The organism is Paraburkholderia sp. EG286A, from assembly GCF_040965375.1.
Taxonomy (GTDB): domain Bacteria; phylum Pseudomonadota; class Gammaproteobacteria; order Burkholderiales; family Burkholderiaceae; genus Paraburkholderia.
In genome coordinates, this window is record NZ_JBFRCB010000019.1 from 1 (window position 1) to 55,006 (window position 55,006).

Sequence of the window (55,006 nt, forward strand, 5' to 3'; positions counted from 1 at the left end):
AATCACCCGCAGACCCAGTCGCCACAAGGCTTTCGCCCGGGCTTCCCGTCTCCCCGCGCCTTCATCGAAAGCGCGAAAGACCGGAATTCTAGTCACGCAGATGACATCTTGCAAGCGGTTTTTTGACTCGCGTGAAAATCGGAAAAACGCGTGAGCGCAATCGCCTCAAACGTGGCGTTGCATGACGCGTTCGACGAGCTGTAGATAGTGGTCGAGATCCGGCGTCGGTTTGCCCGCCACCTTCGCGAGATCGTCCCAGCGGCGCAGGCGCACCGCGTCTTCGGCGTGGGGGCGCGCAGCGAAATCGCGCGCTTCATCTTCATTGAAGATGCCACCCTGCAATTCGAGGCTGCGCACCGAGTCTGCGGAGAGGCAGCCGAAATACGCTTCATCGACGGCGCAGAGGTAGCGCTTCGCATCCACATGCAGGCGGATCGGTTCCAGCACGCTATCGGGCAACACGGGCCGCAGGAACGGCAGCGCATAGTACTGGTGCAGATCGTCGATGCCGCGTTCGGTCGGCGTTTCGCCCTGACGATTGAGCAGGTGACCCAGATCGTGCAGGAACGCCGCGGCGGTCAGCTCTTCGGTCGCGCCATCTTCTTCTGCCAGTGCGCCGCTTTGCAGCGCGTGTTCGAGTTGCGTGACCGGTTCGCCGCTATAAGCCAACGCGCCATACGTCTCGAACAGCCCACGAATATCCGCGAGGCTCAGTGCCATCTTCTTCAACTCCTCTATGACGTGAATTCGGCGACGGCCCACACCTGAGCGCCGCCCATCGTTCCTTCCGCTCTCAGTCGCCGCAGGACTCGCGCATGCGCCTGGCCGATTCGTCCGCGTCGCGCGATGCGAGCGCGCTCAACAGCGCCCGATGCCCTGCATACGATGCATCCATTGCGCTGTGCGTCGGAGCTGCACGCTGCGAAGAGAGCCGCAATTCGCTCACGGTCCCCTCATAGGTCTCGCGCAGCCTGACGTTGCCCGCCGCTGCGAAGAGCGACGCGCGAAACGCGTCGCGCGCTTGCAGAAAAGCCTCGCCCTTCTCGGCGACCACCGCGTCGCGCATCGCGTTGAGGTGCTCGCGCAACTCCGCGACCTGCGCCGCGTCGATGCGCGGCGCCAGCATCCGGCACGCCGCTTCGCGCAACGCCGCACACACTACGCCCAGTTCCTGGGCCTCAGCCGCGCCGACACTGCGCACGAACACACCGCGATGTTTCTCGTTGCGCACGAGGCCTGCCTGCTCCAGCGCGCGAAACGCTTCGCGTACCGGTCCGCGTGAAACGGCGAGGCGTGCTGCCCAGTCGGCTTCGTTGAGTTTGTCGCCGGGTGCGAGCACGCCCGCCGCGATGCGTCGCTCGATCTCGTCGCGCACCAAGGCAGTCAGCGAATGCTGGCGCACCATGGCAAGCGGCGTCGTGTCGGACAACGACTCAGGATCGCCCGCGTTGCCGCTACTCGCACGCTCATCGCTCATCGGATCTTGCACGTCCTGCCTTGGCCGTCTGTTGCGCGCCTGCGGCGCATCGAACCGCATGGCATCCATCCGCTCAGTCCGCCCGCCGGCGCGGCACACGCGCCGCGATCAGCAGCAGCGCCCCCAGCGAGACGAGCAACAGGACCAGCGAGAGCGCCGAAGCCGGCAGGTAGTAACCGCGCTCGACTGCGCCCACCACGACGATCGGCACCGTTGCAAAGCCCGGCGGATACACCGTGAGCGTCGCGCCCAGTTCGCCGAGCGACAGCGCGAAACCCAGCGCGAGACTCGCGCGGATGGCCGGCACGAGCTGCGGCAGCACCACGCGGCGCAGCACCATCGAAGGCGGCGCACCGAGACTCGCGGCCGCTTCGCGCAGCACGGTCAGCTCGGGACGCAGCGCAGCCGAAGCGCATCGATAGCAAAACGGCAGTACCAGAGCGAGCTGCACGAACACGACGATCGCAGCAGAACTCGACAGATCCACAGGCGCCTTGTGATAGGCGATCAACACCGCGAGGCCGAGCACCACGCTCGGCACGCCGTTGGGCACCATCGCGAGTGTGTCGACGACTGCGCCCAGGCCGCGCCGGTCGCGCCCTTCGAGCGCGAGTGCGAGCCACAGACCCAGCGCGGTGCCGAGCACCGCCACGCCGAAGCCGACTTCGAGACTCGTTGCGAGCGCATCGAAGTCAGTGGAGCCGAGGCGCTCGAACCAGCGCGTGCTGAAACCGTCGGGCAAGATCGTGCCCGACCAGTGCGACGCAACGCTCGACAGCGCGACGACGATCACCGGCAACACGAAGAGCCAGAAACACAGCAGCGCCGCGAAGCCAAGCAGGGTCGCGCTGGCAATGCGCGAGAAGAGGCTGCGCTCGACAGGCCGCGCGCGGAGATGCTTGGGCGGCAGCGCGATACGGTCGGAACCGGCGACGGGATTAGTTGACATTGCGCGCGCCTCCATGACTGCGGCGATTCACGCGCCGATACAGCGCATACAGGGAAAGCGACATCGCGAGCATGACCACGGCGCCTGCGGCGGCCGTCGGCAGATCGAGGTCGACCGTGGCCGAACTGTAGATCGCCACCGGCAGCGTGATGAGGTGCGCGCTGCCGAGCACGAGCAGAATGCCGAACTCGTTGAACGTCAGCAGAAAGCACAGGATCGTGCCCGCCGCGATACCCGGCCACGCGAGCGGCAGGATCACGCGCAGGGCGACCATGCGGCTGTTCGCACCGAGACTGCGTGCGGCTTCGATCAGGCGCATGTCGAGCAGCGCGAACGCGGCGAGCGTCGGGCGCACGACGAACGGCGCGTAGAACACCACTTCCGCGAGCACCACGCCGCCGATGCCGAACAGGAAGTCGAGCGGCGGCGCCTGCAAATGAAAGAGCCGTTGCAGCCCGATGCTCACGGAGCCCTGCGAGCCGTACAGAAAGATCAGCGTGAACGCGACGAGGAACGACGGGAACGCCACGAACAGTTCCAGAAAACGCGTGACGAGCTGCGCGCCCGGAAACGGTTTGAAGAACAGCAGCGCGGCGAGCGCGACGCCGAGCACGGAAGCCAGACCCGCGCTCAGGAACAGGATCCACAGCGTCGTGGCGATCACGCCGCGCGAATCGGGATTGCCGAAGAAGGTCTCGTACGCGTGGAAACTCAAGCCATGCGCGCCCGACAGGCTCAGCAGCACGAGCCGCACGAGCGGATAGACCACGAGCGGCCCGAGCACGAACACGAGCAGAAACGCGATATGCCATTGCGCGCGCCGTTCGCGGCGGCGCACGGCGGCCGCGTGCGCGTCGGCGCCGGGCAGCGCCACGGCGGAATCAGGGGTTGATAAGGACGACATCGTCAGCCTCGTAACGCAGGGACACACGCATGCCTTTCGCCGGCGTCATGCCGTGGCCGCGCTGCATGGTGACGAGCACCGGTTCGTTCGGCATCGCGTCGAGCAGCACCGGCACCGACAGCACCGAGCCATACCACTCGACCGATTCGATCGTGCCGTGCAGCGAGCCTTCGCCGAGCGGCACGATGCGCAGGCTTTCGGGGCGCAGGCACGCGAGCTTGTCGCGCACGTCGTGGCGCGCGTCGCCCACCGGGAACGCGACGTTCGGCGGCAGCAGGTTCGCCGCGCCGAGGTAACGCGCCACGTAGGCGTCGTTGGGCGCGTCGTAGAGTTCCTGCGGCGTGCCGAGCTGCGCGATGTGGCCATCGCGCATCAGCAGCGTGCGGTCGGAGAGCACGAGCGCGTCGTCCTGATCGTGCGTCACGCAGACGATCGTCAGGTCGGGCAAGCGCTCGTGCAGCGCCTTCAATTCGGAGCGCACCGAAGCGCGCAGATTGGCGTCGAGTGCCGAGAGCGGCTCGTCGAGCAGGAGCACGTCCGGCTCGATCACGAGCGCGCGCGCGAGCGCCACGCGCTGCTGCATGCCACCCGAGAGCTGCGCGGGCATGATGTGTCCCGCGTCGCCGAGCTGCACGAGCTTGAGCGCGTCGGCCACGCGCCGCGCGATGTCGCGCGACGGCACGCGGCGCGCCTTCAGCCCGAACGCGACGTTCTCGAACACCGAGAGATGCGGAAAGAGCGCATAGCTCTGGAACAGCAAACCCAGGTTGCGCTGATGCGGCGGCACATGGGTCAGATCGTGGCCCGCCACGGTGAGCGTGCCCGCGAGTCCATCGGCTTCGATGAAGCCGGCGATGAAACGCAGCAAGGTCGTCTTGCCGCAGCCGCTGCGGCCCAGCACAGTCAACAGTTCGCCGCGTCGGATCGTGAGCGACAGATCGTCGAGGACAGTACGCGCGCCGAAGCGCACGCTCAGGTGGTCGATCTGCACGCCCGCAACGCCGGAGGCGTCCGTGGCGTCAGTCAGTCCGGACACATCCGGCAGCGCGCGGGCCATGCCGGCCGGCGCGAGGCTTGCGGTATTCACCGGGTTCATCTCCTATCGACCAGAGTGGGCGCTTTAGCTGTCGACCAGAGTTGGCGCTTTAGCGCTTACTCTGGTCCCATGCAAAGCACCTTACTCTGGTCCTATGCAAAGCTGTCGATGGGACCTGGCGCTGAAGCACCAGATCCCATCCCATACATAATTACGAATTGCTGCTGCTTACTTCGGCTTCACGACTTCGAGCTGCTTGCCCGACGAGCCGATCACTTCGTTCTTCCAGCGCGTCGTCCAGTCGGCCTTCTTCGCCATCACCTGGTTCCAGTCCACCGGAATCAGCTTCACGCCCTGGATGGCCTGCTTGACGGCTTCGCCGTTCTTGCCCGTGAGCGCCACGTCCGTGCGGCCCGGAATACCGAAGATGTCCGGCACCTTCGACTGCACTTCCGTCGACATCAGGTAGTCGATCAGCTTCTTGCCTTCAGCCTGGTTCGGGCCGCTCTTGATCAGGCCGATTGCGTACGGCAGCTGGAACGTCGTGGGATGACCGCCGGCGTCGGCCGCGAGGAAGATCGGCTTGAGCGAGAGGCCGCCGTTGGCTGCGTCGTCGAGATCCATCTGCAGGTCGCCGTTGGCCACCGCGATTTCGTTGCGCGAGAGCAGCACGTCGAGGTAGCCCGTGCCCTTGGTGTGGAACTTCGCGCTCTGCTCGAGCTTCTTGAGGTAGTCGAACGCCTTGTCTTCGCCCATCAGCGAGGTCGTGAGGATGATCACGGCCATGCCGTCGCCAGCCGTGGCCGGGTTGGAGTACGCGACCTTGCCCGAGTAGTCCGGGTGCAGCAGGTCAGCAAACGTCTTCGGCTCGTTCTTCACGACATCGGGGTTGATCGCGAACGAGAAGTAGTTGTTCACGAACGTCGCCCACGAACCGTCGGTCGCCTTCGCGATGGCCGGCACGTTCTTGTAGTTCACGCTCTGGTACGGCTGGAGCAGGCCGCTTTGCTGCGCCTGCTGGATGAACGGCGGCAGCGTGACGATCACGTCGGCCTTCGGCGAGTCCTTCTCGACGTTCGCGCGGTTCACCACTTCGCCGCTGCCCGCCGTCACGATGTTGACCTTGACGCCTTCCTTCTTCTCGAAGGCCGGCAGCACGTCCTTGTAGAGATTTTCGAGGCCGTCGGCCGTGTACAGCACGACGGCGTCGGCGGCGTGCGCGCTCGCTGCTGCGCCCAGCAGCGCCGCGGCGGCCGCGATCGGCAGCAGCTTGCGTGCAAAACCCGCGCGATGGGAATTCGTGTGGTTCATGTCACTCTCCGAAGGCAAAACCAGGTGCTCGGGATACCCGATGCGTTTGTGATTGAATGGATCGAACTGAGCTGAACAATCCGAACTTCGGCGGACTGCGCCGCCTGTCATTGCCCGCCTCGCGGTGGTCTCGCACGCGGATTGCAGATTGTCTACAATCCGCCACTTTCCACCTGAACCGGCCGGCCCGGCGAAGCCGCGGAATTGCCGCTCGCCTCGCTGACCGGCCCATCTGGACGGGCCCCGCAAGAATCACAGGTTTTGATGACACGCGCATGACGATTGTGGCGTTTGTCAAAAAATTCCACAATTCGCCAATATTCGACAAGCCACATATGCGTGCTGATTCCGCCGGCAAGGTGTTGACGGCAGCCATGCAGACGTGTAGACGGGCAAGCGCAGCGCGTGCCACGCCGCAGGCAGACTCAGGCGATGACGAGTTCGGGCCCGCGCGCCGTAATCGCGCGCGCGATGCTTTTTTCGGGCGCAAGCTCGGTGATGACGTAGCGCGCCTGCTCGAAGCCGTTGATGCGCACGGGCGTGACGCGCCCGAACTTCGAATGGTCGGCGACGACGATCGCGCAGGCCGTGGCCGCGAGCATGCGGCTGCGCACCTCGGCGACCATGCGCGAGTAGTCGGTGAGCCAGCCGTCGGTGGTGATGCCGCCCGCGCCGACGAACGCGAAATCGGCATGGTACTGGGCGAGTTGCTGCACGGTGTCGAGGCCGAAGGTCGCTTCCTCGTGGTCGGACAGCTCGCCGCCCAGCAGCGTGACGCGGTTTTCGTTGCGGCGGCCGAGCAACAGCGCGATGCGCCAGTCGTTGGTATAGACCGTGAGCCGATGGCGGTCCGTGAGCGCGCGCGCGAGCGCATGCGTGGTGCTGCCCGAATCGATGATGACCGAGGCGCCGTCGGGCACGAACTCCGCCGCGCGTTCGCCGATCGCCCGCTTGGCGCTCGCGTTGGCGGCTTCGCGCACGTCGAGATCGGGCTCGCGACGGTCGCTCGAGAGCGCGCCGCCGTGGGTCGTGACGAGCAGCCCGCGCTCCGCGAGCGTATTGAGGTCGCGCCGGATCGTCTCGCGCGAGACGCGCAGTTCGCGCACGAGATCCGCCACGGAAAGCGCGCCCGTCCGGTTCACTTGCGAGAGGATGTATTGGTGACGTTGTTCTGCGAGCATCTCGATGGGTGCGGGTCGTGCGTGAAAAAAACGCGGGTAATGAAGTGAATCCGACGTGAATCCGGAAAAGCCGCCGTATTGTAGTACGCATGCGCAGAACGAGCCTGCCCTGCCATCGCGTGCGCATCCCTGCTAATCTCGTGGAGACCGCGCGCTCACGCGACGCTCGCTTCGCCGAACATTGGAATTCATGCGTTCACGACTTCGTCAATTGCGCCTGCTGTTTTGTGCACTGCGTTATGGCTTCAGGCTGATCTGGCTCGCCGCGCCCGAGCATCACAAGCTGCACTGGTTCCTCACGCTCGCCTCGAATCTGCACGGCGACCCTCGGCTCGCCTCGCGCCTGCACGGTTCGCTGCCGCGTCTCGCACCGCTCGCCGCGGCCTTCGCGCAAACGCTCGCTACACGCCCCGAACTCGCGGGCGCGACCTTGCACGACGCGATCGACGCCATCGAGCATTTCGAAGATCCCCTCGCGGGCGAGGCGCTCGACACCACGCTGCGGGCCGCGCTCGGCAAGCCGCCCGAAACGGTGTTCACGTGGATCGACCCCAAGCCGGCCCATAACGGCTGGTGCGAGCAGACGCACATCGCGCGGCTCGCGCTGCCGGTGAACGGCCACCAGACGATCACGCTGCGCGTGCTGCGCGCCAAACAGGTTCAGGAAGTCGACGACGACGCCGCGCTCCTGTGCGCCGTGGCCCGCTGGATAGAGCGCTTTTCGCGCGCCGCTCGCAAGCTGCAGTTGCACGCGCTCGCGCAGGCGCTGCGCGACGATCTGAACCGCCGCTTCGACCTGCGCGCCCAGTCCGCGAACCTGAGCCAGAGCGGCCATCAGCTCGGCGATGACCCGCGCATCGTCGTGCCCGACGTGATCTGGGACCTCTGCACCCCTCAGACGATCGCGGTGCAGCACATCGACACCGTGCGCGCGACCGATATCGCCGGGCTTGCCGAGCACCATATCAACGTCACGCAGGTGGCGGCCCATCTGATCGAGGTGGTCACGCGCCAGGCGTTCGAGCACGGGTTCTTCCATGCGGCCCTCGACGCCAGCCGGGTCGCGGTGAGCGTCGAGCCCGAGACGCGCGGCCGCCTCGTGCTCGCGGGCGCGGCGCTGATGACGAGCCTTTCTTCGCCTGAACGCGAATTCTTCGTGCACGGCGCGACCGCGTTGTTCGAACAGGACTACGGCCGGCTCGCCACGCTCCACCACGTGGCGGGTCATGTGCCCACGCATGCACGCACCGAGCAGATCGAGGCCGAGTTGCGCACGCGCAGCGAAGCGCATTTCGCGAGCGACACCGACGAGCGCAGCGCGGGGGCGCTATTCCATCATCTGCTGCACTCGGTCCAGCCGTTCGGGGGCGAAGTCTCGCCGCGCCTCGTGGCGGCGCAGCGCGCGTTCGGCCAGGCCGAGCAGCTGGCCCGCACGATTCATCCGGGCGTCGACGCATGGGGCATCGCCCGGCACACGCTCGCCGACATCGCGCGGCAGGATCTCGGCCACCACGGCTGGATCCGGCGGCTCTCGCAAGAGTTGCCTCATCTCGCGCAAATCGCCCCGCGCGTGCCGCAGATGGTGTTCCGCTTCCTCGAGCATCACGCGAAGGGCGGACACGGTCCCGCCGCGGGACAGGCCGCGCAGCAGGCCGCCTTGCTCGATGCCTGGCGCCGCGAGCATCGGCGCACGCGCGCGCTGCTGCTCGCCTGTGCGGTCTGTGGCGGCTTGATCGGCGTGACGGCGGTGTTGTTTGGAAGCTAGCGGACGCTAGCGTTTCCGGTCTGGCGATGCTTGCATTGGCTGGTGCGGCACGGATTGGGCGGTTAGTTGCGTTCTACTCAGCGCAGCGGCGCACGTCAGGGCCAGTGCAGTCCTGAACAAGACCGCCACCTGCACGTCGCGCGATACTCCGAGCCTTTCGTGTTTCTCCGCGCGCAGCGTCAGCGCGCGCCCACTTCGACACCGATGCTCGCCACCTTCGCCCCCACCCTTTTCGTCGTCCTGTGGTCGACGGGCTTCGTCGTTGCGCGCGCCATTGCGCCCTACGCCGATCCCAACCTGTTCCTGCTTGCGCGCTTCGCAGGCACGGCGGCGCTGTTCACGATCGTCGCGCTGGTGATGCGCGCACCCTGGCCGCGCGGACGTGAAATCGGCAAGCACCTCTTCGCCGGCGCGCTCCTGCAGGGCGTCTATCTGGGCGCGGGCTACTGGGCGGTCGCGCAAGGCTTGAGCGCGGGCGTGATGGCGCTCCTCGGCGCGCTCCAGCCGCTCCTGACGGCTGCCGTCGCGGCGCGCATGTTCGGCGAGCGCCTGCCGCCGCGACGCTGGTCGGGCATGTCGCTCGGCCTTGCCGGCGTCGTGCTCGTGCTGAGCCCGAAGTTGTACGCCGCCATGCACGCCGCCGGCGGCGCGATCGCCGACGCCGCTGCCGCTGCCGCTGCCACGCCCACGCCCACGCACGCTCACGCGAGCCCGCTGCTCGTGGTGGTGGTCGCAGTGGTGTCGGTCGGATCGATCACGGCGGGGACGCTCTACCAGAAGACTTCGCTCGCGCAAGCCGACATTCGCAGCGCGAGCGCCGTGCAAAACCTGGGCGCGGCCATCGTCGCCGCCGTACTCGCGCTCGTGCTCGGCGAGACGCGCTGGATCGCCACGCCGACCCTGTGGTTCTCGCTGGCGTGGGGCATCGCGATGCTCTCGGGCGTGGGCGTGACGCTGCTCGTCTGGATGGTGCGCCACGGCGACGCCGCCCGCGCCACGGCGCTGCTCTTTCTCGCGCCGCCGCTCGCGGCGCTCGAAAGCTGGCTGCTGTTCGGCGAAACGCTCACGCCCGTGCAGATGGCGGGCTTCGGCGTCGCGCTCGCGGGCGTGCTGCTCGCGCGGCGGGCGTAGCGCCAGCGCATCCGCTGGCGCGCCCTCGCCGGTTTGCGCGCTCAGTCCGCGGTGTCGGCGCCGGCCGGCACCTTGGCGCGCGCCTTGCCGCCGGGTGCGGGCGACCACGCCGGGCGCGTCTTGCGCTCCGAATCGACCACCACGACGAAACGGCCCGCCCACGGCGTGATCTCGCGGTCCGAGTGGAGCACCCAGAGCGATTTGCCCGCATCGACCAGCGCCTGGTATTCGGCGTCGATGATGCCGTAGTGGTCGATGAACGCGTTGAGCGTCGCCGGAATCCGCACGCAGCCCTTCGAGTGGCGGATGCCGAGCAGCGGCTCGAGGCGGTCGGGGTCGGTGGCGTGCATCTGGAAGCGCATCTGCGAATAGCCGCCCTTGCCCCAGCCGCGTTCGCCGTCAACCCAGCCGAAGTCGTAGATGCGCATGTCGCGCCGGCCATAGCCGCGGATGTTGTTCTGGTTCATGGTGCCTTCCGCGCGGAAGTCCATGTTCAGCGGCGTGTGCTCGAACACGCCGAGCGGCGTGAGGAAGTGATCGAACTCGCCTGGGCGCCCCGTCGCGACCGGCGACGCGCCGATCATGAGCCATGGCTCGTCGGGCATCGCGCGGAAGTAGATGAAGAGCGCCTGCACGTTCGCGCTGCGATCGACGAGGATGACGAACTCGCCCGCCAGCGCGCCGAGGTTCTTCTCATCGAGCGCAGCCTGCAGGCGCTGGCCGTAGGCGCGCTGCTCGGCCAGCGGCACATGCAGGCGCCGGTTGACGTCGCGCGCGAAGCGCTTGCGCATTTCGAGCGCGCCGCGGGTTTCTTCGGCGGCCTCCTCCGGCGTGAGCATCCGGTGAATCGGCAGCACGAGCGCGGGAGGCGCGGAGGCGGCTTCCGCGGCCGAGGCCGCGGAAGCCGGCTGAGCCGACGAAGCGGCAGACGCACTCGAAGCGCCGGAAGCCGCTGAAGCCGGTGCGGGCACGGAAGCAGCGGATGCCACTGAAGCCGCCGGGGCCGCCGAGGCCGCTTTGGCAACCGGCCGGGCGGCCGAGGCGCCCGCAGCAGCCGATGCAGCGGATGCGCCCGGAGCGGCCGGCTTCGACGCCGCCTGCGCCGGCGCGCTGCGCACGGCACCCGAGGCAACGTGCGCGCCGGAAGCCGTCACGGCGTCGGAAGCGTAAGCGACGCTAGCCGCCCACGAAGCGCAAAACCAGCTGCAGAGTGCGATCGCTATTGCGCGGCGCGCCGGCGCGCCCGGCCACCGCGTTCTATGATGGGGAAGTTTCGGGGCGTCGCCCCGGACGCCACCGCGTACGCGAGCGCCCATGCGCCGCGAAAAATTGTCATTCATCGTGAGTCCGGCCGATTGTGCGTCTTGTCTGAAGTCGGATACGTCGGGCGCCGTGCCGTGCGGCGTCGCTGACAGCGCCACGACCACCCGACATTAGACCAGACAACGCAGACTGCGCGCATATGTCGCGTGCGCAGCCAATTTGAGGAACCGCCCATGCCCACCCGATCGGACGCCAACCCCGAAACCGACCGCCTCGCCCGCCAGCACCGCATCATCGCGGAACTGAACGTCGCCGGGCACTTCGACGCACACGCCGAAATCGAGCGGCGCGTGCGCTTTCTCGGGCAGCGCCTCCAGGCGAGCGGGCTGCCTACGCTCGTGCTGGGCATCAGCGGCGGCATCGACTCCGCGACGGCAGGACGCCTCGCGCAACTGAGCGTGGAAAGCCTGCGCGCGCAGGGCCAGACGGCCGCACGTTTCATCGCGATGCGTCTGCCTTACGGCAGCCAGCGCGACGAAGCGGACGCCGCCGCCGCGCTCGCCTTCATCGCCGCGGACGAAATCCTGACCGTCGACATGCGCCCCGCCGCCGACGCGATGCTCGCCTCGCTCACGGCGAGCGGTCTCGCCTTCGCCGACGAGAGCGTGCAGGACAAGGTTCACGGCAACATCAAGGCGCGCGAGCGGATGATCGCGCAGTACGCGGTGGCCGGCGCGCGAGCGGGACTGGTGATCGGCACGGATCACGCGGCGGAATCGCTAATGGGCTTTTTCACGAAGTTCGGCGACGGCGGCGCGGACGCGCTGCCGCTCGCGGGCCTGAACAAGCGGCGCGTGCGCGCGCTTGCGCGGGCGCTGGGCGCTCCGGCCACGCTGGTGGAGAAGACGCCCACTGCGGATCTGGAAACGTTGCGCCCGCTGCACCCTGACGAGGACGCCTACGGGATCGGCTATGACGAGATCGACGACTTTCTGGAAGGCAAACCGGTGAGCGAACGCGCCTACGAGACGATCTTTCGCTTTTACGAGTCGACGCGCCACAAGCGGGCGCTGCCCTATACCCCGTACGACACCGCCGACGACGGCCGCTGAAGCGCGGCGCGAACGGCTCAGCCGCGTTGCGGCGGCTCTTCGTCTTCGAACGGAGGCGCGCTCACCCTCAGCGCAACGCCTGCGAGGCGACGGGATTGAAGTTCGCGCGCCACGGCGTCGGCCACATAGGGCACTTCGGAATCGAGTTCGAGGTCCGCGTGCGCGTTGGGCGTGCCCGCGTCATAAACGGTAATGCCCTTGGCGTACTTGCCGAGTTCGCGCTCGAAAAAACTGCGCACATCCTGCTCGCTGCAGGTTTCGGGAACATTCCAGACAGTCAGGTGCATGACGGCCTACCTCGCGGGATATTCGGACCCGGCGTGCTGCGTTTAGCGGAACCGGCGGGGTTGCGCCGCGCGTACGCGCACGGGCTGAAGGCTCGCACGAGCGCGAGCACGGGTCCACGCCACCTGGCCGAGCACGGCAGCGACGCCAAGCAATAAAAGGCTGGACGTAAGCATTGTTGTGACTCCCTGTTGTTGATGAATGTCAGCATAGTCGCATTTGCTGAGCAGTGCGCTGCGGCATATTGTCTGGCGGCAGATGGCTAACCGATGGCCGCCCGACTGCCCGCTGCGCATATGTGATCCGGTCCGCAATCAGCGTGCCCGAGGCAGCAAAGGTGCGCGCGAAACGGCGCGTCAGGTCCCGTCGTCGCGGCTTGCCGAGGTCGTCTCGTCGGCCGACCCGCCGCAGTCCATGCGGGTGAGGCGATCGTACTGGTGCACCCAGTTGCCGCTGATCGCAGCCTGCGCCTGGGCCAGCGTCATGCGCCCTGCGCACACGCAGCGCTTCAGGCGCACCGTGAGCAGCGACTTGCGGCGCTCGCCGGCGTGGCCGCCCCATGGGATGAGGTCGAAGTTGGCCCTGGCGTCCGGCGACCCGCCGAGGACGATCGGCACGTGCCGGTCGAGCGCATAGCCCACGCCGTCGTCGGCGTCGATGCCGCGCGCCGCGAGCATGCGGTCCTTCAGCGCCATGGTCTCGTCGAACGGCGGCGCCACGGTATCGGCGTAGCCCGGACGACAGATCGTGTCCGTCACCGACTCCTGCGTGACGCGTGTATCGAGAAGCCGTGGATCTTGCGCGTATGCGGCCTGCGCCGCGCTGCCTGCAGCGAGCGCCAGCAGAGAAACGCGCACCACTCGCGCGCGCCACCGCGGCGCGCCAGTGCGACAAACAATGCCTTCTGCCATGCGGCGCGCGATGCGGCGTATTGCTGCCTTTTCTGCGTTCATGGTTGAGCGCATCGTGCAGCACGATGCGGAATGGATGGTTGGTGCCGGGCTATTAAACCACAATCAAATATTGTCAGGGCAATTGCGCACATCGGGCTGCAGGCATGCAGTCGCGCTTATCGCGCGCCGCGCGGCACTCGCTCGCCGCGAGCGCTCGCAACCTCAAGGTTTCACAGGGAATTTTTGCTCTGTAATCCCAGGTAATTGATGCGCCCGGCGAGAGGCCTGATCGTCGCGCTCATGCTGGCCATTTGGCCGATGGCAGCGCGCGACGCGATAGCGCATAATGGGCCGCCCGGTCAGCTCCAAAGCGGAGTGCATCGCGCGCATTCGAAGAAACGAGGAAACCCCATGTCCATTTCCATGTATCAAACATCGGTGCCCGTGCTCGTGCGCGGCCTCACCAATCTGCAAAACATCATCGGCAAGGCGCAGGCGCATGCGGCGGAAAAGCAGATCGACCCCTCCGTGCTGACGGGCGCGCGGCTCTTCCCCGACATGCTGCCGCTCATGCGTCAGATCCATATCGCCACCGACACCGCAAAGGGCTGCGCGGCGCGCCTCGCGGGTGTGGAAGCCCCGAAATTCGACGACGTCGAAGTCACCTTCGACGAATTGCACGCCCGTATCCAGAAGACCATCGACTATCTGAACGGGTTCAAGCCGGAGCAGATCGACGGCACGGAAGCGCGCAGCATTACGCTCAAGATGCGCAGCGGCCCGATCGAGTTCACGGGCCAGAGCTATCTGCTGGGCTTCGTGCTGCCCAACTTTTTCTTCCATGTCACCACGGCCTACGACATCCTGCGTCACAACGGCGTGGAGCTGGGCAAGCTCGACTACCTTGGCGGGCGCTAACGCGAGCCGCTAAACGCGAGCAATAAAAAAGCGTGCGGCGCCTTGCGCGCCGCACGCCTTCTCGCAACCGTCAACCTCGGCGACGACGTCAGTCGAGCGAAAGCCGCAGCGCGAAGCCGATCAGCGCGGACGAAAACGCCCACTTCTGGACCGTCTGCGCGAGCGGATTGCCGCGCAGCCACACGGCGATGCGCGCCGCGCCCAGCACGTAGATCACGTCGAAGAGCGCGCATACGGCAACCAGCAGCACGCCCAGCACGGATACCTGCAGCCAGACCGAGCCCGCCTCGGGCCGGATGAACTGCGGCAGCAGCACCGAGCAGAACAGCAGCGCCTTCGGGTTCAGCAGGTTCGTGAGCAGGCCCTTGGCGAAATCGGCGCGGCGCGGCCGCGCTACGGTCACGCCCTCCTGCTCGGGCATCGCGAACGCCGGCGCACGGAAGATCTGCACAGCAATCCACGTGAGATACGCCGCCCCCACGTAGCGCACGACTTCATACAGCCACGGCGCGTTGCGCAGCAAGGCCGCGAGACCGCAGGCCGACAGCGTCACGTGGGTCGCGCGCGCGAGTCCCAGGCCGCAGGCCGCCGCGAAGCCGCTGCGCGTGCCGCGGCTCATGCTGGTCTGCATCACGAGCGCCATGTCGGCGCCGGGCAGCGCGCAGACGATAATCAGGGCGACAATGAACATCAACAGCAGGTGGGCGGAAATCATGTTGGCCTCGCGTGAAAGAGGCTCTATCTTGCCGCTACATGCAGAGCGATTTCTGGCGATTTTCATACCACTTTAGCCGATGATTGGCGGAATGCGCTAATATTTCCGAATTCTCACCAAAACTCCCCTAACCGCGATGAGCGACCTCGACAAACTCGACCGTGCGATCCTCGGCGCGCTGCAAACCGACGGGCGCATGCCGAACGCACGGCTCGCCGAAACGGTGGGCCTGAGCGAAACGCCGTGCGCGCGGCGCCTCAAGCGCCTCGAGCAGGACGGCTATATCGAGCGTTACCGGGCCGTGCTCTCGCGCCGCGCGCTCGGCTATGGCGTGGTGGGATTCGTCTCGGTGCGCTTCGCCGTGCACGACCGCGCGCTCGCCGACCGCTTCGAGCGCGAGGTGCTGGCGATCGAGCGCATTCTGTCGTGCCACAACGTAGCCGGCACGGCGGACTATATTTTGCAGGTGGTGGCCCGCGATCTCGACGACTATGGCACCTTCATGCGCGACCAGCTGCGCAGCTTGCCCGGTGTCACCTCGGTCGAATCGGCGCTGTCGCTGCGCGAAGTGAAGGCCGAGGGCGGACTGCCCCTGCCCTGAACACACCCAACCCTATTCACGTAACAACGGAGCTTTCGATGACCCCAGAACAGGCACGAGCCGAAGAAGCCGCCGCCATGGAGCGCGTCCTGACCGCGACCCAACGCGTCAAGTCGGCGTTCACCTCGCTGCAGTCGCAGTTTCCGCCGGAAGGCGATGGCAAGCCGTCGCAGTTCGCGCTGCAGACCTTCGACATGGCGCTCCAGGAACTGGAAGACGCCCAGGCCGCCTTCGACGAGATGCTCAACGATCTCTTCGACGGCGAACGCTGAACCTGCCCGCGTTTGCTGCGCGCCCCGCAAGAGCAGAGCGGCGTGCAGCACGCGACCGGCTTCGCCAATGATTCGGATTCCAGATCAACATCGACACGGCATGACCGATGACATGAACGCTCCCGTCACCGTGCTCGGCGTGGGCATCGTCGTACGCAACGGCGATGCGTGGCTGTTCGGCCTGCGCAAAAGCACATGGGGACACGATACGTGGGCGTTCCCCGGCGGCAAGGTCGACCCCGGTGAGGATCCGCTCGCCGCGGCCGCGCGCGAGCTGCGCGAGGAAACCGGCCTGGAAATGCTCGAGGCGCGAGCCGCCGGCTGGGCCAGCGGCTGGCTCGAAGCCGGCCGCGTGCGTCATGTGACGCTGTTCGTCGAGGCCGCCGCGCCGGGCACGCCCGTCGTCGCGGAGCCCGACAAGTGCGCGCGGTGGGCGTGGTTCACACGGGATGCCTTGCCCGCCGATCTGTTCGAGCCCACGCGCCTCTACTTCGAGACCCGCTAGCGCGTCGCGGCTGCGGCGCGCTCCCGTGCGAACGCTGCGATCCGCTCGCAGGCCTCGACGAGCCTCGCTTCGTCCACGACGAAACCCAGCCGCACATAGCCGTTTGCGGTCTCGCCGAACGCGCTCGCGTCGAGCACGGAAACCTTCTGCGCCTCGAACAGCTGCCAGGTGAACGCCTGCGTGTCGAGGCCCGTGCCGCGGATGTCGATCATCATGAACATGCCCGCTTCCGGCAACAGGCACTTGAGCCCCGGCACGCCCGCCAGCCGCTCGTAGACGATGTCGCGCCGGCGGCGATAGATCTCGCGCATTTCAGCGACGATCTGCGCGCGGTTGTCGAGCGCCGTGATCGCCGCCTCCTGGATGAATCCGGGCAACCCATAGAGCATGCAGAGCGCGAGCCGCGCCAGATGCGCGATCATCGTTTCCGGCGCGATCACCCAGCCCAGGCGCCAGCCCGGCATGGCATGCGACTTCGAGAGGCTGCCGAGCGTGACCGTGCGCTCCGCCATGCCGTCGAGCGCGGCGATGCTCACGTGCTCGCGCTCGAACGTGAGGTCGGCATAGACCTCGTCGGAGAGTACCCACAGGTCGTGCCGCTTCGCCAGCCGCGCGACGCGTTCGAGGTGCGCGCGCGGCATCACCGCGCCGGTGGGGTTGCACGGCGTCGCGAAGAAGATCGCGCGCGTGCGCGGCGTGACGGCGGCATCGAGCGCGTCGCAGTCGAGATGAAAGCCGTTCCCGGGATCGACGGGCACCGGCACGAGCGTCGCGCCCGACGCGCGGATCGCGGCCTCGTACGTCAGGTACATCGGCTCGGGCACGAGCACTTCGTCGCCGGCCTCAAGCAAACAGAGCGACGATGCGAACAAGCCGTTCTGCGCGCCCGCGCAGAGAATCACGTTCTGCGCGCCGACCGCGCGCCCGCTTTGCTGCGCATGCTCGCGTGCAATCGCCTCGCGCAGCGGCTCGCGGCCCATGATGGCCGAGTAGTGCGTATCGCCTTCGCGCAGCGCGGCCACGGCGCGCTCGACGATGGGCGCAGGCGTGCCGAAGTCGGGGTCGCCCACGCTCAGCACGATCACGTCCTCGCCACGCGCCGCGGCCTGCACTGCTGCGTGATGGATCTCCCACGCCGTCGTGCGACGGCCCTGCAACCGCTCGACCAGATTCGAATACTTCATCTTTCGCGACTCTCCCGAACATACGGCACGCTGCGCGCCGTGGCGTTCAAACCGTTCCCGTTGATGCGTGTGTGCAACGATACCAAGGAACGCTGCCGCTGAGAAATGTCGATGCGCGCCAGCGCGTATCCAACGTGGTGTTAGTATTTCCAGCCTGTTGGATGATCTTTTGCCGGCAAACCCGGCGCGCAGCTCCATGTCCTCACCCTACGAAGTCCCGGCGCTACGGCGCATACACGACATTCTCGACGTGCTCGCGCACGCTCAAGGCCCGATGCGCGCGGCGGCAATCGCACAGGCCACCGGCCTCTCGCGCAGCACGCTCTATCTGATGCTCGACTCGCTCGAACGCCGGCGCTGGATCGAAAAGCGCGCCGACGGCTATATCGTCGGCCTCACGTTGTTCGAGCTAGGCAGCGCCTACGTGCGGCACGATCGGCTCCAGGAAGTGTTCCGCCAGGAGGCGACCGTATTCGTCGCGACGCATAACGAAGTGGTTCAGCTCGCGGTGCTGGACGGCGCAGAGGTCGTGTATCTCGCGCGCGAGGACCCCGCGCGGCCCGTGCGTCTCGTCTCCGATCTCGGCTCGCGGCTGCCCGCGCATTGCAGCGCGCTAGGCAAGGCGCTGCTCGCCAGCCTTACCGACGATGAGGTCAACGCCATCCTGCCGCGCCAGCTTCCCGCTGTGACGGCCAACACCATCACGCGCAAGCAGGACCTCATAGCGGCGCTCGCCGCGATACGCCGCTCCGGCCTCGCGCACGAGCGGGAAGAAGTGACGGCGGGTATCGCGTGCTTCGCGGCGTTCGTCGGCGTGACGGCGCTTGGCAAGCGTGTGGCGGTCAGCGCGAGCCTGCCGCTGGAGCGGCTGGACGCACGCCGCGAGAAGCGGCTCGCCATCGCGGTGGTCGAGATGGCGCAGCGTATCGCCAAGGGGCTTTGACGACGCGAGCGCTTGAGCACGCTCGTGTCGCGTGCTCAAGCGCTCTCGCGCGGCATGACGGTGTACTGAATGCGTGTCTTCACGGGATGCGACGCGCTCGCGCCGTCCGCTGCCGCGAGGGCGGCGACGATCGCCTCGCCGGTGCGCTGGCCAATGCCGTAGGCATCGACCGAGATCGTGGTGATCGCCGGATGGCAGCACGCCGCGATCTCGAAGTTGCCGAAGCCGGCAACCGCCATATCGCGGGGCACGCTGAGGCCGCGCCGCTGACACTCCATGATCGCGCCGAACGCCGACATGTCGCTCACGCACATCACGGCCTGCGTGTCGGGCCAGCGTTCGAGCAGCTCGGCCATGGCGGGCGCGCCGTGGCTCATCGTGACCGGCGAGTCGCCGAGCTGCACGACGCGGTGCCTTTCGAGCCCGAGCGCCTTCATCTCCATCTGAAAGCCCTTGAGGCGGTCGAGGCCGCGCCGGTCCAGGTCGCCCGCGCCGCCAAGAAAGCCGATGCGGCGATAACCTTTGTCCGAGAGATAGCGCACCATCTCGCGCGCGGCGCTCACGTTGGAAAAGCCCACGGCCATGTCGATCGGCTCCGTCGGCAGGTCCCACATCTCGACGACCGGTACGCCCGAGCGCTGCAGCAGCGTGCGCGTGGCGTCCGTATGCTGCGCGCCCGTGAGCGCGATGCAGCGCGGCTGGTGGCGCAGCATCTGGCGCACGAGACGCTCCTCGCGATCGAGGAAGTAGTCGGTGTCGCCGATCAGCAGTTCGAGCCCTTGCGGTTCGAGCACGGCGGTGAGGCCGCTCACGGTGTCCGAGAAGTTGGAGCTGGAAAGCGACGGCACGAGCACGGCGACGAACGACGAGCGCCCCGAGGAAAGCGCGCCGGCCGCCGCGTCGGCCACGTAGCCCAGTTCGTCGATGGCGCGCTGCACGCGCTCGCGGGTCGCCTCCGACGCGCTGCGCCCCGCCATCACGCGGGACACCGTCATCTTCGAAACGCCCGCGAGACGGGCGACATCGGACATGCGGGGCGGCGTGGCTTTCGGAGCGCTGGTTTTTGACATCGCGGCTGGGCGGCAAAATAAAAAGAACGCATATCATAACGGCTGCGCCCTTCTTTTCCTCGTTTCGCGCGGTTGCATGTCATCGCCGTCGTAGGCGTTCATTTAATTCGCCATCCTTATCTTCGTGCGAAATCGCTGCGCAAGCGAGCGCCGTTCGATTCGGGAATCCAGGAATTCGGTCACAATCGATGACCGGCGCCAGAGGATGCGCACGCCCGCGCAGACGCCCCGCCGCCCGCCCACGAGCCAGGAGGAAACTTGCCATGCCAGGACCCGCCCGTACGATTGCCGAGAAACGCGCCGAGTTTCGCGCGCTGCACGCCGCCGGTTGCTTCGTGCTGCCGAACCCGTGGGACGTGGGCAGCGCGCGCTATCTCCAGAGCCTCGGCTTCAAGGCGCTCGCGACCACCAGTTCGGGGTTCGCCTGGTCGCGCGGCCACGCCGACAACAGCCTGCCGCGCGACGCGATCCTCGCGCACCTGCGCGAGATCGTCGCGGCCACCGACCTGCCCGTGAACGCCGACTTCGAAAGCGGCTTCGGCGCCGACCCCGCAGGCGTCGAAGCAAGCGTGGGCCTCGCCGTCGAGACCGGCGTCGCCGGGCTTTCCGTGGAAGACTCGACCGGCGACGACGCCGCGCCGCTGCTGCCGATCGAGGTCGCCGTCGAACGCATGCGCGCGGCGCGGCGCGCCATCGATGCGCGCGGCGGCGACACCGTGCTAGTTGGCCGCGCGGAGAATTTCGTCGCGGGCGTGCCCAACCTCGACGACGCCATCGCGCGCTTACAGGCGTACGCGCAGGCGGGCGCGGATTGCCTCTATGCGCCCGGCATCCAGACACGCGAGCAGATCGTGGCCGTCGTCACCGCTGTCGCGCCGAAGCCCGTGAACGTGCTGATCGGCGCGAAGTCGGCCTTCACGCTCGACGATCTCGCCGCGCTCGGCGTGCGCCGCGTGAGCGTGGGCGGCGCGCTCGCCCGCACCGCGTGGGGCGCTTTCATGCACGCGGCGCAACGGCTCAATGAAGGGCGTTTCGACGGTTTCGAAGGAGCGGCCCCCGGCGCGACGCTCAATGGCGTCTTCCGTAGCGAGAGCTAATCACGCTACTTGCGTGACGCGTGAGGCTTGCGCGCCGAACGACGAACGCGCGGGGACGCCGGCGCCCGCGCGCCGGTGACGCTGCCGCCTTCGCCAAAGCACGCCAGCGCCCACGCCACGAACGCGCGCTGCTTGGGGGCCTGCGCTCGGCGATCGGCGTAAAGCAGATGCATGGGCCGTACCGGCGCGGCATACGCCTCGAGCAGCGGCACGAGCCGCCCCGCCGCCACCGACGGCGCGAGGTTCGGTTCGCCCGCCAGCACGATTCCCACTCCCGCCTCCGCCGCCGCGATCAGCGCGCGGGTGTCGTTGCTGCGCAGCTGGCCGCGCGGCTCGACTTCGATCTGCGTGTCGCCGTCCTTGAAGATCCACGTCTGGGGCGCCGGAAAGCTGTCGAACGCGTAATCGAGGCACACGTGCTGCGCGAGTTCGCGCGGGTGCGCCGGCGTTCCGTGTGCGGCGAGATAGGCCGGCGCGGCGCACGGCACGAGCCGATAGGGCGCGAGCGGCCGCGCGACCAGTTGCGAGTCGGGCAGCGCGCCGATGCGAAACGCGACATCGAAACCGTCCTGCAAGAGGTCGAACTGCCGGTCGCTCAGCACGAGATCGACCTTCACGTCGGGGCAATCCGCGAGAAACGCCTTGATTTCATGTGCGAGCCGGAATGCGCCGAACGAGACGGGCGCCGTCACGCGCAGCGTGCCTTGCGGGTGGGCGGTCTGCGCGAGTGCGACGGCCTCGGCGGCGGCCGCCTCTTCGAGCACGCGGCGGCAGGCTTCGAAGTAAGCGCGGCCGGCCTCCGTAAGCGCGTGCTTGCGCGTCGAGCGCTGCAGCAGGCGCACGCCTAGCGTCTTTTCCAGCGCGTCGACATGCTTGCCCGCCATCTGCGGCGTCATCGCGAGCATGCGTGCCGCCGCCGTGAACGAACCGGATTCGGCGGTCTTCACGAACACGGTCATGCTGGTCAATTTGTCCACGATTGGAAATCCACCGTTTCGAGTCTTTCACCTGGATGGCGGATTATCGCATGGGAGTTTCGGCGCTACGCTGGAGTCTCCATTGCAAACCACGGGGCTTCCCATGAACGAACATCGATTGGCTGTCGGCATTCTCGGCGCGGGCGAGATCGGCTCGACACTGGGCAAACTGCTCGCGCAGGCGGGGCATGAAGTGATGCTCTCGTCGCGCGATCCGAAGGCGCGCGCGGCAGAGGCGGCGGCGCTGGGCTGCAGGATCGGCTCGCTGGAGCAAGCCGCGGCGTTCGGAGAGATCGTGATCGCGGCACTGCCGCTGGCCGCGCTCGGCGAGATACCGGTCCAAACGCTCGCCGGCAAAGTCGTCATCGACACCATGAATTACTATCCGGCGCGCGACGGCGCCATTGCGGCGTTCGACGAACACCGCGAGGCGACGAGCGAGCGCGTTGCGCGGCAACTGGATGGCGCACGGGTGGTCAAGGCCTTCAGCGCGATTCTTGCGTACGACCTGCCGCGCGAAGAGCGTCCGGCTGTCGAAGGCGGACGGCGCGCGCTACCCGTCGCGGCAGACGATGAAGCGGCGAAGGCTGTCGTGGCCGCGCTGCACGCACAGCTCGATTTCGACGTGCTCGACGCGGGTTCGCTTGCCGATAGCTGGCGCTTTGAGCGCGCGAAACCGGCCTATTGCATTCCGCTGAACCACACCCAGCTGCGCGCCGCACTCGCCGCGGCCGAACGCGACAAGGAGCTGCCACACGGCTCATGGCGCCGCAAAGCGCGGCAGGATTGAGGTTCACCGATACCGGGGAAATCGACTGGCATACCGAATCAAACGGCACGAAGCCGTCGCGACCTCGGCATTCGGATGAGGTCTAACTCAAGCAGGGAGGAAGTTACGCGCGGGCCAGAACGGCCCGGCGAGCGCCGCCGGATGCGGCGGCGCGAAATGACAAGGCGCAGCGGCGCGCTGCCGTTGCGCCCGGCAAACCGTGCTTAGTCGTAGTGACGGTGCTTGTGGTGCTTGCCGTGATAGCCGCGCGAATAGTCGTCGGCATACGAGTTCGAACGCGAGACATTGCCGCCGAGCGCCGAGCCTGCGCCGCCGCCCACGGCCGCGCCGATCAGGCCGCCCGTACGGCCGCCCATGGCGTTGCCCGCCGCCGTGCCAGCGCCGCCGCCGAGCGCGCCGCCGATGATGGCGCCCGTGCGCTCGCGACGGTTCGAGGTGACCGCGCCACCTGCGCCGCCGCCCACCGCGCCGCCGATCACCGCGCCGGTGCTGCCGCCCACGGCGCCGCCCAAAGCCGCGCCGGCGACGCCGCCGAGCGCGCCACCCAGTGCGTTGTTCATATCGCCGGCGAGCGCCGGCAGCGAGGCCGCAGCAGTCAGCGCGGCAACGGCAACCATCTGGATGATTTTCTTCGACATAGTTGTTCTCTTACGTTTTTGAGACGGAACCGAGTATAGCGGCCAACGTGAAAGGGCTTTGTAACGCCACAGGCCAAGCCCCGTAAGAGGTGTAACAAAATGGTCTGCCTCGGGGTCGCGCCCCGAAAACGCGTCGTGATGCCCCTCAATCCAGCCTGAACACCTTGACCGCGCTGGCGAGCAGCTCCGTCTGGCGATGCTGCTGCCTGACCTGTTCGACCGTGTCGGCGACATGCGCTGCGTTCTCGCGTATCGCCGCATCGATGCCGGCGATGTTCTCGCCCATCTGGTCGATGCCTGCGCGCTGCGCGCCGGTGGCCGTCGCCATTTCGTGAACGATGGCCGACAGGCGCGTGACGCTTTCGAGCACCTCGCCCACCGTGTTGCCCGCGCTTTCGACGAGACCATTGCCCGTGCGGGCGCGCTCGACCGACTCGCCGATCAGCGCCCGGATCTCCTTCGCCGCCGAGGCGCTGCGCTGGGCCAGCGTGCGGACCTCCTCCGCCACCACCCCGAAGCCGCGCCCCTGATCGCCCGCGCGCGCGGCCTCGACCGAAGCGTTGAGCGCGAGAATGTTGGTCTGGAACGCGATGCCGTCGATCACGCCGATGATGTCGGTGATGCGTTCGCACGAGCGATAAATGTCGCCCATCGTCTCGATCACTGCCTTGATCGCCCCGCGCCCCTGGGTCGCGACCTCGCTCGCGGATCCCGCCAGCGCGCTGGCCGCCATTGCGTGATCCACGCTCTCGTGCACGCTTTGCTTGAGCTGCTCCATCGCCGCGACCATGCTTTCAAGCGAACGGCGCTGCTGCCCGGTCCGCTCCGAAAGGACAGCGTTACGCGCGCTGGTTCCCGCTACGGACTCCGAAACTTCACTCACGCTGTCGCGCACCTGCAGCAGCGTCTTGCGCACGGCCGCAAGCGTGGCGTGGAAGGCGCCGGCCACGTCGCTCGCGGGCCGGCTCGCCTGCTCGCTCAGCGTGATGTAGCCCGAAGCCTGGCCGATCCCCTCCGACATGGCCGCGAGTTCGCCCGCGATGTTCGCGTCGCGTTCCTGGCGCGCCGAAATCGCCGCAATGAACAAGGTTTGCAGCCAGAGAAACGCCCAGTGCTGGGCCACGACATCGAAGCCCGTTTGCGAAAAGACCCTGACCGGCCAGCCCCACGCCTGAAAATAGTTGAATGCGAGTTGCTGGACGGAGATGAAGCCGGTAGCAAGCAGCACGACCTGCACGTCGCGATAGGCGAGCAGCAGCGAGAGCAGGATGAACACGACGAAGTGAAACTCGTCCTGCCCGCCTCCCACGTCGATCAAGAGGGCCGCGCCGCCCATGAAGGTGAGCGCGGAACCCATCCTGGTGATCTTGTGCCCCGGCAGGGCAAGTGCGAGCAGGGTGGACACGAGCGCCAGCGGCAATCCGACGACGAGCACGGGCATGAGCGCGTCGAAATGCCAACCGATCCCCAAGGCGCCCGCCAGAAGAATCCAGTTGACCAGCGCGCAAGCCCTGTCGGCTCGTTTGCGCGCGTTCATGAGCGGGCTTTCAACGGCCGCTCCCCGGCGAGCGGCATTGGCTTGGGGGCACGCCTCGCCAAACGGGGCTTCTGCGAAATTGCTGGACATGGAATTCCCGACTCCTGATTGACAATGCAACTTATCGCCATAGTGAAATGGACAGGTCGAATCACATTCCGCATTTATCGGCAGATCAACCGGCAGCTAGATAAGGGAAATCCATTGAAGAATTATTGTTGACTTATCATCCAATGTCATTTTGGTGCCAGCCGTTGTAACGGGACCTAACAAAACTGCATTGGCCGCGGATGTTCCGCGGAGCCGTTTTTATGGCAGGCTTGGCTTATTCGACCGCGAAAAGGCCTTTACCATGTCCCGAAGCCCGCACTCCGTTTCTGCGTTGTCGTTCGCACGTCCCACCTACGGCTTGACGCTACGCGTGCTGCATTGGCTGACCGCGCTATGCATGTTCGTGGTGATCCCGGTGGCGTGGTACATGACGACGATGGACCGTCATGACCCGTCGCACGGCAGTTGGGTGAATTTTCACAAATCGATTGGCCTGACCGTCCTGTTGCTCACGCTGATCCGCGTGGTGACACGGCTTGCGGGCAATGCGCCGCCGCTGCCGCAACGCATTCCGGCGTTCGAGCAGAAGCTCGCGCATATCGGTCATGGCTTGCTGTATCTGATTCTCTTCGCCATGCCGATCAGTGGATATATCAACTCGTATGGCGGCGGCCATCCGGTGAACTGGTTCTGGCTATATCAGGTGCCCGCCGTCGTGCCGGTCGACAAGGCGCTCGGCCATCTCGGCTCGAAAATCCACTATTGGCTGGCGTACCTGACGTACGCACTGATCGCCGGGCACGTGCTTGCGGTGATTTACCATCAACTGGTGCAGCGCGTGGACATCCTGGGACGCATGACGGGGCGCGCGGGCAAACGCTGACACGCCGTCACATCACAACGCACGTTCGATCGCGGCGATCAGCGCCCCCAGCACCCCCTCGATGGGGCGCGAAAGCCGCCGGTCTCGCATCGTCATCACACACAGGTTGCGCTGGTTGAGCGTCGGTTCGTCGAAGCGTTTCGCCACCAGCGAAAGATCGTCCGCGAGGCCCGAAAGCGAGAGCCGGCTGCCAAGCGTGATCGCGCCCGCCAGCGCAGCGAACGCGTGCAGCGCGCTTGAATTGTTGCTCGTGAGAATGGGCTCGAGCTTGATGCCGTGCCGCGCGCAGCATTCGTCGAATAGCTGGCGCGCCGTGTTGCCGCGTTCGAGCAGCGCGACGGGAAAGTCGCGCAGGTCCGCGAGCGTGAGCGAGTCGCGCTGCGCCAGCGGATGCCCCGGATCGAGCAGCGCGCAGACCGGCGCCTGTGCGCTGTACTGCACGTAGACCTTCGCGGGGTCTCCGCTCGAAAACGCCAGCCCCAGGTCCGCCTCGCCCGTGGCCACCCACTGCTCGACCTGCGAAGGCGTACCCGAGCGCAGATTGAAATGCACGTGCGGCGCGACGGCGTGATGCTGCGCGAGCACGTGGGGCAGAAACGAGCGCGTAAAGCCCTCCGTGCAGCCGATGCGGACGATGCCGTGCCCGAGCGCCTTGGCCGTGGCGATCTCGGCGAGCACCGCGTCGCCCTCCAGCAGCGCGCGCCGCGCGTGCTCGGCCAGCCGCTCGCCCGATTCGGTCAGCACCATCCCCCGCGGCATGCGCTCGAAGAGCGCCGTCCCCACGTCCTCCTCCAGCTTGCTGATCTGACGGCTGATCGCCGAAACGGCGACGTGCAGGTTCTCGGAGGCTGCGGCCAGCGACCCCGTGCGCGCGACCTCGACGAAGTAGCGCAAGGCGATTCCATGAAGCATCGGTTTTTCCGTCCAGTGGGCACCTGGTGCGTTGCCATTTCGGCAATGCTATCCGCAAATTTTGAAATTGTTGCGAATTTTTGACGTTCCTAGACTGCTTTCATTCCCCGCACCCAGGCATGAGAGGAGCCCTTTTGAACGAGACCCGACAAACCGCCATCGACCGCGCCGTGCGCGTCTATGATTCCGGCGCTTTCTTCGCCGACCTCCAGCGCCGCGTGGGTTTTCGCACCGAGAGCCAGAATCCCGAGCAGGCCCGCGCGCTCGTCGCCTATCTCGCCGACGAGGTCATGCCCTCCCTCACGCCGCTCGGCTTCACGTGCCGCGTGATCGAGAATCCCGCTGGCGCACGCGCGCCGTTTCTGATCGCCGAGCGCATCGAAGACCCCGCGCTTCCGGGTGTGCTGACCTACGGCCACGGCGACGTCGTGCGCGGCTACGACGACCAGTGGCGTGAGGGTCTCGCGCCCTGGACCGTCACCGTCGAAGGCGACCGCTGGTATGGCCGCGGCACCGCCGACAACAAGGGCCAGCACTCCGTGAACTTCGCCGCGCTCGCCGCGGTGCTGGACGCGCGCGGCGGCAAGCTCGGCTACAACGTGAAGCTGATCTTCGAAACCGGTGAGGAAATCGGCTCGCCGGGCCTCGACGCTGTTTGCGCCGCCCATCGCGACGCGCTCGCGGCGGACGTGTTCATCGCCTCCGATGGCCCGCGCGTGCTGGCCGAACGCCCCACGCTGTTCCTCGGCTCGCGCGGCGGGGTGACGTTCGAATTGCTCGTCGATCTGCGCCGTGGCGCGCATCACTCGGGCAACTGGGGCGGCGCGCTGCGCAATCCGGCCATCGTGCTGTCGCACGCGATCGCGAGCCTCGTCGACCGGCGCGGCGCCATTGCCGTGGACGGGCTGCGTCCGCCGCCCGTGCCCGCGAGCGTGCGCGAAGCGCTTGCCGACATCGTGCTCGGCGGCGACGAAGACGCCCCCGCGATCGATCCCGAGTGGGGCGAGCCAGGCCTTACGCCCACCGAGCGCGTGATCGCCTGGAACACGCTCGAAGTGCTCGCGTTCAAGACCGGCAACCCCGATGCGCCCGTCAACGCGATCCCGCCCACGGCCAAGGCCACCTGCCAGCTGCGCTTCGTGGTGGGCACCGACGCCGCGCGTGTAGGCGAGCATCTCGAAGCGCACTTCGCGCGGCTTGGCTTTGACGACGTGCAGGTACGTGTCATGCAGACGTCCGCCGCGACGCGGCTCGACCCCGACGACGCCTGGGTGCATTGGGCGCTCGATTCGCTGCGCGCATCGACTGGCAAGAAGCCGGCGCTGTTGCCGAACCTCGGCGGCACGGTGCCGAACGACGTATTCGCATACACGCTCGGCCTGCCGACGCTCTGGGTCCCGCACTCGTATCCGGCCTGCGCGCAGCACGCGCCGAACGAACACCTGCTCGGCTCCGTCGCGCGCGAGGCGCTCGCCGTGATGGCCGGACTCTGGTGGGACCTCGGCGACGACGCCGCGCGTCTCGCCGCAAGCCGCGCATCGGCGCAAGCGCAAGCACGCGCGACGCAACCCACCGACGCCCTCGCCTGACGACCCAGATAAAGGTGCCTGCCGCCATGTCCGCCAAACAACCCGTGAGCCTTGTGAGGCTCGTCATCGCCACCTCCGCCGGCAACGCGCTCGAATGGTTCGACATCGCCATTTACGGGTTCTTCGCGGTGTACATCGGCAAGCACTTCTTTCCGGCGGTCAACGAGACCGTTTCGATGCTGCTCACGTTCGGCACCTTCGGCGCGTCGTATCTCGTGCGGCCGCTCGGCGGCGCGGTGCTCGGCGCCTATGCCGACCGCAGCGGACGCAAGGCCGCGCTGATGCTCTCGGTCAGCCTCATGATGGTCGGCACGGCGATCATCGCGCTGATTCCCGACTACGCGTCGATAGGACTCGCCGCGCCGCTCGCGGTGTTCGCCGCGCGGCTCATCCAGGGCTTTTCGGCGGGCGGCGAGTTCGGTGCGTCCACGGCCATGCTGATCGAGCATGCGCCGCACCGGCGCGGTTTTCTCGCGAGCTGGCAGTTCGCCACGCAAGGCCTCGCCACGCTGCTCGCGGCCTCGTTCGGCTATGGTCTCGCCCGCCTCATGGCGCCCGCCGACCTCGCGGCCTGGGGCTGGCGTCTGCCGTTTTTCTTCGGATTGCTGATTGGTCCGGTGGGCCTCTATCTGCGCCGCTTCATTGAAGACGCCGAGGACTTCAAGCGCGCCGCGCGCACCGAAACGCCCGTGCGCGAAGTACTGGGCCAGCAAAAGCGGCTCGTGCTCACGGCGATCGGCCTGCTGACCGTGTCGACGGCGGTCAACTATCTGCTGCAGTACATTCCCACGTTCGCGATCCGCCAGCTGCATCTGCCGGCGGCTACCGGCTTCGCGGCGACGATGGCGGGCGGCGTGATTCTCACCGTCGTCACGCCGTTCGCGGGGCATCTGTCCGACCGCATCGGGCGGCGCACGCAGATGACCTGTGTGGCGCTGCTCTTTCTCGCGAGCGCCTACCCCGGCTTCGCCTGGGCAACCAGCCATGAGAGTGCGGTGCCGCTCTTCGTACTGATCGCGTGGCTCGCGCTCCTCAAGTCGATCTATTTCGGCGCCCTGCCCGCGCTCATGGCCGAGATCTTTCCGGCCGCGACGCGCGCCACCGGCATGTCGATCGGCTACAACATCGGCGTGACCGTATTCGGCGGCTTCACCCCGGCCATCGTCACGTGGATGCTGAGCGCCAGCGGCGACAAGAGCGCGCCGAGCTACTGGCTGATCGCGACCGCCATGATCAGTTTGTCCGCGCTGGCGTATGTGAGCCGCGTACGAGTTGCGGCCACGGTTGCGCAGCGGGCGACGGCGTAGATCGAGCGAGCGGGTGCGCCGCCAACGCCGCAGCGCACCCCCACGATGCACCGGGCTCTGGCCCGCGAATTAACCGGCTCCCAAGCATTGCTTCCCGGTGTTTTGCATAGCGCGAGACCACGCAAAAGCGGGGAGGGAACGCACGATGTACCGACAACCCTATTGAAATCAGTGTCATCGCCCATATCGTAGAATCACGATATATGATTCGGACAGTTACGATGCAGCCGCGATGAAGCATTCCCCTACCACTCCAGCTCTAGACGTCGACGCGATCTGCAAGGCGCTCTCCAATCCGGTGCGCCGCGAGATTCTTGCGTGCCTGCGCGAGCCGCAGGTGCATTTCGGCGACCAGGAGCTGCCGCTCGAAAACGGCGTTTGCGCGGGCAAGATCGACGCGCATTGCGAGCTTTCGCAATCCACGGTGTCCGCGCATCTGGCCGTGTTGCAGAAGGCCGGGCTCGTCACGTCCAAACGCGTGGGGCAGTGGGTGTTCTTCAAGCGCAACGAACCGGTCATCGAGGCGTTTATCGCCCATATGAACGCGCAGTTGTGATTCTTCAGCGACGAAACATCTGCTGAATACGCATCGTCCGTTTCGATTCCCGTATCGCTTTTCAGCCCGCGGGCCGCGCCCGCAGACAAGGTGACCCTACACATGGCAACGCTTTTCGACCCCATCCAGATCGGCGACCTCACGCTGCCGAACCGCATCATCATGGCCCCGCTCACGCGTCAACGCGCAGGTGAAGTGCGCGTGCCCAACGAACTCATGGCGAAGTACTACGCCGAGCGCGCCACGGCCGGCCTCATCATCAGCGAGGCGACCTCGGTGACGCCGCAAGGCGTCGGCTATGCCGAAACGCCGGGCATCTGGTCGCAGGAACAAGTGGCAGGCTGGAAGATCGTGACCGATGCGGTGCATGCCGCGGGCGGCCGCATCTTCCTGCAGCTGTGGCACGTCGGCCGTGTGTCCGACCCTGTGTTCCTGAACGGCGACCTGCCGGTGGCGCCCAGCGCCATCGCGCCGCAAGGCAACGTGAGCCTCGTGCGCCCGCAGCGCGGCTTCGTCACGCCGCGCGCGCTCGAAACCGAAGAGATCGCCGGCGTGATCGCCGCGTTCCGCCAGGGCGCGGTCAACGCGAAGGCGGCCGGGTTCGACGGCGTGGAAATTCACGGCGCGAACGGCTATCTGCTCGACCAGTTCCTGCAGGACAGCACCAACCAGCGCACGGACGCCTATGGCGGCTCGATCGAAAATCGGGCGCGCCTGCTGCTCGAAATCACCGACGCGTGTATCGATGTGTGGGGCGCGGATCGCGTGGGCGTGCATATCGCGCCGCGCGGCGACGCTCATACGATGGGCGATTCGAATCCGGCGGCGACGTTCGGTTACGTGGCGCGCGAGCTCGGCAAGCGCAAGATCGCGTTCCTGTTCGCGCGCGAATCGCTTGGCGACAACCGTCTCGGGCCGCAGCTGAAGGCCGAATTCGGCGGTCCGTTCATCGCGAACGAAAAGTTCTCGCTGGAATCGGCGCAGGCCGTGCTCGCGGCAGGCGAAGCCGACGCGGTCGCGTGGGGTCAGCTCTTCATCGCGAACCCCGACCTGCCGCGCCGTTTCGAACTGAACGCGCCGCTCAACGCGCCGAATCCGTCGACGTATTACGCGCGCGGCGAAACGGGCTACACGGACTACCCGTCGCTCGAAACGGCGGCGTAAAGCTGACATAAGCAGAACGCGTGCGGCCCATGGCCGCATGCCATCAGGCGGCCACGGCGCAGACATTCTGTCTCGCCGTGGCCGTTTTGCGCTGGAAGCCCTGAAAATACAGCGCTTGCGCGAGCAGGCGCCAAAGCTCAGACAGATCACGCTTGCGACCCGCTTGCGGCGTTTTTTGCCCGATAGGTGGATTCAATTGGTATCCCGCGCCCGGATGTCCTTGAATGGAAAACCCCCGCCAACCCCTCCTCGCTGACCGGAGCCAAGTCATGCCGAAGACCGCCGATGCTTCCGAGATCGTCCATACCATCGCCGAAGAAACCAACACGCCGGAGGAAACGGTCGCGCGCATCTACGCCGACACGCTCAATGAATATCGAGCGCAAGCGCGCATCCAGGACTATCTGCCGCTTTTCGCCGCCCGCAAGACGCGTGCGACGCTGCGGCAAAATGGCACGAAGCCGCACTAATCGCCGTCTGTCAGCTTGTCTTTGCGCCGGCCATACGCAGGCCGGCCGCTCCACCCCGCCGCATTTTCCTGCATGGTGCAAGCCCGCATAGGGCTCGCGCCGCTCCATCCATTGGCCGCGCCGGTCACACCCGGGCTGCCATCGCCCCAGCCCCTCTCTTAAGGTTGGTTTAATTCTTTGCTGCAACCATAGGCTCAACCCCTGTTGAGCCGCCGGAACATCGGCGGCGTTTTTTTGCGCGGCAAGCGTAGGAGGAGCGAGGTCATGGTTGAAGACGATGTACTAGTGCACCTGCAGTCCCTGCTGCGCGACGGCGCCGCCTCGACGGTCGCGTCGTGCCGGGTCTCCACGCCGCTCCAGCATCCGTGGGGCCGCGCTTACCGGCTCGTCGAATGGACGACGCCGCTCGACGACAGCGCCCGCCGCCAGGTCGTGCCCGCCGAAAGCACGGCGCTCGATATCGCCCGCCTCGTTGCGCAGCACGTGCCCGGCCGCCGCATTCTGCTGAACGGCGAACCCGCCGCAGTCGAACGCCCTCGCTCGCGCCGCCGCCGCGCGTCCAGCGCCGCGAACGCACGCGCGGCGCGCTAGACGCGCCGCTTCCGGGCGGCGCACACGCGGCGGCACAAGCCGCACTTTGTACTTCCACCGCCGGCATCTCATCCCGCCACGCGCGCTTCCCGCACTGGCAGCGTCAAATCACGAGGCGCGCCAGCGAAGCCTCCAGTTCACCGCTCACACGCGTCATCGGCGCGCGCAGTTCATTGCGGATCCGCCCGCACGCAGCCAGCCCCGCCTTCACCGGTCCCGGATTCGGCTCCGCGAACGCGGCGCGCACGAGCGGCACCAGCGTGTGCCAGATCGCGCGCGCATCGGCGAGACGCCCTTCCTGCAACGCACGCGCCATCCCCACGAAGCGCTCCGGCCGCCAATGCGCCGACGCCGCAATCGCCCCGCTCGCACCCGCGCACATCGCGCCGAACATGTCGATGTCCTCGCCGCAAAGCACCTGCAAACGGCCGTCGAGAATCAGCGCGAGCGTCTTGTCGAGCGAGCCGCCGCAGTCCTTCACCGCGACGATGCGCTCGTGCGCGGCGAGTTCGAGCAGGCTCGGCAACTCGATGTGCACGCCCGTGCGCGCGGGGATGTCGTAGACGATCAGCGGCTTGCGGCTCGCATCGGCGAGCGCGGTGAAGTGGCCGATCACACCCGCCTGCGATGGGCGGATGTAGTAAGGCGCAGCCGCCAGCACGCCCGCGACGGGCCGCTCGTTGAGCGCCGCGATCCGCTCGCAGACGGCCGCCGTGTGATTGCCGCTCACGCCCGCCACGACCGGCAGGCCGGCCGCCGACGCGAGCACGGTGACGAGCACGTCGTCCGCTTCCGCGTCGCTCAGCGCGGCGGGCTCGCCGGTCGTGCCGAGCGCGACGAAGCCGGCCACGCCGGCCTCGACGTAGTGGCGCACGAGCGCGTCGAGCGCAGCATGATCGACTGCACCGGCGTTGAACGGCGTGATGAGCGGAATCCAGATACCCGAAAACTCTGACATGACTTTCCCTTGAACTCGACCGTATGGAAGGTCCGTTCAGCGGTGCGCAGGAGGGAAGCAAGCCGGGAGTGAGGCGGAAGGCGGGGCGCCTTCGGCTGGCTGTTCCGTCGCACATCTGACGGAACAGCAGACTCCGGTCAGATGAGCGGCTGTTTTTTGGCTTTGGCTTTCACCCACACCGATGCGGCCTGCGCGAGCGACGACACCGCGCGCGTGGCGGCGGTGAAATTCGGCAGATCGTGGCGGAGCGGGTGACGTAGCATGTCGCGCAGTGTAACCGGGATCGCGCGGTTGCGGGCAGGCGCCAGCAGGCGGCGTGCTGCGCGAGGGTACGCGCTCACTCGTGCCCGCAGGGTCTCTCGAGCGCTCCTCCGACAAAAGAACTTGACTTCTCGCGCCACCGAACTAATATACGCACCGCGTACATTAACCAGAAATCACGGGTGCCAGCATGAGCGTTCCGCAACAAGCCTTCCTCCGTGACGCCATGCGGCGTCTGAACATGACCCGCGACGCATTTGCGAGCCGCATCGGCGTGTCGCGTCGTGCGCTTGACACGTGGCTGCTGCCCGAGGAGTCGCAGGAATCGCGCGCCATGCCGGAGATCGTCGAGCGCTTCGTTTCGGAAATCGTCGGCAACGGCGAGCCGCGCGAAGACTATACGCAAAGCGTAGACTCGGCGCGTTCGCTCGCGAGCCAGATGCAGTTCGAGGGCAAGCCGCAACTGCTTTCCGTGGACCAGTTCTCGCGCGACTCCGTCGAGGCCCTGTTCCGCGTGGCCGACATCATGCAGCCCATCGCGCGCCGCCGGAAAATCTCGCGCGTGCTCGAAGGCGCGGTGCTCGGCAACCTGTTCTTCGAGGCCAGCACGCGTACGCGTGTGAGCTTCGGCGCCGCGTTCTGCCGTCTGGGCGGTTCGGTGTGCGACACGACCGGCTTCACGTTCTCCTCGATGGCCAAGGGCGAATCGATCTACGACACGAGCCGCGTGATGGCCGGTTACGTGGACGCGATGGTGATTCGACATCCTGATCAAGGCTCGGTGGCCGAATTCGCGCGCGCCGTGAACATCCCCGTGATCAATGGCGGCGACGGTCCCGGCGAGCACCCGAGCCAGGCGCTGCTCGACCTCTACACGATCCAGCGCGAGTTCTCGCGTCTGGGCAAGATCGTCGACGGCGCGCACATCGCGCTCGTGGGCGACCTCAAGTACGGCCGCACGGTGCACTCGCTCGTGAAGCTGCTCGCGCTCTATCGCGGCATCAAGTTCACGCTCATTTCGCCGCCGCAGCTCGAAATGCCGGCATACATCGTCGACAAGATCTCGACCAACGGCCATGTGGTCGAGCAAACGCACGACCTGCGCGCGGGTCTGCGCGGCGCGGACGTGGTGTACGCCACGCGCATCCAGAAGGAGCGCTTCGCCGACGAGTCGTTCGAAGGCTACACGCCCGAATTCCAGATCAACCAGGCAACGATGGACGAGTGCTGCAGCGCCGAAACGCTCGTGATGCACCCGCTGCCGCGCGATAGCCGCCCGGGCGCCAACGATCTCTCGACCGATCTGAACCACGATCCGCGCCTCGCGATCTTCCGCCAGACCGACAACGGCATTCCGGTGCGCATGGCGATTTTCGCGGTGCTGCTGGGCGTGGAAAATCTCGTGCAGCACTCGATGCGCGACGCCGTGTGGCGTCCGCCCGCGTACCTCGGCCCGGACGACGCCGTGTTCCACGGCATCGACTGAGCCTCGTTGCACTCGCAACGTCATCGGCCCGCAAGCGTTGAGTCGCGCTTGCGGGCCGATTTGTTGATGGCGTGCTCACTCGCCTTGCGACGTGCAAACCGTCACACAGGTCAGCCCTTGCGCTTTTTCCGCCGCGTCGATCGCGCTCTCCAGTGCATCGAACGCGTGGCGCTGCACGTCGATCGCATCGAGCGGCAATTGCCCGGACTGCACGAGCGCGATCAGCGCACGGTAGTCCGCACCGCTGTACATGAAGTGGCCCATCAGCTCCCAGTTGTTGATGAGCACTTCCCCATACTTGATCGGCAAGTCCACCTCCATGCTGCCCATCAGCACCATGCGGCCGTTGCGGCGCAGGCTGCGCAGCGCGGCGAGCGTGGCGCCCGGGTCGGTGGCGTGGCCCACCATGTCGAAGGCGAGATCGGCGCCGCCGTTCGCAGCGGCGCGGATGATCTCCACGTCGCGCGCCATTTCGCCGCTGAGAGCGACGGTGACCACGCGCCCGCCGCCGAGCTTCGCGAGCGGCGCCAGTGCCGCGGCGCGCCGACCGAGCGCCACCACACGGCCCGCGCCGAGCGCGAGCGCATCGAGCACGGCCGCCGAGCCGAACGCGCCGGCCGCGCCGTTCACCACCACGGTTTCGCCTGCCGCGAGCCGGCCGCGGCGCAAGCCGCCGAACGGCACCACGAGCTTGCCGAGCGCCGCGAGCTGCGCCGAGGGCACGTGATCGAGTCCGTCGAGCGGGAACACCGTCGAGGCTGGAAACTCGACCGCCTCGCGCAGCGTGCCGTGCGGAAAATCGCCGAGCATGGGCGCGCTGTCGGGGCTGATCGCCGTGAGCCCGAGCAGCGCCTGGGCGGGCTCGCGCAGCGCCTCGTCGGCGATCCAGTAGGGGCTCAGCGCCACGCGTTGGCCGACGCGATAGCCGTACACGCCTGCGCCGACCGCGAGCACCCGGCCGATGCCGTTGGTGCCCGGCGAAAACGGCCCCTGCGGGTAGCCGTAGGGCAGCTTGCCCTGCACGTACTGGCGCGTATAGCCCAGGAGCGGCACGGCCTCCACGCCCACCAGCAGCGCGCCGCGGCGCGGTTCGGGTTGCGGCACGTCGCGCAGCGCGAGCGGCTGGCCGGGTTGATCGAGCATCCAGGCTTTCATGGCTTCTCCTAGTGGAAAGGGTGTGGATCTGACGGATTGAACTCTAGGCGAGCGAGACGTATTCTTGAAATCAATTGCCGACATTGCACCTATCATCGTGATTGATCTCTCTGGCATCGACCTGAACCTGCTCGTGTCGCTCGACGCCCTGCTCGCCGAGTCGAACGTGACGCGGGCCGCCGCGCGCCTGAATCTCACGCAGCCGGCCGTGTCGGCGCAACTCGCGCGGCTGCGCCAGCTCTTCGACGACCCGCTGCTCATCCCCGCCGCCAATGGCCGCGGCATGACGCCCACGGCGCGCGCGCTCGAGCTGATGGCGCCGCTGCATGCGGCGCTCAAGACGCTCGAAACGGTGGTGCGCCGCGAGCCGGCATTCGATCCGCTCACGGGTAAGCGGCGCTTCGTGGTCGCCGCGAGCGACCAGTGCGTGGCCGTGCTCGGCCTGCCGCTGATGATCGCGTGGCCGCGTCTGGCGGGGCCCGGGCTGCAACTGGCGTTCATCGCGATCGAATCCGGTTCGCTCGCGGAGCGCTTCGAGCGCGGCGAAATCGATTTGCTGCTCGGCTCCGCGCAGCAGGTGCCGCCAACGCTCAAGGCCAGAAAGCTCTACGACGAACGCTTCGTCGTGGCGCAGCGCAAAGGGCATCCGCGCGGGGCGGCCCCGTTCGATCTGGACAGCTATTGCGCGCTCGAGCACGTGCTCGTTTCGACCAGCGGCGCGAGCTTCTTCGGCTTCATGGACGAACATCTCGAAGCGCTCGGCCGCCGCCGCCGCGTGGCGCACTCGGTGCAGCACTTCACGCTCGTGCCCGAGGTGCTCACGCGCACGGACTACGTGGCGACGCTGCCCTACCGGCTCGTCGCACGCTACCAGGACCGCGTGGACCTGTTCGAGCTGCCGTTCGGGGCACGCGGCTTTTCGATGCATGCGGCATGGCATCCGCGCAATCACGCCGATCCGGCGCTCGTGTGGCTGCGCGAGGCCGTGGCTGCGCTGGGCACCGGTGGCATGGTTAGCGATCCTCTCGATTGACTCGCGCGCAATTCGTCAGTCGATTAATAAGGCGGATGTCTGCATGCGTACCGCCTATACTGCATGAGACGTCAAAAAGGCGGCCACGCCGCAACACGAAAGCACGTTCCCGCGCCGTTGTCCCGTCGTCGTTTCCTGCGTTCCCGCTACGTTGCGAAGCCATGCTGACCACAGAAGAAATCCGCGCGATTCCGCTTTTCTCCACGCTCCCCGAAGCCGAACTCGAACGTCTCGCCCACACCTCCGCCGACCTGCACCTGAGTCCCGGTGAGTACGCCGTGCACGAAGGCGGCGAGCGCGCGCTCTATGCCGTGCTGTCCGGCAAGATGGAGGTCGTCAAGCTGTTCGACGGCATCGAGCGCACGCTGGGATGGCGCTTGCCCGGCACGATCTTCGGCGAGGTGCCGCTCGCGCTCAGTTCGCCCTTTCCCGGTGCGTATCGCGCAGCCCTTCCCTCGCGCGTCATGCGCGTGGACGCGCAGCACTACTACGCGCTCGCTGCCGCTTCCCCGGACGTCGCCACGCGCATGGGCGCGCTCGCCCGCGAACGCATAGGCGGCTTGCAGGGCCTTTCTGCCGAGCCGCCGAAAACACGCGTCACGCTCGTTGGCGCGCGCTGGGACCCGGCTTGCGCGAACCTGCGCCAGTTCCTCGCGCGCAACCAGATCAGCTGCGAGTGGTTGACGCCCGACGCGCCCGAACTCAAGACACGCTGGAACGGCCCCTGCCCCGAAGAACAGCACTGCCCCACCTTGCGCCTCGCCGATGGCACCCTGCTGAGCCGCCCGGCGACGCGCGATCTGGCGGAGCGCCTGGGGCTGCAAACCCAGCCGCGTCTCGCGGAATACGACACGCTGATCATCGGCGGCGGCCCGGCGGGTCTTGCTGCGGCGGTCTATGGCGCGTCGGAAGGACTCCGTACCATCGTGGTCGAGCGTGAAGCACCGGGTGGCCAGGCCGGCACCTCTTCGCGCATCGAAAATTATCTGGGCTTTCCTGGCGGCATATCCGGCGACGAACTGGCGAGCCGCGCGCTGCAGCAGGCAAGGCGCCTCGGCGCCGAGATCCTCGTCACGCGCGCGGTTGCACGCGTCGATACCGCCGCGCGCGAAGTCCACCTCGACGGCGGCGACGTGGTGCGCGCGCACACGCTCATTCTCGCGACGGGCGTCACCTGGCGGCGGCTGGCGATCGAAGGCTTCGACCGCTTCATCGGCAAAGGCATCTATTACGGTGCGGCGCGCAGCGAAGCGAGCGGCACGCACGGGCTCGACGTGTATCTGATCGGCGGCGGCAATTCTTCGGGACAGGCCGCGCTGTACTTCGCCAATCATGCGCGCGCCGTGACGCTCATCGTGCGCGGCGAGTCGCTCGAGAACAAGATGTCGCGCTATCTCGTCGAGCAGTTGGTGGGAAAGGAGAACGTCCGCGTCGAACTGAACTCGGAAGTCGTCGGCGTGTATGGAGAGACGCACCTCGACGCCATCGACGTGCTCAATACGGCCAGCGCAAGCGTGAGCCGGCGCGAATGCGGCGGCTTGTTCGTGTTCATCGGCGCGGACGCGGAGACCGGCTGGCTCCCGCCGGAGATCGCCTGCGACAAGCGCGGCTACGTGCTGACCGGCGACGATGCCGTGAAAGCCGGGCGCTGGTCGCACCGGCGCGATCCCTACCTGCTCGAATCGAGCGTACCCGGCATCTTTGCCTGCGGCGATGTGCGGCTGAGCCCGGTCAAGCGTGTCGCCTCGGCCGTCGGCGAAGGCAGCATGGCGATCGCCTTCGTGCATCGTTACCTTCAGGAAGACCGCTCATAGCGTACGCGTTGCGCGGAACGACTCGTCGCACAACCATCTTTCAATACGCTTTTCCCTCGCGCTGCATTGCGTTTCTGTCCACGGCGTCAGCTTCGCGCCGGACTCGCGTCAGCCATGCGACAGCGTTGCGCCATCAAGCAATATGCAGCGAAAAATTCACATGTAAGCGCTTTACTTTCGTGTTCGAGAAGTGCAATTTGCAGTTCTGCGATGCCCGGCCGAGCAACCGCGGCACCGGAATTGCTTCACGAAAGAGGCGCGCCGCTGCGCGACGAAGCCCTGCGCAACCCCGCGCGGCCAGCGCCTGAAGTCCCGGATTACGTTCCGTCTTCATCCTGGAGTCCGCAGATCGCCATGTCCAACGAACGTCCCCTCGATGCGCCGTGCGATTGCGACGACGCCTCCCAAGCTTCCCCCTCCCGCGCGCCCGCCGACGTCACCCGCCGCCGCTTCCTGCAATCGGCGGCCGCCGCTGCCGCGTTGGGCGCGACGCCTCATCTGCATGCACAGAATGCGCCGGCCGCCACCGCCCCCACCGAAGCGCCGCCGCCCGCGCCCGCGCAACCGGTCAGGCTCGACATCAACGGCCGCGCATACGCGCTGCATATCGAACCGCGCGTCACGCTGCTCGATGCGCTGCGCGACTATGCGGGCCTCACGGGCACGAAGAAGGGCTGCGATCGCGGCCAGTGCGGCGCCTGCACGGTGCTCGTCGAGGGACGGCGCATCAACAGTTGCCTCACGCTCGCGGTGATGCACGAAGGCCAGCGCATCACCACGGTCGAAGGGCTCGCGGGCGTGGCCACGTTGAGTCCCGTACAGCGTGCCTTTATCGAGCACGACGCCTTCCAGTGCGGCTTCTGCACACCGGGCCAGTTGTGTTCGGCCACGGCATGCCTGAACGAATTCGCGGCAGGCGCAGCGAGCGCCGTCACGCCCGACGTGCGCACACGCCCCGCGCAACTGAGCGATGCCGAAATCCGCGAACGCATGAGCGGCAACATCTGCCGCTGCGGCGCCTATGTCAACATCGTGGCCGCCGTGCGCGACGCGCACACGGCCGGCGCCTGAGCACGGAGGCACACAAATGGATGCCATCTCGTACCAGCGCGCCGCCGACGTGAACGGCGCGATTGCCGCGGCGCAGCGTCCCGGTGCCGTGTTCATCGGCGGCGGCACGAATCTGCTCGATCTCATGAAGGGCGGCGTCGCGCATCCGGTCACGCTCATCGACATCACGCGCATCGAAGCGCTCGATCAGGTTCAAACGCTGCCCAACGGCGGCCTGCGCATCGGCGCGCTCGTGCGCAACAGCGACGCGGCCAATCACACGCTCGTGCGCACGCGCTACCCGCTGCTCTCGCAGGCGCTGCTCGCCGGCGCCTCGCCGCAACTGCGCAACATGGCCACCGTGGGCGGCAATCTCATGCAACGCACGCGCTGTCCGTACTTCTACGACACCGCGTTCACCCAATGCAACAAGCGCGCGCCCGGCAGCGGCTGTGCGGCGATCGGCGGATTCAACCGCATGCATGCGATCCTCGGCGCGAGCGCGCAATGCGTGGCCGTCAATCCGTCCGATATGAGCGTTGCGCTCGCGGCGCTCGACGCCACCGTGCAGGTGAGCGGACCGGGCGGCGCACGCACCATCCCGTTCGCTTCATTTCATCGCCTGCCCGGCGACCGGCCCGATCTCGACACGACGCTTCAGTCAGGTGAACTGATTACCTCGGTCGACCTGCCGCCACCGTTGTTCAGTGAGCACGCGCACTACCTCAAGATCCGCGACCGCGCGAGCTATGCCTTCGCGCTCGTCTCGGTCGCGAGCGCGCTGCAACTCGACGGCCACCGCATCCGCACGGCGCGCATCGCGCTGGGCGGCGTCGCGCATCGGCCCTGGCGCGCGAGCGTGGCGGAGCAGCATCTCGCGGGAAAGACGCTCAACGCGTCGACGCTGCGCGAGGCCGCCGCGGCGGAACTCGCGCAGGCAAAGCCGCTGAGCGGCAATGCCTTCAAGCTCGGACTCGCGCAACGGGCGATCGTCCGCTCGACGATGCTCGCCGCCGCCGGCACGCAAGGCAACAACACCGGAGATTTCGCATGAGCACGCTGACCGGACAACCGATGGACCGCATCGACGGCATGCTCAAGGTCACGGGCGGCGCTCTCTACGCAAGCGATTTCCCCGAAACGCGGCTCGCGCATGCCGTGCTCGTCACCAGCACGATTGCGAGCGGCACGATCACGTCGATCGACACGAGCCGCGCGCAGTCCATGCCCGGCGTGCTGCTCGTCATGACGTACCAGACTGCGATGCGCCTGCCCAACGGCGGGCGCTCGCCGCTCAAGCCACCGGCGGGACGGCACCTCACGCTGCTGCAGGACAACGTCGTGCGCTACAGCAACGAGCCGGTTGCGGTCGTGGTGGCCGACACGTTCGAACACGCCACGGACGCCGCGAGTCACATCAACATCGTCTACGCGCCGACGCAGGCCACGCTCGACTTCAACCGCGCGAAAGGCGACGCGCACGCGCCGCCAAGCATGATGGGCCGCCCGGTCGAATCGACGCGCGGCAACGTCGAAGCCGGGTTGCACGAAGGCGCGGTGCGCTTCGAGGCCGTCTACACCACGCCCACGCAGTTCCACAACCCGATGGAGCCGCATGCGACTATGGCGCACTGGGACGGGCCGGACCTCACGCTCTACGACGCCACCCAAGGCGTGAGCGGCGCGCGCAACGCGGTGGCGGCCGTGTTCGGCATCGCGCCGGACAACGTGCGTGTGATCTCGCCGTTCCTCGGCGGCGGCTTCGGCTGCAAGGGGTCGTCGTGGTCGCACGTGAGCCTGTGCGCGATGGCCGCGAAGCAGACGGGCCGCCCCGTGCGGCTCGCGCTCGCGCGGCCGCAAATGTTCGGGCCGGTCGGCTCGCGCCCGCACACGGAGCAGCATCTCTCGCTCGCCGCGCGCGCGGACGGCACGCTCACGGGCCTGCGCCACGACACGTTGGCCCACACGTCCACGTTCGAAGACTGGCTCGAGATGTGCGGCCTCGTCACGCGCATGATGTACGCGGTCCCCAATTGCAGCACGAGCCATCGTGTCGTACCCCTGAATGTCGGCACACCGACCTTCATGCGCGCGCCCGGCGAAACCACGGGCTCGTTCGCGCTCGAATCGGCCATGGACGAACTGGCGTGGCAACTGAAAATGGACCCGGTTGCGCTACGCCTGAAGAACTACGCGGAAAGCGAGCCGCAGGACGGCAAGCCGTGGTCGTCGAAAGCGCTGCGCCAGTGTTACGAGGCGGGCGCGCAACGCTTCAACTGGTCGCGGCGCATCGCCACGCCGCGCGCCATGCGCAACGGCAACACGCTCATCGGCCTCGGCATGGCGAGCGCGACCTACCCCGCGAACCGCAGCGAAGCCGGCGCCGTGGCGCGCATCCTGCCCGACGGCAACGCGATGGTCGCGTCGGGCACCCAGGACATCGGCACCGGCACCTACACGGTGATGACCCAGGTGGCCGCCGACGCGCTCGGCTTCCCGCCCAACCGCATCCACTTTGCGCTGGGCGATTCGACCTTGCCGGTCGCACCGGTTTCGGGCGGCTCGCAGTCGGCGGCGAGTGTCTCGCCCGCCGTGCAGGCCGCGTGCGCAGCCGTGCGCGACAAGCTCGTCGCGCTCGCGCGCGCCGACCGCGGCTCGCCTGTCTACGGACTCGCCGCGGACGACGTGACCGTGCAGGACGGCTGGGTCGTGAGCCGCAGCGACAGTTCGCGACGCGATCCCGCCGCGGCCGTCATTGCCCGCGCGGGCGGCCAGCCGCTCGAGGCGCAGGTCGCGACGAAGCCAGGCGCGGAGAAGCAGCAGTATGCGTTTCACTCATTTGGCGCCGTGTTCGCCGAAGTGCACGTCGATGCCGATACCGGCACGACACGCGTGGCGCACATCGTCGGCGCGTACGACGTGGGACGCGTGCTCAACGAAAAGACCGCGCGCAGCCAGTTGATGGGCGGCATGGTATGGGGCGTGGGCACGGCCCTGCACGAAGAGGGCCTCTTCGACACGCGCATGGGCCGCATTGCGAACAGCAATCTCGCGGAATACCACGTGCCCGTGAATGCGGACATCGGCGAGCTGGATGTGCTGTTCGTCGGCGAACCCGATCTGCGCTTCAACCCGCTCGGCGTGCGCGGCATCGGCGAGATCGGTATTACCGGCGTGCCGGCGGCCATTGCGAATGCCGTGTATCACGCCACGGGCGTGCGCGTGCGCGATTTGCCGATCACGCTCGACAAGGTTGTTCCGCAGATGAATTCGCTCGTGTGACCGAGGGCCTGCCATGCAGGCTCTGCACCGGCACAGTGCATGAGAGCGGTCGCCAAATGCAAGACGAAGCAAGGCACATGCCGCGCGCGGGGCTTGCCTCACGCGCGCTTGCGCCGCACAATCACTGCTCCCCCTCTTCGCGGGCGTACCACACCCATGGCCTATGCTTCGTTCGCCACCGGCGTGTTGCTCGCCGCCGGCACCGGTTCGCGCTTCGATCCCAACGGACTGCGCAACAAGCTCCTCGCTCCCCTCCCTGAAGGCACGTGCGTCGCGCGCGAATCCGCGCAACGGCTGCTGCGCGTCGTACCCAAAGTCATCGCCGTTGTACGTCCCGGGGCGGAAACACTCGCGCATGTGCTCAACGACGCCGGCTGCGACGTGGTGTTCGCCCCCGACGCCGCGCGCGGCATGGGCGCGAGCCTCGCTGCCGGCGTGGAAACCGATCATGAAGCGGAAAGCTGGATCGTCGCGCTGGCCGACATGCCCTGCATCGCCGTCGAATCGATCGAAGCCGTGGCGCGCACACTGGATGGCGGCGCATCGCTCGTCGCGCCGTTTTATCGCGGGCAGCGCGGACATCCGGTGGGCTTCGGCTACGCGCATCGCGCAGCGCTCGTCGCGCTCGACGGCGACGCGGGCGCCCGCGCCCTGCTGAGCACCCACCCGCTTACACGTGTCGAAGTCGACGACCCCGGCATTCTGCGCGACGTCGACACGCCGGCCGACCTCAACGGGCTCTGATTCGCGCGCACGCGCGACTCGCCCGCGGCGATTGTTCAATTGCGAGTGCCAGGCATGCAATCGATCGCCTACGCTATAGGGTGACGCGCACCACACGTCCGCACGCTTTAGCGCAAGAGGACCTCGCGATGATCTGCTCGCACACGAATCCGCTTCCCGATCCACTCGCCGATCCGACCCGGGACCCCGAACGCGACCCGCTCACCCCACCGGCACCGGGCCATCACAAGGACGAACCGCAGCAGCCCGAGGGGCCGCCGGACAAGGACCCAGTGTGATCGCACGCCCGGTCGCCACGGCCGGGCATCGCGTCTCATGGCCGTAGCGGCGCTCGCGACGACGTCTCGCATGCGCCGCGTCCCCTTCTGCGCGCTCCGCGCTACTTCCGCCCCCAAATCCTCGCCTTTCGCAAGGCTTGCGCCTTCGACGGTCGATCCGTAGAATGCAAACGATTCCTATTTGCAGTATTTTTCAAGATTGCCGTGAGCCCAATCGTGATCGCGTTCGCCCCCGCGCGCCGGCCGGCGAGCCGAGGTTTTGCATGAGACCGCTGCTGGTCCGCCTGCACCGCTGGTTCGGTCTTGGCACCGCAGCCTTCCTGTTCCTCGCCGGACTCACCGGCGCGGTGATCGCGTGGGACCACGAACTCGACGCGCTGCTCAACCCGTCGTTCTTCCGTAGCGCAACGCCGGGCACGCCGCTGCCCGCGCTCGAACTCGCGAAGCGTCTCGAGGCCGCAGAACCGCACGCGGTCGTGACCTTCATGCCGCTTTCCGTCGAGCCCGGCCATACCTGGATCGCGCAGGTGGCGCCGCGCCTGAACCCCGCGAGCCAGGCGCCTTATGCGCTCGACTTCAACCAGGTCGCGCTCGACCCCGTCACGGGCGAGGAGCAAGGCCGCCGCATGTGGGGCAAGGCTTCGCTTGCGCGCCAGAACCTGATCCCCTTCCTCTATCAGCTCCACTACACGCTGTTCATGCCGACGAAGATGGGCATCGACTTCGGCGTCTGGACGATGGGCGTGGTCGGGATGGTATGGCTGCTCGACGGCTTCATCGCGATCGTGCTCGCCTTCCCTAACCTGAAAAGCTGGCGCAAGTCGCTCGCCTTTCGCGTGAAGCGCGGCGGTTATGCGCTCACGTTCGACCTGCACCGCTCGGGCGGCGTGTGGCTCTGGGGACTCCTGATCGTGGTGGCCGTCACGTCGATTTCGATGAACCTCGGCACGCAGGTCGTGCGCCCCGTGGTGTCGGTGTTCTCGACGCTCGCGCCGGACCCGTTCCGCATCGTCGCGCCGGGCCCTGCGCTCACGCCCGCCGAGGCAACGGCCGCGCGCGAACGCATCGTGGCCGAAGCCGCCGGGATGGGCCGCCGCGAAGGCATTGCGGCGCCGCCGGGCGGACTCTTCGGGCTGCCCACCTCCGGCGTGTATGGCGTGGGCTACTTCGAGGCGGGCAACGATCACGGCGACGCGGGCCTCGGCAATGCCTGGCTCATCATGAACGCGCGCACGGGCCAGGTGCTCGGCAGACAGATTCCGGGCCGCGGCAGCGCAGGCGACATCTTCTTGCAGGCGCAATTCCCGTTGCATTCGGGTCGCATCGCCGGGCTGCCGGGACGCATCGCCATCAGCTTTACCGGCGTTGTCGTCGCGATGCTCAGCGTGACCGGCGTGCTCATCTGGCTCAAGAAAGCCCGTGCGCGGCGCAAGCCCGCGAAGCAGGCGAAGGCGGCCAGCACGATCGGCACGCGCGAGCGCGCCGCGAACTGACCGCCTGGGCCAGTCGATCAGAACTTGTGGCGGATGCCCGTCACCGCGAGGAACTGATTACTGTTGCTCGATGCGCCCGACGTCCCTTCGATCTGCGCCACGGCATTCGTCGCGCGCTGATAGATGAGGTCGAGATAGACGTCGGTGCGCTTCGAGAGGAAGTACTGCAGCGCGCTGGTCGTTTGCCAGTAATGCCAGCTATCCTTCTGGCCGTTCGCATTCACGCCCGTCCAGGTCTCGCCGATGGCGGCATGAATGGACGGCGTGATCGCATAGCGCAGGCTGACTTCCGCGTTCTGATAGTGCTGGTACTGGCTTTGCGGCGTCAGCTCGAACGCGACGTTCGTGTACATCGCGCCCACGCCGAGATTGCCGAACGTGTACACACCACCCGCGCCCCAGATGCGCTGCTGCGTAATGCCCTTCAGGAACGTGAAGTAGTTGTCCGAAGGAATCGCGCCGGTCGTGTCCGTGGCCGGATGATCGAGCTGCACATACGCTGCGCCGAACTGCAGCGGCCCGCCCGCATAGCTCGCGCCCACGCTCCATGAACGGTTCGTCCCGAAGTTGCCTGCGTTGTTGCTGAAGCCGTACATCGAGTTGATCGTCAGGCCGTGGAATTTGGGCGTGACGTACTTGACGGAGTTGTCGGTGCGGAACGTGTTGTTCAGGTCGTCGGTGTCGAATGGGTGCGTACCGTACTGCGACGTCTCCACGGCCATTTGCAGCGGTTCGAGCGAGTCCTGCGCCGCGTTGTACTGGCGGCCGAACGTGAGCGAGCCCCAGCGGTCGCTTGCGAGCCCCACCCACGCCTGGCGGCCGAAGATGCGGCCGTTCGCGCTTGCGGTGCCGGTCTGCAGGTTGAAGCCGTTCTCGAGGCGGAAGATCGCGCGATTGCCGCCGCCCAGATCCTCGCTGCCGAGCAGGCCCCAGCGCGAGCCCTGCTCGCTGCCGGCCGTCGCCTGGAAGTTCGACTTGCCGCCCTGGTTGCTCGTGTAGGTGAAGCCGCCGTCGGCGATGCCGTACAGCGTGACGCTCGACTGCGCGTTGGCGTGCGAGGCCGCGAGACCGAGACCGCCGATGACGAGTGCGAGGGTGCGCCGTGATGCTTGAACCATGCGTTTTTCTCCTTCTGGCATTCGATGTGCCGTGTATTGGTGTTGATCTCCAGATGCGCGCCGGGAGGTGCGATCTATCTTTTGCAATCCTGATGAAATGGCATCGCTGCGCGGCGCGGAGCAACGGCTACCCGGTTGCGCTCCCCGTTGGCGATGGCTTGCCTCATCACCCGCTTGTTTTATTGTTTAAAACAGCGTATTATTTATTATTCGGGTCGGCTTTCCGTCCCGTCAAGAAGCTGTCAAAAACCCGCGACACGAAGTGGGGCGTCGCGGCGTCCGCCAAAATCGCTGTAATCCTTTACAGCCGGTTCAATTCGCTATTTTTACCGAGCCATTCCAGGGGAAACCCCAATCGGCCCAATTTTTACCGCGCGCTACGCTATCTCTTGAAATTAAAACGCTGTTTTATTCATTAAAACATGCGGCAAGTAACTGACTAGCGATGACGAACACCAGCCCACTTTCCTCCCACGCAGACGAACACGCGCCCTGCTTCACCGTTGCGGCACAGGCCGAGCCGCTGCCGATCGTGTTCGACTCCCCGCATAGCGGCATCACGCTGCCCGACGACTTCGGCACCGTCGTGCCGCGCGAGGCGATCCTCAGCTCGTGGGACGCGTTCGTCGACGAACTGTGGGCCGGCATTCCGGCGCGCGGCGGCGTGCTGATCGGTGCTCGCTTTCCGCGCGCCTATATCGACCCGAACCGCGCCATGACCGACATCGACGCCGAACTGCTCGCCGAACCCTGGCCCGAGCGGCTCGCGCCCGAGCCGTACACGCGGCGCGGCATGGGCCTGATTCGCCGCTACGCGCTGCCCGGCATGGCGCTCTACGATCGCAAGCTTTCTGTCGATGAAGTCCGGCACCGCATCGACGCGTATTACCGCCCCTACCGCGCCGCGCTCGCGCAGGCGGCCGAGGCGGCCTACGCACAGCACGGCGCGCTTTGGCATGTGGACTGTCACTCCATGAAATCGCGCGGCAACGAAATGAACGTCGACTCGGGCGAGGCGCGCCCCGATTTCGTCATCAGCGACCGGCGCGGCACGACGTCGGATCCGGCCTTCACGCAATGGGTCGCCGACCACTTTGCGGCCGCCGGCTATCGCGTGCAGATCAACGAGCCGTACCAGGGCGGCGACCTGCTGCGCGCCGTGAGCGATCCGGCGCGCAACCGCCACAGCATTCAGATCGAACTGAACCGCGCGCTCTACATGGATGAGGCCGCGTTTTCGAAGCATGCGGGATTCGACACGCTCAAGCGCGACCTCGACGCCTTCGCCGACGCCCTCGCCGACTGGGTGCGCGCGCGACTCAACGCAAAGTGAGCTTAGCCATGACCTATATCGTCGATGCCGTCGACAACGCGCTCAAACTGCTCAGCTATGTGGCCGAGCATCCGGGCCTTGGCGTAACGGAGCTTTCCACGCAGCTGGGCATCAACAAATCGCGCACCTATCGCATGCTCTGCACGCTGGAGCTGCACCGCTACGTCGTGCAGGACGCACAAACCTCCACCTACGCGCTCGGTCCGCAAGCCTTCGTGTTGGGCGTGGCGGCCACGCAGCAGAACACGCTCGTACGCTCGGCCTCGCGCCATATGCTCGCGCTCAACCAGGCGATCAACGAGACGATCGTGCTGCGCGTGCGCGAGGGCCTCGAGACGGTTTGCGTCGCGCGCTGCGAGACCACGCACCAGGTGCGCGCCGTGGGCGCGGTGGGCAACCGCCGGTCGATCAATCACGGCGCTTCGGGCAAGGTGCTGCTCGCGTTCGCACCCGGTGCCGTACGCACCGACTATCTCGCGCGCATGAAGAAGCTGCCCGAGGCGCCCGACCTGATCGCGCTCGTCGAGGAACTCGATGCGATCGCGCGCAAGGGCTACGCCGTGAGTCTCGGCGAAGTGACGGCCGGCGCGGTGGCGATCTCCGCGCCGGTGCGCGATATGTCGGGCGCGACGGTGGCCGCCGTCGCCATTTCGGGGCCGGAAATGCGCATCGGCCGCGCCGAGATTCCCGACTATCTCGAACGCCTGCAGGCCTGCGCCGATGCGATCTCCGCCGAACTCGGCTATACGGGTGCACGCGCCGCGGCGCTTTCCGCCTGAGCACGCATGGAGGATTCCTGATCATGATCGTTGCTCCGCCCTCCTCCCCGCGTGAAGACACGCCGCCCGCAGAAGGCGCAAAACAGGAAACCCGGCCACACGGCAAGATGCTGCACCCTGTCGTCATGATGCTCTGGGTGCTCGCCGCCGCATTGGCGATGACCTGGTTCGTCGACGCAGGCCGCTTCGAGCGCCACGACAAACTCGTGATTCCGGGCACCTACCACGTGGTGCCGAAAAGCGGCGATCTCGCCACGCTCGTCGCCCCGGCAGTGACGAAGAGCACGCCGGACCATGCTGCGCCCGCGAGCCTCGTCTCGGTGTTCGTCGCCATCCCGAACGGGCTCATCAAGAACGCGCCGCTCATCGTCATGGTGATGTTCGTCGGCGGCATGTTCGGCGTCATGAAACGCACAGGCGTGGTGGACGCCGGCATCGACCGCCTGCTCCAGCTCACCGCCGGTAACGTCTACGTGCTCGCGCCGCTGCTCATGATCCTGATCGGGCTTGGCAGCACGATGCTCGGATTTATTTCGGAGTACCTGGTCATCATTCCGATGGTGATGCTGCTCGCGAAACGGCTCGGGCTCTCGAACCTGTCCGCGGTGGCGCTCGTCGCGATTGCCGCGAAGATTGGCTATATCGCGTCGGTCACGAATCCGCTTTCGCTCGCGGTGGCACAGCCCATCGTCGGCGTGCCGCTCTTCAGCGGGCTGGCGCTGCGGCTTGGCGTGTTCGTGGTGTTTCTGACGATCGGCGTCGCGTATCTGTTGCTCTATGTGCGTCGCAGCGGCTATCGGCGCGAGGCCGCCGTCGAGGCGCTCCACGCGCCCACGCCACTCTCGCGCCGCCACAAGGCGACGCTCGTCATCCTCGCCTTTGCGGCCGCCGCACTCGTGTTCGGCACACGCGAACTGAAGTGGGGGAACGTCGAGCTTGCCGCGTTCTACGTGGCGATCAGCATCGTGACCGCGCTCGTGGGGCGGCTCGATTCGCGCAGCGCGTCCGAGGCCTTCGTCGACGGCATGAAGGGCATGGTGCTCGCGGGTCTCCTGATCGGGCTTGCGGCATCCGTCGAGTTGATCCTCCAGAACAGTTTCGTGCTCGACACGCTGATCGACTACTTCACGCGCCTCGCGCACGGCCGCTCGAGCGTGTGGGTCGCCAACGGACTCATGGCCGTGCAGATGCTGCTCGACGTGTTCATTCCTTCGGTGTCGGGCAAGGCCGCCGTGAGCATGCCGATCATCGGGCCTATCGCACAGCTTTCCGGCGTGAGCGGCCAGACCTCGGTGCTCGCATTCGTGCTGGGCGGCGGCCTCACGAACATGGTCACGCCCACCTCCGGCATGCTGCTCGCGTATCTCGCCACGGCGCGTGTGGGCTTTGGCGAGTGGATACGCTTCATCCTGCCGCTCTTTCTCGTACTGCTCGTGCTGTCTTCGGCGACCCTCGCGTTTGCGGTGCTCACGGGATATTGAAGCGCAGCCGCAAAAGCAAACGGGCGGCCGAGGCCGCCCGTTAGTCGTTTGCGAATTACGCCCTTAACGCGTCACTTCATCGAACGCCGCCAGCAAGCGCTCGACATCGGCGGCGTGAATGTCGCCCATCGTCGAAATGCGGAACAGTTCCGCCGACAAGCCGCCCTGCCCCGCATAGATCACGAAGCCGCGCGCCTTGAGCGCGTCATGTAGCGCGGGATAATCGACGCCCGCGGGCAAGCGGAACGCGCGCAGCACCACTGACGATTCGTCCTTCGGCAGCACGCTTTCCATGCCGCGCGCGGCGAGCCCTGCGCGCACCTGCCCGGAAAGCGCCGCATAGCGCGCGTGACGCGCCTGCCAGCCGCCTTCGTCGGCGAGTTCACGCAGCGCCTCGACGAGTGCGTAATACGCGTGCACGGAAGGCGTGAACGGCGTATTGCGCTGATCCTGCAGCGTGGCAAGACGCTTGAGGTCGAGATAGTAAGTGCGGCTATGCGCTTGCGCGAGCGCGGCGCGGCGCACCACCACGAATGCCGCGCCGGGCACGCCGTGCAGGCACTTGTTCGCCGTCGCCGCCACCGCCGCGATGCTCGCGTCGCCGAAATCGATCGCTTCGGAACCGAAGCTGCTCACCCCGTCCACGAGCATCTGCACGCCGCGCGCGCGGCACGCTTCGCCGAGCGCGCGCAGATCGTTCAGGCGGCCCGTGGTCGTTTCATGATGAATGATCGCGACGTGCGTGACCGCCTTGTCGGCGTCGAGCGCAGCCGTGATGCGCGTGAGGTCCGGCGCCTGCATCCAGTCGTGCTTCACGACCTCATGCGCGATGCCGTACTGCTTCGCGATCGCGGTGATGCGCTCGCCATACACGCCGTTCTCGACGATCAGCAACTTGCCGTTCGCGGGCACGAGCGTCGAGATCATGCTTTCGACCGCAGCCGTGCCGGAGCCCGTCATGAGCACGGCCTGCCATTGCGCGGGGTCGAGATCGTAGACGCCCACGAGACGCGTGCGCGCCTCTTCCTGTACGTCGAAGAACTCGCTTTCGCGATGGCACAGGTCTTCCTGGAGGAGGCTCTGGCGCACGCGTTCGGTGAGCGTGACCGGGCCGGGATTGAGCAGCAGCATCGGTAGTTCCTTATTTGGCGGACGTGTCGGCAGCGGCGCCGATGTGGCGCATGAGGCGCGTCTTGACATCGGGCGGCGTAATCGTGGGGCGCGGCAGGCCGTCGGGGGTGCCGCGGCGAATCGTCAGGCGTACGAAGCGCGTGCCTGCGACACCCGAGGCGCCCTTCGCGCGTTCGCGCGCGGCGGCGAGCACGCTGTCGAGCACGGCGAGATCGTCGCCTTCCGCGGCGTCGGCGTAACCGCACGCGGCGGCCACGTTGGCGAACGACACCTGCCCCGACACGGTCGCCTGGCCACCCGTCGAATCGTGTGCGCCGTTGTCGAGCAGCACGTGCATGAGGTTCGCGGGGCCGTAGGCGCCGAGCGTGGCAAACACGCCCATGCGCATGAGCGCCGCGCCGTCGCCGTCGAGCGCGACCACGTTCAGGTCGGGCCGCGCGAGCGCGAGGCCGAGCGCGAACGGCGTGACGCAGCCCATCGAACCCACCATGTAGAGCTGGTTCGAGCGGTCGTCGAGCGCGTAGAGTTCGCGGCCGCAGAAACCCGTCGACGCGACGACCACCGTCGACTCGGCGGGCGTCGCGGCGATCACGCGCTCGAGCGCCTGCTGGCGCGTGGGCAGCTGCTCAGGCGACCGTCCGGTCCACTTGGCCTGCGCGACCGGAAGTGCATGCTTTGCCGGCATCGCGCCGCCGCCCTCGAGTTCGTACGGCGCGACGCTGCCCTTCTGCATGACGAGCGCGTACGGGCGGCCCGTTTCGTCCATGTGCCTGATGGCGCGATCGAGCGCCGCCGCGATCTGGTCGGCTTCCGTGGGGAACGTCTCCCACGGAATCTCCATCGTTTCCAGCATCTGCGGCGTGACCGGGCCCATCAGTGCGTGCTGCGGCTCGTCGGGCACGCCCGGCTGGCCGCGCCACGTCACGATCAGCAGTTGCGGCAGGCGGAACGTCCACGTCAGCGACGTGAGCGGGCTCACGGCGTTGCCGAGGCCCGAGTTCTGCATCATCGTGATGCCGCGCTTGCCCGCGAGCGCCACGCCCGCGATGACCGCGACCGCGTCGCCTTCGTTGGCCGCGCTCACGTAGTGCAGCGAGTCGTCCTGCAGCACGTAGTTGATGAACGGCGTGAGGTACGAGCACGGCACGCCGGCGTACCACTCGAAGCCGCGCGAGCGCGCCGCTTCGACGAACTGTGCGGCTTCGATCATGCCTGGCCCTCCGCGCCCAGCGGCGTTTGTGCGTGGGCAAAGTCTCCCGCGCGGCGGAAGTCTTCGAGGTCGTTCACGCCGCGCCAGTGGCCGTGCACGTATTGCACTTCGATTTTCTCGCCGTCTGCGATCAGCGCATTGAGCAGAGCCGGCATGTCGAGCGTGTCGAAGTCGGCGCGCGTCTGCAGTTGCGCGAGCTTCTTCGCAAGCTTCGCGCGGCCCGCGCCTCGCACGTTCACGAGGCCGATCCAGCGGCCGTGCGGGGCCGTGCCGTTCGCGGCCGGGTCGCTCGCCACACGCTCGAGCAACACCTTGCTGCCGAACAGATCGCGCTCGTCGGCGGCCGAGCACCATGCGAAGTCGCGCGTGCTGCTGTTCTCCGGCTCGGGCGACGAATCCACCACCACGCTGAAGTCCGCTTCGCTTTCCACGAGATCGCGCAGGATGTAGCTGCGGAACACCAGGTCGCCGTACGAGATCACCGTGTCGTTGTCGAGCGCGCCGACCGCGCACGCGAGCGAAGCGAGTTCGTTCGTCTGCGCGAAACGCTCGTTGCGCACGAGCTTGATGCCCGCCGTGTCGATGGCTTCGGCCTTGTAGCCGCCCACCACGGTGATGTCGTTGACCGACTGCTTCTTGAACGCATCGACGAGCCAGCGCAGGAGCGGCTTGCCCGCCACCGGCAGCATGACCTTGGGCTTGTCTTCCGTGTAGGCGTCGAGGCCCGAGCCGCGGCTCGCGGCCAGCACGATCGCCGCGCCTGCGCCGCGCGACGTGGCGGAAAGATAGCGGTCTTCGGCTTCCGAGTATTCGTCGGCGTCCTGCAAACGGAAAATTTCGTTAACCGTAGCAATACGGTCTTCGACGTCGACGAGCGTTTGCGTTTCGTAAATCGTCCTGGTGACGGCCTGCATGGCCGAAACGGCCGCGCGGATCTGGTGGTTCGCCCAGATCACCGTGCTGATGCCCGCCTTGCGGAACACCTCGGTCGGCGTGCTGTAGTACTTGGTCGGCACGATCACGAGCGGGCCGCGGCCCGCCCACTCGCGCGCGAACGTGAGGATCTCGTCAGCTTTCGAAAGCTTGCTGTGGATGAGGATCGCGTCCGCGCCGGCCTGGCGATACGCCTCGGCGCGCTTGAGCGCTTCGTCCATGCCCCAGCCCGCGATCAGCGCCTCGACGCGCGCGACGATCGAGAAGTGCTCGTCGGTCTGCGAGTCCTTGCCGGCCTTGATCTTGCCGCAGAACTCGTCGATGTCGGCAAGCGGTTGCGCTTCGCCGCCGATGAAACTGTTGGTCTTCGGGAACACCTTGTCTTCGATGCACACGCCCGCAATGCCGCGCTGCTCCAGCTTGCGCACGAGACGGCGCACGTTGTTGAAGTTGCCGTAGCCGGTGTCGCCGTCGAGCAGGATGGGCAGGTCGCTCGCGTCGGCCATGAACTCGAGGTTGTCGACCACCTGGGTCCAGCTCGCCTCGTTGTTGTCGCGCACGCCGAACTGCGCGGAGATCGAGAGGCCCGAGCCCCAGATCGCCTTGAAGCCCGCCTCGCGCGCAATGCGTGCGGAAAGGCCGTTGTGCGCTTCCATCAGGAATTCGAGTTCGTTGCTGGTCAGCATCTGGCGCAGCCGCGCGCTGCGCGATGTGGCAAGAGCGGCGGGGACCAGGGCGGGTTCGCGTGCGTTCATTCTTGTTGCTCCAGTGGACGTCATTCGGGCGGCAGCGGGGGCTGCGCCGTGTGCGTCGCATCGTTGGGAAAGGTCCTTCATCCCGGCGTCATCGCAGGCCTCGAAGTCGGGCCGGCCGGGGGCAAAGTCGCGACTATATCGGAAATGATTCCTATCCGCAGTCGATCCCTGCAAAGAGTGGCAAATCATGGAGTTACTGTGAAATTTGTGGCTTTTGCCGGCGCGTTCGCGGGCGTTTCAGCAGCGCGTCATATGCGCCAGATCAAGGATTTTGTTTTGTATGAAGAAAAAGCTGCCTAAGCAGGGTTCGCCCTGGGTCTCGCGCGCGTTTGCGTGGGCCGTAAACACAGTCTGGCGGCAACGCATCGCCAGTCGCACCGCTCCAGCCCTGTGAAATACCCGACCGACCATGCAGAACATGACCCTCAACAAAAAGCTCCGCTCGATGATCGCGATCCTCTGGATCGGCCTGCTGTTGATCGTCGCCTTTGGCGCCTGGCAAAGCCGCGAAGCGATGATCCGCGAGCGGCGCGCGCAGCTCACGACGCTCGTCGACGAAGCGACGAGCATCGCCAACTACTACTACGGCCTCTCGCAACGCAACGTCATGCCCGAAGCCGACGCCCAGAAGCAGG

At 67.0% G+C, this 55,006-nt stretch carries 54 protein-coding genes and 1 pseudogene (1 of these 55 cut by a window edge); 30 read left to right on the forward strand and 25 right to left on the reverse strand.

The window, feature by feature from the left end; all coding sequences use genetic code 11:
• Positions 1 to 165: 165 nt before the first annotated feature.
• From AB4Y35_RS41125 to AB4Y35_RS41155, 7 genes are all read right to left on the reverse strand, one after another.
• Complete coding sequence (locus tag AB4Y35_RS41125; RefSeq protein ID WP_069261820.1) at positions 166 to 720, reverse strand: phosphonate degradation HD-domain oxygenase; 555 nt, start codon at positions 718 to 720, stop codon at positions 166 to 168.
• Between the two features lie 73 nt (positions 721 to 793).
• Positions 794 to 1,405 carry a GntR family transcriptional regulator gene (locus AB4Y35_RS41130; RefSeq protein ID WP_368708776.1) on the reverse strand — a complete coding sequence of 204 codons (612 nt, stop codon included), beginning with the start codon at positions 1,403 to 1,405 and terminating at the stop codon, positions 794 to 796.
• A gap of 145 nt (positions 1,406 to 1,550) precedes the next feature.
• Positions 1,551 to 2,426 (reverse strand): 2-aminoethylphosphonate ABC transport system, membrane component PhnV, encoded by an 876-nt coding sequence (phnV, locus tag AB4Y35_RS41135; protein WP_368708733.1) that lies wholly within the window; start codon positions 2,424 to 2,426, stop codon positions 1,551 to 1,553.
• Positions 2,416 to 3,330 (reverse strand): 2-aminoethylphosphonate ABC transporter permease subunit, encoded by a 915-nt coding sequence (locus AB4Y35_RS41140; protein WP_368708734.1) that lies wholly within the window; start codon positions 3,328 to 3,330, stop codon positions 2,416 to 2,418. The genes phnV and AB4Y35_RS41140 overlap by 11 nt, the downstream gene beginning before the upstream one ends.
• Positions 3,308 to 4,417, reverse strand: a complete 1,110-nt coding sequence (phnT, locus tag AB4Y35_RS41145) for a 2-aminoethylphosphonate ABC transport system ATP-binding subunit PhnT (protein WP_133185279.1) — start codon at positions 4,415 to 4,417, stop codon at positions 3,308 to 3,310. Before phnT ends, AB4Y35_RS41140 begins: the two co-directional genes overlap by 23 nt.
• 177 nt (positions 4,418 to 4,594) lie before the next feature.
• Positions 4,595 to 5,677 carry a 2-aminoethylphosphonate ABC transporter substrate-binding protein gene (phnS, locus tag AB4Y35_RS41150; RefSeq protein WP_368708735.1) on the reverse strand — a complete coding sequence of 361 codons (1,083 nt, stop codon included), beginning with the start codon at positions 5,675 to 5,677 and terminating at the stop codon, positions 4,595 to 4,597.
• Positions 5,678 to 6,102: 425 nt separating this feature from the next.
• A complete protein-coding gene (locus tag AB4Y35_RS41155; protein WP_342918881.1) occupies positions 6,103 to 6,858 on the reverse strand; it encodes a DeoR/GlpR family DNA-binding transcription regulator in 756 nt (251 codons plus the stop codon).
• A 190-nt stretch (positions 6,859 to 7,048) separates the two neighbouring features.
• Between AB4Y35_RS41155 and AB4Y35_RS41160 the strand changes: the two genes are divergently transcribed.
• Positions 7,049 to 8,623 carry an ABC1 kinase family protein gene (locus AB4Y35_RS41160; protein WP_368708736.1) on the forward strand — a complete coding sequence of 525 codons (1,575 nt, stop codon included), beginning with the start codon at positions 7,049 to 7,051 and terminating at the stop codon, positions 8,621 to 8,623.
• A 204-nt stretch (positions 8,624 to 8,827) separates the two neighbouring features.
• A complete protein-coding gene (locus tag AB4Y35_RS41165) occupies positions 8,828 to 9,754 on the forward strand; it encodes a DMT family transporter (protein WP_368708777.1) in 927 nt (308 codons plus the stop codon).
• Between the two features lie 41 nt (positions 9,755 to 9,795).
• Here the strand turns inward: AB4Y35_RS41165 and AB4Y35_RS41170 are convergent, their stop codons facing one another.
• Positions 9,796 to 10,908, reverse strand: a complete 1,113-nt coding sequence (locus AB4Y35_RS41170; protein ID WP_368708737.1) for a L,D-transpeptidase — start codon at positions 10,906 to 10,908, stop codon at positions 9,796 to 9,798.
• A 342-nt stretch (positions 10,909 to 11,250) separates the two neighbouring features.
• On the opposite strand from AB4Y35_RS41170, the gene nadE reads away from it, so the two are divergent.
• Entirely contained in the window at positions 11,251 to 12,129 is an 879-nt protein-coding gene (gene nadE, locus AB4Y35_RS41175; protein WP_368708738.1) for an ammonia-dependent NAD(+) synthetase, read from the forward strand.
• Positions 12,130 to 12,146: 17 nt separating this feature from the next.
• On the opposite strand, the gene AB4Y35_RS41180 is transcribed toward nadE, so the two are convergent.
• Both AB4Y35_RS41180 and AB4Y35_RS41185 read right to left on the reverse strand, forming a co-directional pair.
• A complete protein-coding gene (locus AB4Y35_RS41180; RefSeq protein ID WP_368688434.1) occupies positions 12,147 to 12,416 on the reverse strand; it encodes an RNA-binding protein in 270 nt (89 codons plus the stop codon).
• A 354-nt stretch (positions 12,417 to 12,770) separates the two neighbouring features.
• The gene (locus tag AB4Y35_RS41185) at positions 12,771 to 13,325 is read right to left on the reverse strand and encodes a hypothetical protein (RefSeq protein ID WP_368708778.1); all 555 of its coding nucleotides are present in this window, start codon (positions 13,323 to 13,325) and stop codon (positions 12,771 to 12,773) included.
• Between the two features lie 393 nt (positions 13,326 to 13,718).
• Here AB4Y35_RS41185 and AB4Y35_RS41190 point away from each other — a divergent pair, with 393 nt between their 5' ends.
• Entirely contained in the window at positions 13,719 to 14,225 is a 507-nt protein-coding gene (locus AB4Y35_RS41190) for a DUF1993 family protein (RefSeq protein WP_368708739.1), read from the forward strand.
• Positions 14,226 to 14,313: 88 nt separating this feature from the next.
• Here AB4Y35_RS41190 and AB4Y35_RS41195 read toward each other — a convergent pair whose 3' ends face one another.
• Complete coding sequence (locus AB4Y35_RS41195; RefSeq protein ID WP_368708740.1) at positions 14,314 to 14,940, reverse strand: LysE family translocator; 627 nt, start codon at positions 14,938 to 14,940, stop codon at positions 14,314 to 14,316.
• Between the two features lie 136 nt (positions 14,941 to 15,076).
• Between AB4Y35_RS41195 and AB4Y35_RS41200 the strand changes: the two genes are divergently transcribed.
• The 3 genes from AB4Y35_RS41200 to AB4Y35_RS41210 all read left to right on the forward strand — a co-directional run bounded on the left by AB4Y35_RS41200 (position 15,077) and on the right by AB4Y35_RS41210 (position 16,318).
• Positions 15,077 to 15,541, forward strand: coding sequence for an Lrp/AsnC family transcriptional regulator (locus tag AB4Y35_RS41200; protein WP_368688436.1), 465 nt, complete (start codon positions 15,077 to 15,079; stop codon positions 15,539 to 15,541).
• A gap of 38 nt (positions 15,542 to 15,579) precedes the next feature.
• Positions 15,580 to 15,813 carry a hypothetical protein gene (locus AB4Y35_RS41205; RefSeq protein WP_069261806.1) on the forward strand — a complete coding sequence of 78 codons (234 nt, stop codon included), beginning with the start codon at positions 15,580 to 15,582 and terminating at the stop codon, positions 15,811 to 15,813.
• Positions 15,814 to 15,925: 112 nt separating this feature from the next.
• Positions 15,926 to 16,318: an NUDIX hydrolase gene (locus AB4Y35_RS41210; protein ID WP_368708741.1), complete on the forward strand. Its 393-nt coding sequence runs from the start codon at positions 15,926 to 15,928 to the stop codon at positions 16,316 to 16,318.
• Here AB4Y35_RS41210 and AB4Y35_RS41215 read toward each other — a convergent pair.
• Positions 16,315 to 17,502, reverse strand: a complete 1,188-nt coding sequence (locus AB4Y35_RS41215) for a pyridoxal phosphate-dependent aminotransferase (RefSeq protein WP_368708742.1) — start codon at positions 17,500 to 17,502, stop codon at positions 16,315 to 16,317. The two genes, AB4Y35_RS41210 and AB4Y35_RS41215, sit on opposite strands and share 4 nt — an antisense overlap.
• A 196-nt stretch (positions 17,503 to 17,698) precedes the next feature.
• Between AB4Y35_RS41215 and AB4Y35_RS41220 the strand changes: the two genes are divergently transcribed.
• Positions 17,699 to 18,445 carry an IclR family transcriptional regulator gene (locus AB4Y35_RS41220; protein WP_368688439.1) on the forward strand — a complete coding sequence of 249 codons (747 nt, stop codon included), beginning with the start codon at positions 17,699 to 17,701 and terminating at the stop codon, positions 18,443 to 18,445.
• A 35-nt stretch (positions 18,446 to 18,480) separates the two neighbouring features.
• Here the strand turns inward: AB4Y35_RS41220 and AB4Y35_RS41225 are convergent, their stop codons facing one another.
• Positions 18,481 to 19,476, reverse strand: a complete 996-nt coding sequence (locus AB4Y35_RS41225; protein ID WP_368708743.1) for a LacI family DNA-binding transcriptional regulator — start codon at positions 19,474 to 19,476, stop codon at positions 18,481 to 18,483.
• Positions 19,477 to 19,778: 302 nt separating this feature from the next.
• On the opposite strand from AB4Y35_RS41225, the gene AB4Y35_RS41230 reads away from it, so the two are divergent.
• Positions 19,779 to 20,612, forward strand: a complete 834-nt coding sequence (locus AB4Y35_RS41230) for an oxaloacetate decarboxylase (RefSeq protein ID WP_368708744.1) — start codon at positions 19,779 to 19,781, stop codon at positions 20,610 to 20,612.
• A gap of 5 nt (positions 20,613 to 20,617) precedes the next feature.
• Here the strand turns inward: AB4Y35_RS41230 and AB4Y35_RS41235 are convergent, their stop codons facing one another.
• Positions 20,618 to 21,589 (reverse strand): LysR family transcriptional regulator, encoded by a 972-nt coding sequence (locus tag AB4Y35_RS41235; RefSeq protein ID WP_368708745.1) that lies wholly within the window; start codon positions 21,587 to 21,589, stop codon positions 20,618 to 20,620.
• A 103-nt stretch (positions 21,590 to 21,692) separates the two neighbouring features.
• On the opposite strand from AB4Y35_RS41235, the gene AB4Y35_RS41240 reads away from it, so the two are divergent.
• Complete coding sequence (locus AB4Y35_RS41240; protein WP_368708746.1) at positions 21,693 to 22,379, forward strand: NADPH-dependent F420 reductase; 687 nt, start codon at positions 21,693 to 21,695, stop codon at positions 22,377 to 22,379.
• 203 nt (positions 22,380 to 22,582) lie between these two features.
• Here the strand turns inward: AB4Y35_RS41240 and AB4Y35_RS41245 are convergent, their stop codons facing one another.
• Entirely contained in the window at positions 22,583 to 23,017 is a 435-nt protein-coding gene (locus AB4Y35_RS41245) for a hypothetical protein (RefSeq protein ID WP_069261799.1), read from the reverse strand.
• A gap of 145 nt (positions 23,018 to 23,162) precedes the next feature.
• On the reverse strand, positions 23,163 to 24,554 hold the full coding sequence (locus AB4Y35_RS41250) for a methyl-accepting chemotaxis protein (protein WP_368708747.1): 1,392 nt from the start codon (positions 24,552 to 24,554) through the stop codon (positions 23,163 to 23,165).
• 352 nt (positions 24,555 to 24,906) lie between these two features.
• On the opposite strand from AB4Y35_RS41250, the gene AB4Y35_RS41255 reads away from it, so the two are divergent.
• Positions 24,907 to 25,488, forward strand: coding sequence for a cytochrome b (locus tag AB4Y35_RS41255; protein ID WP_368708748.1), 582 nt, complete (start codon positions 24,907 to 24,909; stop codon positions 25,486 to 25,488).
• A gap of 12 nt (positions 25,489 to 25,500) precedes the next feature.
• Here AB4Y35_RS41255 and AB4Y35_RS41260 read toward each other — a convergent pair whose 3' ends face one another.
• Positions 25,501 to 26,400, reverse strand: coding sequence for a LysR family transcriptional regulator (locus AB4Y35_RS41260; protein WP_368708749.1), 900 nt, complete (start codon positions 26,398 to 26,400; stop codon positions 25,501 to 25,503).
• 134 nt (positions 26,401 to 26,534) lie between these two features.
• Here AB4Y35_RS41260 and AB4Y35_RS41265 point away from each other — a divergent pair, with 134 nt between their 5' ends.
• From AB4Y35_RS41265 to AB4Y35_RS41290, 6 genes and pseudogenes are all read left to right on the forward strand, one after another.
• A complete protein-coding gene (locus AB4Y35_RS41265; protein WP_368708750.1) occupies positions 26,535 to 27,989 on the forward strand; it encodes a M20 family metallopeptidase in 1,455 nt (484 codons plus the stop codon).
• Between the two features lie 26 nt (positions 27,990 to 28,015).
• On the forward strand, positions 28,016 to 29,296 hold the full coding sequence (locus AB4Y35_RS41270) for an MFS transporter (RefSeq protein ID WP_368708751.1): 1,281 nt from the start codon (positions 28,016 to 28,018) through the stop codon (positions 29,294 to 29,296).
• Between the two features lie 232 nt (positions 29,297 to 29,528).
• Positions 29,529 to 29,852, forward strand: coding sequence for an ArsR/SmtB family transcription factor (locus AB4Y35_RS41275; protein WP_368688449.1), 324 nt, complete (start codon positions 29,529 to 29,531; stop codon positions 29,850 to 29,852).
• 102 nt (positions 29,853 to 29,954) lie between these two features.
• Positions 29,955 to 31,016: an alkene reductase gene (locus AB4Y35_RS41280; RefSeq protein WP_368708752.1), complete on the forward strand. Its 1,062-nt coding sequence runs from the start codon at positions 29,955 to 29,957 to the stop codon at positions 31,014 to 31,016.
• 269 nt (positions 31,017 to 31,285) lie between these two features.
• Positions 31,286 to 31,486, forward strand: a complete 201-nt coding sequence (locus AB4Y35_RS41285) for a DUF3562 domain-containing protein (protein ID WP_028202533.1) — start codon at positions 31,286 to 31,288, stop codon at positions 31,484 to 31,486.
• Positions 31,487 to 31,750: 264 nt separating this feature from the next.
• A pseudogene (locus AB4Y35_RS41290) lies at positions 31,751 to 31,981 on the forward strand (DUF2866 domain-containing protein); the annotation flags it as partial.
• Positions 31,982 to 32,180: 199 nt separating this feature from the next.
• Here the strand turns inward: AB4Y35_RS41290 and dapA are convergent.
• Together dapA and AB4Y35_RS41300 are read right to left on the reverse strand one after the other, a co-directional pair.
• On the reverse strand, positions 32,181 to 33,035 hold the full coding sequence (dapA, locus tag AB4Y35_RS41295) for a 4-hydroxy-tetrahydrodipicolinate synthase (protein ID WP_368708753.1): 855 nt from the start codon (positions 33,033 to 33,035) through the stop codon (positions 32,181 to 32,183).
• A gap of 137 nt (positions 33,036 to 33,172) precedes the next feature.
• The gene (locus AB4Y35_RS41300) at positions 33,173 to 33,376 is read right to left on the reverse strand and encodes a hypothetical protein (protein WP_368708754.1); all 204 of its coding nucleotides are present in this window, start codon (positions 33,374 to 33,376) and stop codon (positions 33,173 to 33,175) included.
• 110 nt (positions 33,377 to 33,486) lie between these two features.
• On the opposite strand from AB4Y35_RS41300, the gene AB4Y35_RS41305 reads away from it, so the two are divergent.
• Positions 33,487 to 34,782, forward strand: a complete 1,296-nt coding sequence (locus tag AB4Y35_RS41305) for an aspartate carbamoyltransferase (RefSeq protein ID WP_069261789.1) — start codon at positions 33,487 to 33,489, stop codon at positions 34,780 to 34,782.
• 75 nt (positions 34,783 to 34,857) lie between these two features.
• Here AB4Y35_RS41305 and AB4Y35_RS41310 read toward each other — a convergent pair whose 3' ends face one another.
• A complete protein-coding gene (locus tag AB4Y35_RS41310) occupies positions 34,858 to 35,937 on the reverse strand; it encodes a zinc-binding dehydrogenase (RefSeq protein WP_368708755.1) in 1,080 nt (359 codons plus the stop codon).
• A gap of 97 nt (positions 35,938 to 36,034) precedes the next feature.
• Here AB4Y35_RS41310 and AB4Y35_RS41315 point away from each other — a divergent pair, with 97 nt between their 5' ends.
• A complete protein-coding gene (locus AB4Y35_RS41315) occupies positions 36,035 to 36,970 on the forward strand; it encodes a LysR family transcriptional regulator (protein ID WP_368708756.1) in 936 nt (311 codons plus the stop codon).
• A 161-nt stretch (positions 36,971 to 37,131) separates the two neighbouring features.
• Positions 37,132 to 38,784: an FAD-dependent oxidoreductase gene (locus AB4Y35_RS41320; RefSeq protein WP_368708757.1), complete on the forward strand. Its 1,653-nt coding sequence runs from the start codon at positions 37,132 to 37,134 to the stop codon at positions 38,782 to 38,784.
• Positions 38,785 to 38,917: 133 nt separating this feature from the next.
• Here AB4Y35_RS41320 and AB4Y35_RS41325 read toward each other — a convergent pair whose 3' ends face one another.
• A complete protein-coding gene (locus AB4Y35_RS41325; protein ID WP_368688456.1) occupies positions 38,918 to 39,118 on the reverse strand; it encodes a hypothetical protein in 201 nt (66 codons plus the stop codon).
• A gap of 20 nt (positions 39,119 to 39,138) precedes the next feature.
• Here AB4Y35_RS41325 and AB4Y35_RS41330 point away from each other — a divergent pair, with 20 nt between their 5' ends.
• From AB4Y35_RS41330 to AB4Y35_RS41350, 5 genes are all read left to right on the forward strand, one after another.
• Entirely contained in the window at positions 39,139 to 39,855 is a 717-nt protein-coding gene (locus AB4Y35_RS41330) for a (2Fe-2S)-binding protein (protein WP_368708758.1), read from the forward strand.
• A 16-nt stretch (positions 39,856 to 39,871) separates the two neighbouring features.
• Positions 39,872 to 40,888 carry a xanthine dehydrogenase family protein subunit M gene (locus AB4Y35_RS41335; protein WP_368708759.1) on the forward strand — a complete coding sequence of 339 codons (1,017 nt, stop codon included), beginning with the start codon at positions 39,872 to 39,874 and terminating at the stop codon, positions 40,886 to 40,888.
• The gene (locus AB4Y35_RS41340) at positions 40,885 to 43,116 is read left to right on the forward strand and encodes a xanthine dehydrogenase family protein molybdopterin-binding subunit (protein ID WP_368708760.1); all 2,232 of its coding nucleotides are present in this window, start codon (positions 40,885 to 40,887) and stop codon (positions 43,114 to 43,116) included. The genes AB4Y35_RS41335 and AB4Y35_RS41340 overlap by 4 nt, the downstream gene beginning before the upstream one ends.
• 156 nt (positions 43,117 to 43,272) lie before the next feature.
• Positions 43,273 to 43,860 (forward strand): nucleotidyltransferase family protein, encoded by a 588-nt coding sequence (locus AB4Y35_RS41345; protein WP_342918912.1) that lies wholly within the window; start codon positions 43,273 to 43,275, stop codon positions 43,858 to 43,860.
• A gap of 541 nt (positions 43,861 to 44,401) precedes the next feature.
• Complete coding sequence (locus AB4Y35_RS41350; protein WP_368708761.1) at positions 44,402 to 45,631, forward strand: PepSY-associated TM helix domain-containing protein; 1,230 nt, start codon at positions 44,402 to 44,404, stop codon at positions 45,629 to 45,631.
• Between the two features lie 17 nt (positions 45,632 to 45,648).
• Here the strand turns inward: AB4Y35_RS41350 and AB4Y35_RS41355 are convergent, their stop codons facing one another.
• Positions 45,649 to 46,749 (reverse strand): porin, encoded by a 1,101-nt coding sequence (locus AB4Y35_RS41355; protein WP_368708762.1) that lies wholly within the window; start codon positions 46,747 to 46,749, stop codon positions 45,649 to 45,651.
• Between AB4Y35_RS41355 and AB4Y35_RS41360 the strand changes: the two genes are divergently transcribed.
• From AB4Y35_RS41360 to AB4Y35_RS41375, 4 genes are read left to right on the forward strand one after another with little or no spacing between them, the layout of a single operon-like run.
• The gene (locus AB4Y35_RS41360) at positions 46,734 to 47,168 is read left to right on the forward strand and encodes a hypothetical protein (RefSeq protein WP_368708763.1); all 435 of its coding nucleotides are present in this window, start codon (positions 46,734 to 46,736) and stop codon (positions 47,166 to 47,168) included. The genes AB4Y35_RS41355 and AB4Y35_RS41360 overlap by 16 nt on opposite strands.
• Positions 47,169 to 47,194: 26 nt before the next feature.
• Positions 47,195 to 48,082: an N-formylglutamate amidohydrolase gene (locus AB4Y35_RS41365; protein ID WP_368708764.1), complete on the forward strand. Its 888-nt coding sequence runs from the start codon at positions 47,195 to 47,197 to the stop codon at positions 48,080 to 48,082.
• Positions 48,083 to 48,090: 8 nt separating this feature from the next.
• Positions 48,091 to 48,861 (forward strand): IclR family transcriptional regulator, encoded by a 771-nt coding sequence (locus AB4Y35_RS41370; protein WP_368708765.1) that lies wholly within the window; start codon positions 48,091 to 48,093, stop codon positions 48,859 to 48,861.
• Between the two features lie 23 nt (positions 48,862 to 48,884).
• The gene (locus tag AB4Y35_RS41375; protein ID WP_368708766.1) at positions 48,885 to 50,342 is read left to right on the forward strand and encodes a YfcC family protein; all 1,458 of its coding nucleotides are present in this window, start codon (positions 48,885 to 48,887) and stop codon (positions 50,340 to 50,342) included.
• A 63-nt stretch (positions 50,343 to 50,405) separates the two neighbouring features.
• Here the strand turns inward: AB4Y35_RS41375 and AB4Y35_RS41380 are convergent, their stop codons facing one another.
• The 3 genes from AB4Y35_RS41380 to aepX are packed head-to-tail and all read right to left on the reverse strand — an operon-like array spanning position 50,406 to position 54,371.
• Positions 50,406 to 51,473 (reverse strand): 2-aminoethylphosphonate aminotransferase, encoded by a 1,068-nt coding sequence (locus AB4Y35_RS41380; protein WP_368708767.1) that lies wholly within the window; start codon positions 51,471 to 51,473, stop codon positions 50,406 to 50,408.
• 10 nt (positions 51,474 to 51,483) lie between these two features.
• Positions 51,484 to 52,683, reverse strand: coding sequence for a phosphonopyruvate decarboxylase (gene aepY, locus AB4Y35_RS41385; RefSeq protein WP_368708768.1), 1,200 nt, complete (start codon positions 52,681 to 52,683; stop codon positions 51,484 to 51,486).
• On the reverse strand, positions 52,680 to 54,371 hold the full coding sequence (gene aepX, locus AB4Y35_RS41390; protein WP_368708769.1) for a phosphoenolpyruvate mutase: 1,692 nt from the start codon (positions 54,369 to 54,371) through the stop codon (positions 52,680 to 52,682). The genes aepY and aepX overlap by 4 nt, the downstream gene beginning before the upstream one ends.
• 418 nt (positions 54,372 to 54,789) lie before the next feature.
• On the opposite strand from aepX, the gene AB4Y35_RS41395 reads away from it, so the two are divergent.
• A protein-coding gene (locus AB4Y35_RS41395; RefSeq protein WP_368708770.1) for a methyl-accepting chemotaxis protein crosses the window boundary here: on the forward strand, positions 54,790 to 55,006 show its start. 1,331 nt of this gene lie beyond the right edge of the window; 217 of the gene's 1,548 nt are visible here — the first part of the coding sequence; its start codon is at positions 54,790 to 54,792; its stop codon lies off the right edge, out of view.

Excerpts from the sequence above, each read along its gene's own strand:
- AB4Y35_RS41125 (WP_069261820.1), bottom strand. The coding sequence starts at position 720 with ATGGCACTGAGCCTCGCGGATATTCGTGGGCTGTTCGAGACGTATGGC.
- AB4Y35_RS41130 (WP_368708776.1), bottom strand. The coding sequence starts at position 1,405 with ATGGTGCGCCAGCATTCGCTGACTGCCTTGGTGCGCGACGAGATCGAG.
- phnV (WP_368708733.1), bottom strand. The coding sequence starts at position 2,426 with ATGTCAACTAATCCCGTCGCCGGTTCCGACCGTATCGCGCTGCCGCCC.
- AB4Y35_RS41140 (WP_368708734.1), bottom strand. The coding sequence starts at position 3,330 with ATGTCGTCCTTATCAACCCCTGATTCCGCCGTGGCGCTGCCCGGCGCC.
- phnS (WP_368708735.1), bottom strand. The coding sequence starts at position 5,677 with ATGAACCACACGAATTCCCATCGCGCGGGTTTTGCACGCAAGCTGCTG.
- AB4Y35_RS41155 (WP_342918881.1), bottom strand. The coding sequence starts at position 6,858 with ATGCTCGCAGAACAACGTCACCAATACATCCTCTCGCAAGTGAACCGG.
- AB4Y35_RS41160 (WP_368708736.1), top strand. The coding sequence starts at position 7,049 with ATGCGTTCACGACTTCGTCAATTGCGCCTGCTGTTTTGTGCACTGCGT.
- AB4Y35_RS41165 (WP_368708777.1), top strand. The coding sequence starts at position 8,828 with ATGCTCGCCACCTTCGCCCCCACCCTTTTCGTCGTCCTGTGGTCGACG.
- nadE (WP_368708738.1), top strand. The coding sequence starts at position 11,251 with ATGCCCACCCGATCGGACGCCAACCCCGAAACCGACCGCCTCGCCCGC.
- AB4Y35_RS41180 (WP_368688434.1), bottom strand. The coding sequence starts at position 12,416 with ATGCACCTGACTGTCTGGAATGTTCCCGAAACCTGCAGCGAGCAGGAT.
- AB4Y35_RS41185 (WP_368708778.1), bottom strand. The coding sequence starts at position 13,325 with ATGGCAGAAGGCATTGTTTGTCGCACTGGCGCGCCGCGGTGGCGCGCG.
- AB4Y35_RS41190 (WP_368708739.1), top strand. The coding sequence starts at position 13,719 with ATGTCCATTTCCATGTATCAAACATCGGTGCCCGTGCTCGTGCGCGGC.
- AB4Y35_RS41195 (WP_368708740.1), bottom strand. The coding sequence starts at position 14,940 with ATGATTTCCGCCCACCTGCTGTTGATGTTCATTGTCGCCCTGATTATC.
- AB4Y35_RS41200 (WP_368688436.1), top strand. The coding sequence starts at position 15,077 with ATGAGCGACCTCGACAAACTCGACCGTGCGATCCTCGGCGCGCTGCAA.
- AB4Y35_RS41205 (WP_069261806.1), top strand. The coding sequence starts at position 15,580 with ATGACCCCAGAACAGGCACGAGCCGAAGAAGCCGCCGCCATGGAGCGC.
- AB4Y35_RS41210 (WP_368708741.1), top strand. The coding sequence starts at position 15,926 with ATGAACGCTCCCGTCACCGTGCTCGGCGTGGGCATCGTCGTACGCAAC.
- AB4Y35_RS41215 (WP_368708742.1), bottom strand. The coding sequence starts at position 17,502 with ATGAAGTATTCGAATCTGGTCGAGCGGTTGCAGGGCCGTCGCACGACG.
- AB4Y35_RS41220 (WP_368688439.1), top strand. The coding sequence starts at position 17,699 with ATGTCCTCACCCTACGAAGTCCCGGCGCTACGGCGCATACACGACATT.
- AB4Y35_RS41225 (WP_368708743.1), bottom strand. The coding sequence starts at position 19,476 with ATGTCCGATGTCGCCCGTCTCGCGGGCGTTTCGAAGATGACGGTGTCC.
- AB4Y35_RS41230 (WP_368708744.1), top strand. The coding sequence starts at position 19,779 with ATGCCAGGACCCGCCCGTACGATTGCCGAGAAACGCGCCGAGTTTCGC.
- AB4Y35_RS41240 (WP_368708746.1), top strand. The coding sequence starts at position 21,693 with ATGAACGAACATCGATTGGCTGTCGGCATTCTCGGCGCGGGCGAGATC.
- AB4Y35_RS41245 (WP_069261799.1), bottom strand. The coding sequence starts at position 23,017 with ATGTCGAAGAAAATCATCCAGATGGTTGCCGTTGCCGCGCTGACTGCT.
- AB4Y35_RS41250 (WP_368708747.1), bottom strand. The coding sequence starts at position 24,554 with ATGAACGCGCGCAAACGAGCCGACAGGGCTTGCGCGCTGGTCAACTGG.
- AB4Y35_RS41255 (WP_368708748.1), top strand. The coding sequence starts at position 24,907 with ATGTCCCGAAGCCCGCACTCCGTTTCTGCGTTGTCGTTCGCACGTCCC.
- AB4Y35_RS41260 (WP_368708749.1), bottom strand. The coding sequence starts at position 26,400 with ATGCTTCATGGAATCGCCTTGCGCTACTTCGTCGAGGTCGCGCGCACG.
- AB4Y35_RS41270 (WP_368708751.1), top strand. The coding sequence starts at position 28,016 with ATGTCCGCCAAACAACCCGTGAGCCTTGTGAGGCTCGTCATCGCCACC.
- AB4Y35_RS41275 (WP_368688449.1), top strand. The coding sequence starts at position 29,529 with ATGAAGCATTCCCCTACCACTCCAGCTCTAGACGTCGACGCGATCTGC.
- AB4Y35_RS41280 (WP_368708752.1), top strand. The coding sequence starts at position 29,955 with ATGGCAACGCTTTTCGACCCCATCCAGATCGGCGACCTCACGCTGCCG.
- AB4Y35_RS41285 (WP_028202533.1), top strand. The coding sequence starts at position 31,286 with ATGCCGAAGACCGCCGATGCTTCCGAGATCGTCCATACCATCGCCGAA.
- dapA (WP_368708753.1), bottom strand. The coding sequence starts at position 33,035 with ATGTCAGAGTTTTCGGGTATCTGGATTCCGCTCATCACGCCGTTCAAC.
- AB4Y35_RS41305 (WP_069261789.1), top strand. The coding sequence starts at position 33,487 with ATGAGCGTTCCGCAACAAGCCTTCCTCCGTGACGCCATGCGGCGTCTG.
- AB4Y35_RS41310 (WP_368708755.1), bottom strand. The coding sequence starts at position 35,937 with ATGAAAGCCTGGATGCTCGATCAACCCGGCCAGCCGCTCGCGCTGCGC.
- AB4Y35_RS41320 (WP_368708757.1), top strand. The coding sequence starts at position 37,132 with ATGCTGACCACAGAAGAAATCCGCGCGATTCCGCTTTTCTCCACGCTC.
- AB4Y35_RS41325 (WP_368688456.1), bottom strand. The coding sequence starts at position 39,118 with ATGAAGACGGAACGTAATCCGGGACTTCAGGCGCTGGCCGCGCGGGGT.
- AB4Y35_RS41330 (WP_368708758.1), top strand. The coding sequence starts at position 39,139 with ATGTCCAACGAACGTCCCCTCGATGCGCCGTGCGATTGCGACGACGCC.
- AB4Y35_RS41335 (WP_368708759.1), top strand. The coding sequence starts at position 39,872 with ATGGATGCCATCTCGTACCAGCGCGCCGCCGACGTGAACGGCGCGATT.
- AB4Y35_RS41340 (WP_368708760.1), top strand. The coding sequence starts at position 40,885 with ATGAGCACGCTGACCGGACAACCGATGGACCGCATCGACGGCATGCTC.
- AB4Y35_RS41345 (WP_342918912.1), top strand. The coding sequence starts at position 43,273 with ATGGCCTATGCTTCGTTCGCCACCGGCGTGTTGCTCGCCGCCGGCACC.
- AB4Y35_RS41350 (WP_368708761.1), top strand. The coding sequence starts at position 44,402 with ATGAGACCGCTGCTGGTCCGCCTGCACCGCTGGTTCGGTCTTGGCACC.
- AB4Y35_RS41355 (WP_368708762.1), bottom strand. The coding sequence starts at position 46,749 with ATGGTTCAAGCATCACGGCGCACCCTCGCACTCGTCATCGGCGGTCTC.
- AB4Y35_RS41365 (WP_368708764.1), top strand. The coding sequence starts at position 47,195 with ATGACGAACACCAGCCCACTTTCCTCCCACGCAGACGAACACGCGCCC.
- AB4Y35_RS41370 (WP_368708765.1), top strand. The coding sequence starts at position 48,091 with ATGACCTATATCGTCGATGCCGTCGACAACGCGCTCAAACTGCTCAGC.
- AB4Y35_RS41375 (WP_368708766.1), top strand. The coding sequence starts at position 48,885 with ATGATCGTTGCTCCGCCCTCCTCCCCGCGTGAAGACACGCCGCCCGCA.
- AB4Y35_RS41380 (WP_368708767.1), bottom strand. The coding sequence starts at position 51,473 with ATGCTGCTGCTCAATCCCGGCCCGGTCACGCTCACCGAACGCGTGCGC.
- aepY (WP_368708768.1), bottom strand. The coding sequence starts at position 52,683 with ATGATCGAAGCCGCACAGTTCGTCGAAGCGGCGCGCTCGCGCGGCTTC.
- aepX (WP_368708769.1), bottom strand. The coding sequence starts at position 54,371 with ATGAACGCACGCGAACCCGCCCTGGTCCCCGCCGCTCTTGCCACATCG.